Source organism: Variovorax sp. CCNWLW186 (genome assembly GCF_037203865.1).
GTDB lineage: Bacteria > Pseudomonadota > Gammaproteobacteria > Burkholderiales > Burkholderiaceae_C > Variovorax.
In genome coordinates, this window is record NZ_JBBCBO010000033.1 from 1 (window position 1) to 44,574 (window position 44,574).

Consider the following 44,574-nt stretch of genomic DNA (forward strand, 5'->3'; position numbering starts at 1 on the left):
CGGAGCAGACAGAAATCTGAGCGAGCGTCGATTGAGCAGCGCAGATCCGTCCTCCTTGCTGCGGCGGTAAGGCGGATTAATGCGCTGCCGGATGGCTCGATTGCGGCGCACAGCAGACAATCAGCGGGCCACGCCGACTGACCGCAACCAGTCTGAACCAGAAGTTCGAGAGCGGACTCTTTCGTGCCCAGCGATTCCATGCACTGCAGCAACTGCGTAAACCCATGTCGCTGCAGGGATTGGATCTAGGATTTGGAGATATCGGGCCGCTGTTGATCTGCTGTTGTAGTTGCCTTGGCGGCGTAATTCAAGGAGCAGCTCTTGGGGGCGCTGCCGTCTTGGCAAGGTTCACAGCTCGTTCCTTTGGTGGTCCAAATAGTCCGCCCACGCTTGCAGCATTGACCGGCGCTCGTCGTGATAAGCATGTCGGTTGTAGGCTGCACGCACTCGATTCACTGGCGCATGAGCGAGACAATGTTCAATCACGTCGACGCTCGCCCCCAGTTTGTTGAAATGCGTACTGAACGCAGCCCGCATGCCGTGTGGGGTGCTTTCGCCACCGTAACCGAGACGTTCCAGAACAGCGTTGAGTGACCGATTGGCCATCGGCCTTGTCGGGTCAACGCGGTTGGGAAACAGATGAAGATGTTTGCCGTCGGTGTCTTTTCGCAATTCCTGGAGCAATTCGACAGCTTGCTCCGAAAGCGGTACCCAGTGTTCCTGTTTTGCTTTCATGCGTGCGGCCGGAATGGTCCATGACTTTCCTTTCAGGTCAAACTCCTTCCATTCGGCCCCGATGACTTCATTCTTTCGGCAGGCTGTCAGAAGAACCATCAACATCGCGATGCGGGTCTCTGGATTGATCCGCGACGCATCAAGTGCGCGCAGAAAATTTCCCATGCGCTCTGAAGGCAGCGACAGGTGGTGCGTTGACCGCCGTGTGGCGAGTACTCGGCGGGGCGGAGTGGGGTTTGCCGTAAGCAAACCAACATCGATTGCGTGCTCAAAAATTGCGTCGAGATGGGTGCGCAGATTTCTGGCTGTCTCGGGGGCGCGTTTCTCCACATTGGTCAGATGAGCGGCTAGCTCCGCGCGCGTAATGCTCGCAACCGGTCGACTCTGAAACTTCGGAAGCAAATCATTCTTCAGCTCGCGCTCGCGTTGCTTGATGGTTGCTGGGCGTAGCCGGCCATCTGTCACCAAGCGCCACGATGCGGCCAAGTTGCCGAAAGTCGATAGATTGGTCTGGAGCTTTTCGCCCTGCCGATGGTGAACGGGATTGATGCCATCCGCGACGAGCTTGCGAGCATCTTGGTGCAGCTCACGTGCGCGCTTCAGTGTTGTGTCGGGGTAGCGACCCAAAGCCAGCAGGCCTTCGATTCCGTTCAGCTTGAAGCGGTACCGCCAAAGCTTTGTACCGCTTGGCTGCACAAGCAGGAACAGGCCACCGGGCTCTACGAGCTTGTAAGGGCGCGGATTTGGCTTGGCGTTTTTTACCCGCGTTTCGGTTAGCGGGCGGCTGTTTTCGCGAAGGGGTATTGCGGTAGTCAAGGTGCTGTGGCGGGGTTCCGTACCCACCAGCATACCCACAAAATGCTCGGCTACCAAGGAAGTGCGCCAAGATGCAAGGCCGCACAGGAGTGGATGTAAGTTGTTGTTTTATAAGGTATTTATCTCGAAGGCGGACATTCAAAGAAACTCAAGAGAGTCCAAAATACGGTCAATGCACATTGCAGGTGGCTATTTTCATCAAACGCTACGTTGTTGATTTCGGAGGGCAGCCTTGCGGCATGGCGTGGGTTTGCATTTGTACCCGACTGCATACCCTGCTTGGGGTCGCTGCGCCGTCGGTAGCGGGCTTGGCGCCGGGTGGGGCGAACTTTACCCCCGATATTTTGCGGATGGCCCGGCCCCAGCGCAGTGGGGATGGCCCGCAGACCGGCATGCATCGTCGAGGTGCATCTCGCGTCGCCGGGGTTGTCTGACAACAGTTGCGAATCCGCACATCTATGTGGCGAGATTGCGGAAAAGTTCTCAAAACTGACCCGCATTGGCCTTGTTACAGTTGTTAAGATTTAGCCATGCTTTCATTTTCTATTAACACCATTTTGGTGCAAGCAACAATTCGGACGACCCTGGTCGTGCGGTAACTCTGTACCTGCCGGCGAAAAGAATCGCCTGCAATCTCATTTGAATATAAAAATCGCAAGCTGGTGGGGCAGCGGCGTTGGATGAGTGCGCCTGAAAATATTTAATTCCAACTAAGAATTGGATTGGAAAAAGTGGCGCAGATTGGATCGACCTGGGTCGGAGACAAATAAAGCGGAAGGTTTATTGAGTTTTGGAGGGCGCTGGCTAAAGTGGTTGCACGTCGGTGCAGTTGCTTGTTATCGCGGCCTGATCGGGGAAGAGCTTTTTTTGTCGAGCTGAACGACTCTTGTCCAACGTGGAGGTTGGGCACGCGGGAGTTCCGCTCAGGTTCGGGGGAATCATGGATCTGTTGATGTCGGATGTGCGGCTTTTCGTGAAGGCTGTGGAGGTAGGAGGGCTGACGCAGGCGGCCGACGCGCTGAGCGTGCCCAAGGCGTCTGCGTCCCGGCAGCTCAAGCGGCTGGAGGCCCTCGTCGGCCATACGCTGCTGCACCGGGGAGCGGGCCACTTCGGCCTGACGGGGGAGGGGAGAGAGTTCTTTTCCACGGCCAAGGAGGTTCTGGAGGCGGTCGACCAGGCCCTGTCGCAGCTCTCCAACACCAATGAAGCCCTCACGGGCCAACTGCGGATCTCGGTTCCCGGATATGTCGGCCGCGAGTTGCTCTCGGCCCACCTGTCGGGCTTCATGGCTGCGCACCCGCAGCTAAAGCTCACCGTCGACGTAGGCTCCGACCGGGTGGACCTGTTCCGCGAAGACACCGACGTGGTCATCCGGGTGGGGCTTGAAGGCTGCGAAGACCTCGTGGCAAGGCGCATCAAGAAGCAGCCCCTTGTGCTGTGCGCCACACCTTCATACCTCGAGCGTCATCCGCAGATCCAGACGGTCGACGACCTTGCGGGGCACTACTTTTTGACCAGCGGCCCGGAGCGGCACGCCATGGAAATGGTCATTCCGGGCGTCGATCGGGAGTACATCGTCAGGGCCGCGGGCGTGTTTCGCGCCAACGATCCGGAGTTGCTGCTGAGGCTTGCCTGCTCGGCCGGCGGCATCGCGCTGGTTCCACTGCTCTGTGCCAGGTCGGCAATCCAGGGCGGCTCCCTGGTAACGGTGCTGCCGTCCTTCGAATTGACGCCGGAAGAGTTGAATCTGATGTATTTGCCCGCCCGGCGCAATACCCGAAAGATCAGAACCTTCGTCGATTTCATCTTCAAGGCTCTAGAGCAAGCCTGATTCGGCTTTTTTGCCACAGCTAAAGCCCTTCGCGGGCTTTGGTGGCTTTTCACGTCCCTTCTTTTTGCGGCGCCTTCAGCCGGATTTATGCACGTCGATTGCAGGGATGGACTTGCGCGTTCCAAAGTCCTTCCACGTGGTCGTCGGAAAAATCACAGGCGAGTTGTCGAAAGTGGAACTGCCGATCTCATATTTGACATCCGGATTTGGCATTCGCCGCAGGCAAAATACTTGTTGGTTACAAGTGCAAGCAGGCGTATTTATTTTCAATAATTAATTTCTAAAAAATGATTGCGGGTATGAATCAATTTATTAGAAATATTTCTGCGTAATTCTTGTCCTCGCCGGCAATTGCTGTCGGCCTGCCGTGTGTTCGTTGAACTGGAGCAACCATGCTTATACAAAAACTGACTCAAACTCTTCTGCGCAAGGCCGCCAGGCTGCCCGCGCTGGCTGCAACCTTCGGCGCAGGCATGCTCGCCGTGGCCACTCTGGCGGCGCCAGCTTCTGCGCAGCCTGCCGCTGCCCGGTCGGCCCCCGCTGCCGACAAGACCGTGTCCGTTGCCTTGACGCAGTTCAAGGTGGTGAAGGGCGCCGACGGCAAGGAGCAACTGCTGGACGCTTCTTCGGTCAAGCCCGGCGACGTTCTCGAATACCGCGCGACCTACACCAACAACACCGGCAAGACGGTGTCCGGCCTGGTCGCCGATCTGCCCATTCCTGAGGGGCTCGAGTACCTGCCGCGCAGCGCCAAGCCCGGCGCCGCGCTGGTCAAGGCGGCCACCAAAGACGGCGTCTACGCCGCCGAGCCGCTGGTGCGCAAGGCCGCGAACAACAAGGCCGAGCCCGTGCCGTACAGCGACTACCGCGCCCTGCGCTGGACGCTCGGCCAGTTGCCCGCCGGAGGCGAAGCCGCCGTAACCGCGCGCGCCAAAGTCGAAGTCGTGGTTCCGCCCGAGCCCAAGACCTCCGCCCTCGCTCCGCAGGCGCCACCCGTTGCCGTGCAGTCCGCTGCGGGCGCGACCTCGCGCTGACCGGTCGGCGGTGGTTTGCCTCCTGGCTTTTCGTTTTTCTGTTTCCTTGATCCCTTTGCTATTGCGCGCAACCCGGCCGCTGTCTTCCGTTCGCGGAATGCCTGAGCCGGGTTTTTTTTGTTCCTTTTTTGACAACCGAGGAGAAACCACGTGAGTCCCACCTTGCCAACCCGGCGCATCGGCTTCAGGCCGAGAGCCACATGGGCTGGTGCCGCAGTTTTGTCGCTGGGCTTCCTGTTTGGAAGCTCGAGCGCACTTGCCGCGCCGCCACCCGCCAACACCGTCATCGGTAACCAGGCTTCGGCCACCTATTCGGATTCGTCCGGCACCACGCAACTGGCCACCTCCAACCTGGTGCAAACCACGGTGCAGCAGGTCGGCTCGTTCACGCTGGACACGTTCAACCAGGTCACGACCACGATCGTCAACACCAAGCTCGGCGCCGCAGGCTCGGTGGTGTACGCACCGCACATCTTGACCAACACCGGCAACGGCTCGGACACCTTCACCATCACGGTGGATGCCGACAACGATGCCTTCTCGAAGGTCGAGGTCTATCCCGACGCCAACGGCGACGGCATGCCCGACAGCACCACGCCGCTGTGTACCGCCGCGCCCGCCGCAGTCTGCAGCGTGCCCGCGCAGACCGTGCCCGGCAACAACGGCACGTTCCAGTTTGTCGTGGCCTACACGATCCCCGGCACGGCCACCACGCCGACCACGCCGTTCGACACCGCCACCATCACGGCCACTCCGGGCACGCCGGCGCTGTACACGGCGCCGAACACCTCGGCAGCGGACAAGGACCAGGTCAACCTGACAACACAGGCCGCCTTCGGTGCCACCAAGTCGATTGGTGTTCCAGCAGTGGCGGCTCCCCCCGGCGGGACCTGGCCGCTCGCGAGCACCGGTGGTCCGCGCTCGTCGTCGGCTTCGTGCTCGACGACCTGGGGCGCAGGTATCGCTTCCAGCGACACCTGCAAGTACACGGTCTACACGCTCACCTTCAACAACACCGGCGGAGCGCCTGGCAAGTTCGCGCTGTCGGACACGTTGCCATCGGGCTTCACCTATGTCGCGGGTTCCGCCGTCTGGAGCAGCGCTCCGGGCGTAGCGCTCGGCGACGGTGCAGGCGGCGATCCGGCGGGTATCGATTTCCAGGTGGCCGGCAGCACGCTGAACGCCGTCGTGAACTCGCTCGGCCAGAACGTGACGCAGACGATCAGCTTCGTGGTGTTGGTGAACAACACGGCTGTGGTCGGCACCTCGACCACGACCAACGTGGGCCAGTACAACCCGACGGATTCTCCGACCGCCACCGCAACGGCGATCGGTACCCTGGGTTCGAGCACGAACCCGGCGGCCTACACCGTCGTCGCCAGCTACGGCCTCGTCGTGGGTACCAACCCCTCGACCGCGGCAACGGCAGTCGACACGGTGGCTGGCACGCCCAACGGCACGGCGGCTGACACGACCACGCAGCCCTCGGTGGTTGCAGGCGGCAGCGTCAAGTTCCCGCAGACCGTGTTCAACACCGGTAGCGGCGTCGACAGCATCAACCTGAGCATCGCCAACGGCACGTTCCCGGCGGGCACGACCTTCCTGCTGTTCGCGGCGGATGGCGTGACGCCGCTGCTCGACACCACAGGCGACGGCGTGCCCGACACCGGCCCGATTCCGGTCGGCGGCAGCGCCAACATCGTGGTGCAGGCCAATGTTCCGGCCAGCGCCACGGTGGGCTCGGGCCCGTTCAACGCGGTCCTGACCGGCCGCTCGGCGAATGACCCGACCAAGCTCGACGCCACGCTCGACCAGGTCACCATCGTGGTCGGTTCGCTCGTCGACCTGACCAACAGCGCAACCGGTACCGGCTCGGGTTCGGTGGCAGGCGGTGACTTGGGCCCAGGCCCCAGCCCACAGCCGACCACGACCAACAGCACGCCTGCGGGCACCGGCACGATCTTCACGCTGTTCGTCAAGAACAACGATGCGGGCGGCCCGGCAACGCAGACCTACACGCTGGCGGCCAGCCAGTCCACCGGCTTCCCGGGCACGCTGCCGGCGGGCTGGACGGTGAAGTTCGTGGCAGCGGGCGGTACCTGTGCCGCCGCGGCCATCACCGACGTGACCGTGGCTCGCGGTGCGCAGCAGCAAGTCGATGCCTGCGTGACGCCTCCCGCCACGCAAACGCCTGTGACGGCCCAGCCGATCTACTTCCGCGTGCAGTCGACCGCAGTGGCATCGACCGGCGTGCTCGTGTCCGACGCCAAGCAGGACGCAGTGACCGTGACGACGGCAGCAACGCTGGGCGCCACGCTCACGCCCAACAACGTCGGTCAGGTCGCTCCGGGCGGCACCGTCGTCTATGCGCACACGCTGACCAACACCGGCAACCAGAGCTGCGGCGCGTACACGCTCACGGCCACCGTGCCAGCCGCCGACGCGGCGCTGGGCTGGACCACCGCGATCTACCTCGACGTCAACGGCGACGGCCAGATCGATGCGGGCGACACCCTGGTGACCGGCCCCATCGCCGGCCCGCTCGCGGCAGGCGCAACGCAGAAGCTGCTGGTGCGCGTGTTCGCACCGGGCGGCGCCAGCGCCGGCGCAACCGACACGACCACCGTGACGGCGACGTTCACCGACCCAGCACCGAACTGCGGCACGCCCTCGGCCACCGACATCAGCACCGTGATCACCGGCCAGATCCGCGTCCTCAAGACGCAGGCTGCCGACATCGCCTGCGACGGCACGGCTGACGCCGCCTTCGCTGCAACGCCGCTGTCGCTGAAGCCCGGCCAGTGCATCGTGTACCGGGTCGTTGCGACCAACGAAGGCACCGCGCCGATCACCAACATCGCGATCAACGACGCAGCACCTGCGTTCACGAGCCTGACGGGTGCCACGCAGCCGCCGGCGCTCACGCAGTGCGTCTCGACCGGCGTGACCGGCACCGCGCTGGCCTATGCCCAGACCCCCACGGCGGTGAGCTGCGGCAGCGCGGCCAACACCGTGGCCCCGGGTGGCTCGGCCACGCTGACCTTCGCAGTGCGAATCGACCAGTAACACGCGATTGAGTCGCCGGCGGGCCTCTCCAGGCCTGCCGGCTTTACGCGAGGCGCCGCCTTCACGGCTGCGCTTCGCCTTTTTCCCCTGCTGCTTTTCGGCGCGTGTGCCCTTGCACGCGCGCATGGCAGCGGCAGAGGAAAAAGACCCAGGTATTCACGGCCCCAGCAGGCGCCGACGGAAGGTTAAGCGGAGTGCAATTCTTGTCTGACTCATTGATGGGCTGCTGCTTGCAGCGATGGCGCCGAGCCGGCGCCACGCTCGCGATCGGCCTGGCGCTGTTGCTGGCGCTCCTCCTGACGCTGTTCCTGGCGTCCACCGTGCATGCGGCACCCGCGCCCGGTGGCAGCGTCATCCGCAACGTGGCCAAGGCCAGCTATGTGCCGGCCGGCTTTGCGCAGACCGAAACCTCCAGCTCCAACAGCGTGGTGGCGAACGTCCTCGCGGTCGAGGCGCTGGTGCTCACGCAGGACCAGGCCGTCAACCGGCCGCCCGCCACGGTGGTCACGCTGAACCACCTGCTCACCAACACCGGCAACGTGCCTTCGAGCTATGCGCTGGGCTTTGCCAACAACGTGGGCGGCTGCGCGGCCGACACGCTCGACCTTTCGACCCTGCGCGTCGTGCGCGACATCAACAACAACGGCGTGGCGGACCCGGGCGATCCGGTGCTGCCGCTCGGCGCACCCGGCGCGCTGGCGCTGCGCCCCGGCGAAACGGCCTCGCTGCTGGTGCAGGGCACGGTTCCGGCCACCGGTGCCGGCGTTGCCTGCGCCGCGCTCACGGCGACCACCGCGTTGCAGAACCTGAGCGCCACCAATCGCGACACCGTGACGGTGGGCGACATGGCGGTGATCTCCATCACCAAGAGCGCGAGCTACCCCGGTGTCATCGTGCCGGGGCAGACCCGTATCGACTTTTCGGTCTCGGGCACCAACATCGGCGCGCGCGATGCGCAGCCCGCCAATGTTGCCGCGCCGACAGGCACGCCGGTGCTCGTGAACGGCGCGCCCACCAGCCTGGTGCTGGTGCGCGACCTCATTCCCGTCGGCACGCAGTACATCGCCGGCACGCTGCAGAGCACCGCCGCGGGCGCGGTGCGGCTGTTCCGCATGCCGGGCGATCCGGCCTTCAGCTACCGCACAGCGGACGACGCCGCGGCCGTCGAGGTAGCAATCGGCGTGCCCGCGGCCGTGTCGCGCAACGCCTCCATCGCCATGCAGTTCGCGGTGATCGTGCGCGCGGACCAGACCGGCGATATCCGCAACACCGCGCAGAGCTACTACAACGACGGCACCGCACCGGTGGTGTCGCCGTCCAACACCGTGCTCATCACCACCAGCCAGAGCCGCATCGGTGTGGCAAAGACCGCCTCGACGCCGCGCGCAAACCGCGGCGCCGACGGCCTGCTCGACGGAACCGCAACGGTGCGCTTCAGCGTCGACGTGCGCAACTACGGCGCCGTGTGGCTCTACGGCGTGCAGGCGACCGACCTGCTCGAAGGCAGCGGCGCCAGCCAGTTCGGCAGCTACACCAGCGCGGCCGTACCCGGCGCCAATCAATACACCGTCGTGCCCGGCTCCATTGCCATTGCGGGCAACCAGGGCAACGGCACGAGCGGCACCGTGGCCGCGGCCAACAACTCGTTCACCGGCACCGCCGCCGCGCAGAACCTGCTGGCGCCGGGTGCCGTGCTGCCGGTCGGCGCGCAGGTCACCGTGCAGTTCGACGTTCGCATCAACGTCAACGGCCGCACCGGCATGCTTCTCAACAGCGTGCGTGCGCAGGGCGCACTCGCGCCCGGGGGCGCGCCGGTGGCTTTCGACGATTCGGTCGACGGCACCAGCCCCGACCCGGACAGCGACGGCAACCCGAACAACAACACCGCACCCACGCCGGTGTCACTGCAGCTTCCGTCGCTGTCGCTCGCCAAGAGCGCGTCGCTGCCGCGGCGCGTGGCGCAGGGCGTCTACGAAATCGACTACCGGCTGCTCGTCACCAACACCGGTGTCGCCCCCGCACCCCACGTGCGCGTGATCGACAACCTGAACTGCACCTTCGACATGGACAAGCCCGAGGGGCCCGTGGCGTCTTGGGAGCTGGTGAGTGCGCCTAAGGCCCGCAGCGGCCTGCTCAACCCCGCGGGCAGCTTTACCGGCCGCGCCGCCTGCGACCGCGAGGCGCTCGCGAGCGCCGACGCCTTCAGGCTGCCGACCGAGGCAGTGCTCAGCCTCACCGACGGCAGCCGCGGGCTGGAGCCCGGGCAAAGCGAAGAAATCGGCTTCACCGTTCGCCTGACCCAGAAGCCCGGCGCGGGCGACCGCCGCGTGGCCATCAACAACAAGGCGTGGGCGGCTGCGTTCGACCAGAACACCATCAACGTTACGCCCGCGATGCTGGTTGCGGCCACCGCCAACTCGGTGCAGTCGCTGCTGGCCGACCCGGCCGGCACGGTCTACAACGCCGTCACGCGGGCGCCCGTTTCCGGCGCGGTGGTCACGTTCACCCGGCAGTCGTGCAGCAGCGGTTCGGTCACGCCGATGACCGCGGCTGAAATCTACGGCGGCTCCTCGGACACCTACACCTTCAATGCCGACGGCAGCGTGTCGATGACGACCGGCGCCGACGGCAGCTACCAGTTCTACCTGCAGTCGCCGCCGGCCACGGGCTTGTGCACGTACTCGCTGCACGTGGTTCCGCCGGCCGGCAGCGGCTATGTCTATCCCTCGCAGTTGATCCCCGTGACGGCCGGCACCTTCGGCAGTTGCGGTCCGGTGGTGCCCGGTGCGCTGCCGCCCAAGGGCGCGGAGCCGACCACGCACTATTTCTCGGTCACGTCCGGCTTCAACGCTTCGAACGAAGCGTGCGACGTGGTGCACAACCACATCCCGCTCGATCCCGGCAATGTGCTCGGCCTGGTGCTGCGCAAGGAAGGCAGCAAGCGGCAGGTCGAGTTCGGCGACTTTCTGGACTACGCGCTGACGGTGACCAACAAGACCGGTACGCCGGTGACCGGCATCTCGATCAGCGACAGCCTGCCGCCGGGCTTTGCCTACGTGAGCAACAGCGCGCGCCTGAACGGCGCGGCCACCGCCAACCCGGTCGGCGGCGCGGGCCCGAAGCTGGTGTTCAACTACCCGACGCTGACGCTCGGCGTCGACCAGATGGCCATGGTGCGCTACCGCGTGCGCGTTGGCGTGGGTGCGCCCACCAACGGTGACGCCATCAACCGTGCGCGTGCCTATTCGGGCCCGATGCAGTCCAACCTCGCGAACTGGACCGTGCGCGTCACGGGCGGCGTGTTCTCGGACGAGGCCTTCATGTTCGGCAAGGTCTACATGGACTGCAAGGCCGACGGCAAGCAGGAGGGCAGCGACGAGATCGGCGTGCCCGGCGTGCGCCTGTTCATGGAAGACGGCACCAACGTGGTCACCGACGTGGAGGGCAAGTGGAGCCTCTACGGACTCAAGCCGCTCACCCACGTGCTGCGCGTGGACCAGACCACGCTGCCGCCCGGCGCCCGGCTTGAAATACTCGACAACCGCAATGCCGGCAGGCCCGAGAGCCGCTTCGTCGACCTGAAGAAGGGCGAGTTCCACAAGGCCAACTTCATCATCGGCAACTGCGACAGCCCGGCAACGCTCGCCGACGTGGTCGCGCGCCGCGCGGCCATCGCCGCCATTCCGGACACCGAGGCCGAAGCCCAGGTGCGCATGCGACTGAATCCCGAAGGGCAGATCGTTCCCGTGGGCGACCTGCGCTCGCTGCCCGCCAGCGGCCAAGCGCTCGCGAGCGGCAGCACCGGCTCGACCATGACCACGTCCGCACCGCTGATCGCGATGCCCGATGCGCCGGCCAACGCGAGCAGCTTCGTCGGTGCCGCGTCGGGCAGCATGAGCGGGACGCTGGGTACCGCCGCATCGGCCTCGCCCACGCCCGCCGGCAGCCTGTTCGCAGCGCTCAACGGCTTGCCGGCCGGCGCCCAGGGTGCATCGGCCACGGGCGGCACGGCAAGCGGCGTCGGCGCGTTCGCGAGCCGGCCGGTCAACACCTCCGCCGCCATGCTGGAGCCGCGCAGCGCGCCGCTGCTGCCCGAGGCGGTGCCCAGCCCCATCGAGCTGGAAGTGTTGCTGCCGCAGATCGAAAGCAATGCGCTCGGCTTTCTCGGCCTGAAGGACGGCGACACCGTTGCCGGCCAGTCGATCAACGTGCGCGTCAAGGGCGAGGCCGGCCTGGCGTTGCGCCTCACGGTCAACGGCCAAGCCATCGACGGGCGGCGTGTCGGCAAGAAGACCCAGCTGCCGTCGAAGAGCATCGGCGCCTGGGAATACATCGGCGTGGTGCTGCAGCCCGGAACCAATCGCCTGCAGCTCGATGCGGTGGACGATTTCGGCAACGTGCGCGGCACCGAGCAGATCGGCATCGTCGCGCCCGACAAGCTGGGCGGCATCCAGGTCGACCTGCCCGAAACCGCTTACGCCGATTTGCGCACGCCGGTGGCCGTGAAGGTTCGGCTGGTCGACGCGGCCGGCGTGCCGGTGACCGCGCGCACCCAGCTCACGCTGGAGGCCGACCGCGGCCGCTGGTTCGACGAAGACCTGAACCCGGCCGAGCCCGGCACCCAGGTGTTCATGGAGGGCGGGGCCGCCGAGTTCCGGCTGCTGCCGCCGGGCGAGGCGGGCGATGCGCGGATTCGCGTGACCGCGGGCAGCTTCGTGAAGGAAGTGCGGCTTGCGCTGCTGCCCGAGATGCGCCCGATGATCGGCGTCGGCCTTGTCGAAGGCGTGCTCGACTTCACCAAGCGCGGCAGCGTGCCGCTGGGCGCCATGCCCGCGGGCGCGGCCTTCGAGGCCGAGCTGACGGGGCTGACCGACGAGCGCGAGAACCGTCGCGCGGGGGCCCGCGCCGCCTTCTTCTTCAAGGGCACCGTCAAGGGCGAGTACCTGCTCACCGCCGCCTTCGATTCCGACAAGGCGCGCAAGGACCGCCTGTTCCGCGACATCCGACCCGACGAGTTCTACCCCGTGTACGGCGACTCGTCCGTCAAGGGCTTCGATGCGCAGAGCACGCAGAAGCTGTACGTGCGCATCGACAAGAACCGTTCGTTCCTGCTGTACGGCGACTTCACCACCAGCAGCAGCACCGAGGTGCGCAACTTGAGCCAGAGCAATCGCGCACTCACCGGCCTGAAGCACGTGTATGAGACGGCCAACGTGCGTGCCACCAGCTATGCGTCCCGCACCGCGCAGACGCAGCAAGTGGAGGAGTTTCGCGCCGTCGGCACCTCCGGCCCTTACTACCTGAGCGCGACCGGCGGGGAGTTTGTCGACAACAGCGAGCAGATCGAGGTGGTGGTGCGCGACCGCAACCAGCCCGACATCGTGCTGCAGCGCACGGCGGTCACGCGCTTCGTGGACTACACGGTCGAGCCGCTCACGCGCCGCGTGCTGTTCACGCGTGCCATCGCATCGGTCGACGCCAATCTCAACCCGCAATCGATCCGCGTCACCTACGAAGTCGACAGCGGCGGCCCCAAGTTCACCGTGGCTGGCACCGACGTGCAGGTCAAGGTGGGCGAGCGCCTGCAGGTGGGCGTGGTCGCCAGCACCGACCAGAACCCGGAAAACCATCGCAAGCTGCGCGCGCTCACGGCCGTGGCCCGCCTGGGCGACAACACCACGGCCGCGGCCGAACTGGTGCGCACCGAGTCCGACGAAAAGGGCAAGGGCGAGGGCGGCCGCATCGAAGTGCGCCACCAGGACGAGAAGCTCGCAGTGGTGGCGCTCGCCAGCAAGACCAGCACCGGCTTCGACAACCCGGGCGCGAGTTTCTCGGCGGGCCGCACCGAGATTTCGGGCCGTGCCGAATACAAGATCGACGACAACACCGCGGCACGCGCCGAAGTGCTCTACAGCAAGGACGCACTGCTCGAAGGCGACCGCAAGGGTGCGAGCGCGAGCCTGCGCAAGAAGCTGGACGACAACGTTGTGGCGGAAGTCGGCCTGCGCCACGGCCAGAGCAACAGCGGCCTGGCCTCGGGGTCCGGCTTCGACTACGGCGAGATCTCCACCTACAACGGCAACCTCGGCAGCCGCGTCGGTGCCGGCAACGTCACGGCGCTGGGCGCCGCCGCCACGGCCAACAGCAGCGCCGAAAGCGAAAGCCTCACCACCGTGCGCGCGCGCCTCTCGGCACAGGTGCCCGGCGTGCCGCTGGCCCAGGTCTTCGTCGAGGGCGAGCAGGACCTGAAGGATTCCGACCGCCGCACGCTGGCCATCGGCGGCAACTACGCGATCACCGACAAGACGCGTGCCTACGCGCGCTACGAGCTCATCTCCAGCCTGTACGGCGATGCGCAGCTGGACGCCACGCAGTCCAACAACGTCGGCATCCTCGGCATCGAGAGCAACTACATGGACGGCGGGCGCATCTACAACGAGTACCGGCTCGCCGACAGCGTTGATGGCCGCAGCGCGCAGGCAGCCATGGGCGTGCGCAACACCTTCAAGCTCACCGATCGCTTCAGCCTGACCGGCGGCCTGGAGCACACCCGCCAGATGGGCGGCTACACCAACAGTGCCAACAGCGGCACCGGCTATGCGGGCGGGCTGGGCGAATCCACCGCCGTCACGGCCGGCGTCGAATACCTGACGGACAACTACAAGCTCAGCGGCATCCTCGAAGGCCGCAAGGGCGACGACGCGAACACGCGCCTCTTCAGCGCCGGCTTCGGCTACAAGATCAGCCCCGCGTGGAGCCTGCTGGCGCGCAGCGTGGTGAGCGACAGCGAAGGGCAGGGCACCAACAGCGGCAACGAGCGCCACCTGCAGCGCCATCAGATCGGCTTGGCCTACCGCCCGGTGGACAGCGACACCTGGAATGCGCTGATGCGTTATGAGCGCCGCTCGGAACGCATCGTGGGCAACGGCAACGCGGCAGGCGCGCTGACAGGCGGCAGCGCCTTCGGCAGCGGGTTCGGCAACGCCACCTTGCCGGGCAGCACCAGTGCGGACATTCTCTCGGCGCACCTGAACTACAACCCGGAGCGTGGCAGCGTTCTAAGCGCGCGCTACGCCGGAAAGATCTCGCGCACCGACGACGGCTTTTTGGCCAGCAGCTACTGGGCGCACCTGCTGCACGCGCGCTACACCCGCGACCTCGACAAGGACTGGGACTTCGGCATCCAGGCCGGCCTGCTCTACGGCAAGGGCGGCTCGCTGCAGAAGACCGCGGGCGTGGAGCTCGGCTACCAGATGGCGAAGGACCTGTGGATTTCCGCCGGCTACAACTTCGTCGGCCTGCACGACCGCGACCTCACGGCCAACGAATACACCAGCAAGGGTGCGTACATCCGGCTGCGCTTCAAGTTCGATGAAACGGGGCTCGGCTTTCCGTCGGCCGGCGCGGCTGCGCCGCCTGCGTCTGCCTCTGCGCCCGCATCTCCAGAAGAAAAAACCAGTTCAGAAAAATGAACATGCAAAGACTCAAGAACACGCTGGGCTCCATCGCGGGCACGGCACGGTGGTGGCTCCTGTGCGCGGCGTGGCTCGTGGCCGTGCCGCTTTCCGCGCATGCGCAGCAGGTGCTCAGGCCGCAGACCGGCACGCTGATCAACGGCACCATCGTGGGCGTCAATGCCGGCGGATCGTGGCGGACCTCCTGCATCACCGGTTTTCCAACCGGCCTGACGATGTGGGAGCGCTATCACGGCGCCACGGTCAACGGCACTTTCGCCAACCTCACCGGCGGCTTGCGCGCGTACGAACTGCGCTGTTCTCCGTTCACGGTGACCGAAGGCGCGGCCGCCGCGACCATCACCTGGGGCGCGCCGGCCCAGCGCGGGGTTGCAGGCCGTCCCATCGATGGCATGACGCGGCGCGGCCCGCAGGCCTGCCCGGCCGGCACGGTGATCGCGGTGCTCGGCGGCGTCGACCGCATGTTCAATGGCGGGTCGGGCAACATCTATCCGACGCAGATCACCTTCACCTGCCGGCCGGTCTCGGTGGTGGCGGGCGACTGGTTCCGCGTGGCGGCCACCGGGGGCGCGAGCTACACGCTGGGCATCACCACGAACGACGGCGGCACCGGGCCCGGCTCGGCGGTGCCCGGCCCCGTGCGCGCCCCGCGCACCGTTTGCGCCTATTCGGCTACCAACACCTGCAACGGCCTGGAAGACCTCGGCGGCGGGGAATTGATCGACGGCTTCTCCGGCGTGCGAAGCGAGTTTCCGGACGCGCGCGTGTCGCAGCGCATCAGCTTCGTCAACTACGCGTGGAGCCAAGCGCTCGGCCCCAGCACGAACACGGCCACCTGGCGCCCGACCGCGGGGCGTTTGCCGTTCTATCCGCCGACCGTTGCCAACAACATCGCCCGCTACCAGGACAATTACGAGAGCTATGCATCGGCAGGCACCAGCTACAGCGGCGGTGCCGTGGCGCCCAGCGGGGTCAGCGCCTACAACTTCGTCAGGACCGGCACCTGCACCACCTCGCACACGCTCGCAACGCAGGAGGACTACACCTGCACGAACATCATCACCGGCCGGCCCGACCTGCAGGTGCGAGTCACCGTGCCGCCGGACGCCTGGACCAGCCACGGGCAGGAACGCAACGTCAGGCTCACGGCCAAGAACTTCGGCCCGGGGCGCACCACGGCCACCGACAACTCGACCGCGATGCTGGTCCTTCCCGCCGGATGGAACACCGGCACCTTGCCCGCGAACTGCGCAAAGGCCGGCTCGCCGGTGGCGGTGACCTGCCAGCTCAACCCCACGCCGCTCGCAGGTTCGAGCGGACCGGGCATGACGGACGGCGGCGAAGTCAGCTTCGACATTCCCGTGTTTCCCCAGCCGACCGTGGCGGCGGGCAGCTACCCGGTCGTCAATGGCGCCCGGGTTTGCGTCCAGGCGGCATCGCCGGGCAACCCGCACTACTGCACGGTGCCCAACGATGCGACCGTGAACAACGACGACGGCATTGCGGTGGATGAAACCGACACCATCGTCCTTGCCTATCTCACGCCGCCGCTGATGCCGCCGCGCGTCACGACCACCGTGGTATCGAACGGCGGCGTGGGTTCCTTCGCGTTCACCGGCACCAACGATGCGGCGCCTGTCAGCCCCATCGTCACGACGGTGGCCGGCCAGGGTGAATCGGGGCCTACCAGGGAACTGGCGGTCACGCGGAGCGCAACGTTCCTGCAGCAGGCCGTACCGCCCGCTGGCTTTGCGCTGCGCGCCATGTCGTGTACCGGCATGGCCCCGGGCGGCACTGCAACCTACGACCTCGCGCTGCGGCGCGTGACCCTGGATGCGGCCGCCACCGACTACGGCGCCAACATTGCCTGTACCTTCACCAACACCCGCGTGGTCGTGACCGTCAGCAAGGTGACCGAGGGCGGAACGGGCAGCTTCTCCTTCACTGGCTCCAACGGCTTCGCCGCGCAGAGCATCACCACCTCCGCGGCCAACACGCCGGAGGAGGGCGATCCATCGGGCCTGACCACCGTGGGCGCCGCAACCACCATCACCGAAGGTGTGCCGCCCGTCGGCTGGCGGCTCAAGGGCATTGCCTGCACGGGCATGGGAGCGGGCGGCACGGCCACCGTCAATCTTGCGGCACGTGCCGTCACGCTGAACGCGGCGGCCACGGCAGCCGGCAGCAACATTGCGTGTACCTTCACCAACACCAAGCTGCCGACGATGACGGTCAGCAAGGTGTCCATCGGCGGCACGGACAGCTTTGCCTTCACCGGCACCAACGGCTTCACCGCCACCAACGTGACGACGGAAGACGACGGTGTTGCCATTGCCGCCGCGGAACAGGTGCTCACGGCCGCGAACACCGCCACCAGCATCACCGAAAGCGTGCCGCCGGTTCCCTATGCCTTGACCGGCATCAGCTGCACGGGCATGGGCCCGGGAGGCACCGCCACGCCGAACCTGGCCACGCGCACCATCGCGCTCAACGCCGCGGCCACCGCACCGGGCAGCGACATCAACTGCACGTTCACCAACACGGTCCAGCCGCAGCTCAAGCTGGTGAAGACCGCCGGCGCCTCGAGCTTTGCGGTAGGTGTGCCGTCGAGCTACACGCTCACGCTGAACAACATCGGCCCGGTCGCAACCACCGCTGCCGCGACGATCAGCGACACCGTGCCCGCCACGCTCGCGCTCGGCACCATGCCCGCTGGCTGCAGCGCAAGCGGGCAGGTCGTGAGCTGTACCGTGCCTGCGGGGCTTGCCGCCACCACCGGCACTGCGGCCTTCGTCATTCCGGTCACGCCCTTGCCGGGCGCCTCGCCGAGCGTGGCCAACACCGCGACGGCCACCGGCGGTGGCGACCCGTTGTGCAATGCCACGGGCAACTGCACGAGCAGCGTGACCACGCCGGTGCTGGGCGAACCCCGCATCACCCTGCGAAAGACCAAGACCAATGTCACCGGCACCCACACCTTCGGCTTCACGCTGACCGGCGTTACCAACCCGACGGACAGCATCGCGGTGACCGCGCTGGCCACGCCGCAGCCCTCCGCCACGGTGCACGTGGGCAAGCCGGGCGTCGAGGCGACCGTGCAGGAGTCGAGCGTGCCCGCGGGCTGGCCGGCCAACCCGGTGTCGGTGTCCTGCCTGGACTCCGCAGCCGCGACGAGCGGCAACCCGACGACGCAGCTGGCCATACTCAACGGCAACACCGCAACCCTGCCCGCGAGCGTGATGCGGCCCGCCGCGGCCATTGCCTGTACCTTCACCAACACGGCCACAGCGCGCATCGCGGTGGACAAGACCGCGTCCGCGACCGCGGGAGCCGGCGGCAGCATCGTCTATGGCCTGAGCTTTGCCAACACCGGCCCGGTGGCCACCGGCACCACGCTGGTGGTGAGCGAGCAATTGCCGCCCAGCGTGGTGGCCAACTCGGTGGTGCCCGGTACGGGTGTCACGTCGGTGAGCTGCGGCTCGCTGCCGAGCGCTCCCGGTGCGCTGCTCAACTGCACCATGACGCTGCCCGCGGGCGGCATTCCGGCAACCACGGGCGTGCGCGGCTTCACGATGAACGCGACCGCGCCCATCGTCGACACAGGTACCGTGCTGACCAACTACGCCAGCACCAACGTGAACGGCGCGGGCTTGCCGGTGACGGCGGCCGGCGCCGGCTGCGTCTCCAGCGGCACGGTGAGCTGCGACAGCGCACAGACCGCCATCGTGGTCGGCCCCGCGGCCGGCAGCCAGTCGGGCGTGCGCATCGTTACCGACAACCAGCTGGCCAACGGCACCGCGCAGGACGTGCTCGAAGCCTTCATCCGCGACGAGTCCGGCAACCCGGTCCAGGCCGGCACGGTGGTGACCTTCGGCGCCACGCCGAACGTCGCGTTCAACGGCGGCGCTGTCGGCGCAGCCGGAAGCTGCACCACCACGGCGGCAGGCCTTTGCCAGGTGAGGGCTACCAGCACGGTGGCCGCGGTCTACAGCACCACGCAGGTCACGGTGGGCGGCGCTGTGCTGAGCGGCAACTTCAGCGTCGGCGAAGACAGCTACCTGCCGAGTCCGCAGCCCTACAGGTTCGGCAGCCGGCCGACCGTGACCATCCGCAAGACCTCGCTCGGCGGGGTGGGTACGTTCAGCTTCACCGGAAGCAACGGCCTGGTGGCGCGGAACATCACGACTACCGTGGCCGGCACGCCGGTCGCGACGGCGGTACAGACGCTCACAGCGGCAAATATCGCCACCACCATCACCGAAGGCGCGCCGCCTGCCGGCTATGCGCTGATCGATGCCTCGTGCACCGGCCTTGGCGCCGGCGGATCGGCCTCGCGCAACGGACGCGTGCTCACGCTCGATGCGGCGGCCACCGCGCCCGGCAGCAACATCGTCTGTACCTTTACCAACGCATTCGACGCGAACCCGCCACCGCCGCCCGTTGCGCCGACGGTGATGTGCTCGACCAACGCCGCGGTCTTCAATACCGGGTTCGACGGCCCCGCCGGCCCGCCGCTGGCCACCGGGCGCGATCCGGTGTGGGAGTCGGGCGTTGGCACCGCCACCGGCGGGCCCGGCAGCGTTCCCACCTGGGCGCGTTCGTATATCGGGAACAAGGCGCCGGCCAGTTGGATCGCGTCTCCCTTCGGCAATGCGAACTGGATCTCGCAGTACCCGACGAACCATGCAGGCAGCGTCGACGTCTACCACCGGTTCACCTTCAACATGGCGCCGTCGGTCAATCCGGCGAGCTTCGCGCTGAAGCTGGACTTCTATTCCGACAACTCGGTCGCGGGCGTCTACATCAACGGGGTGCTGCAGAGCCTGCCGGGCGTGCCGCAGGGCGGCGCCACGCCCTACACCTACGGAGGTTTCCAGGCAGGCACGGGAGCCAGCACCACGCTGGCCAACAACTGGCAGTCGGGTTCGAACACGGTGGTCGTCCACGTCAAGAGCGGCGCCCCCGCGCAGGGCTTCCTGGCCCAGGCCACCACCAGCGCGCTGTGTGCGCCGGCGACGGTCAACCTGCAGAAGAACACCCTCAACGGTGCCGGCGGTCCCTTCACCTTCAACCTGACCAACACCACGCAGGCCAGCGGCACGGTCAGCACCGTTGCCGCCGGTACGCCGGCGCAGGTGGACGGCAACACGGCTGCGGCGGGCGTGCAGACCTTCAGCGCCAGTGCGAGCAACAGGGTCATCAGCATCACCGAACCCGCGGTGCCCGGCTGGCATCTGACCGGTGCAAGCTGCACCGACGCCGGAGCACCGGTCGGCAGCCTCGGCACCGGCGCGAGCGGGCGCACCTACACCATCCCCGCGACCAGCGTGCAGTTGGGCAAGACGCTGCAATGCGTGTTCACGAATTCCGCCTCGGCCACGGTGACCATCCGCAAGGTGTCCCTGGGCGCGACCGGAACCTTCGGCTTCAGCGGAAACAACGGCCTCGCGGCGCAGAGCCTCACCACCACCGCGCTCGGCACGCCGGTCGCGGGCGCCATCCAGACCCTGGCGGTGCCGAGCACGGTGACGACCATCACCGAAGACCCGCTGCCCACCGACTACGCGCTGACCGGCGTCAGCTGTACCGGCCTGGGCGCGGGCGGCACCGCCACGCCCGACCTGCCGAACCGCAGGGTGACGCTGGATGCGGCCGCCACGGCGCCGGGCAGCAACATTGCGTGTACCTTCACCAACACCTACACGCCGCCTTATCCGCGGGTGCAGATCGTCAAGACCACCATCGGCGGCAGCGGCAGCAACCTGTTCCGCTTTGCGCTCAGCGGCCTTTCGGTGGCAAGCGACAGCATTACGGTGGTGGGCGACGACAGCGTGGAGGGCGCAGCCAATATCACCGGTTCGGCCGGTGTCGGTGTCACGATCAGCGAAACCTCGCCGCAGGGTTGGCCGGCCAACCCGGTGAGCGCCAGCTGCGTGGACTTGAACAGCGCCACCCCGGCCGCCACGTTCGGCACGCTGACGGGCAATCAGCTGGCCATTCCCGCGGCCCACATGGTTGCTGGGGCGGCCATCACCTGTACGTTCGTGAACGGCTATCCCAAGAACGTGACCGGCCGCGTCTTCCTCGACAACGGCACGGCGGGCGGCATTGCGAACGACGGACTCATCAATGGCGGCGAGACCGGGCTGAGCGGCATCGGCATGCGGCTGACCGACTGCGCGGCAACCACCTTCTCGACCGCCGTTACCGACGGCACCGGCAAGTACGCGCTGGCCGTGCCCTTCACCATCGGCACGGGTGACGCGCTGTGCGTGGAAGAAACCAACACGGTGTCGCGCATCTCCACCGGCGCCTCGCTGGGCGTCGTGCAGTTGCCCTCGGGCCAGGCCGTGACCAACACAAGCATCGCCTACACCTACACCCGCGATGGCACGCCGGACCGCATTGCCTTTACGTGGAACAGCAGCGGCCACGCGGATCTGAACTTCGGCGACGTCGACCGCAACACGCTTGCCACGGACGGCGCCAAGAACGGCCTTCCGGGCAGCACGGTGAGCTACCCGCACACCTTCACCGCCCGCACCGGCGGCGAAGTGAGTTTCGATATCTCGAACTCCGTGGACACGCCTGCGATCAGCGGCTGGAGCGGCAAGATCTTTGCCGATACCGGTTGCACCGGCGCGATGCAGGCCGGCGCGGCGCTGCTCTACCCGCCGGCCGCGCCGATGACAGTGGTCGCCGGGCAAAACGTGTGCATCGTGATGCAGGAGTTCATTCCCGCCAACGCAATGAGCGGCTACAGCAACACCAGCACCGTGCAGGCCAGCTTCGTCTTCACCAATGCCAGCCCGGGCCTGAACGCCACCTACACGGTGACCGACATCACGACCGTGTCGACCAGCGCACTGGAGCTCCGGAAGGAAGTGCGCAACGTGACGCAGGGCGGCAGCTTCGGTATCAACAACCAGGCCAAGCCGGGCGAGACGCTGGAGTACCGCATCACCTACACCAACAATGGCACGACGCCGATCAGCGGCTTGACGGTCAACGACACCACGCCGCAGTACACCGCGTTTGCCGGCGCGCAGGCGGACACCACGCCCGCCACGCTCGCAAGCTGCCAGAAACACACGCCCGCCAATCCGCCTCCGGCAGCAGCCGTGGATTGCGGCGCCGCGCAAACGGAGGGGGGAACGGGCGCGCTGAGCTGGAAGTTCACGGGCCCGCTGGACCCCGGCGCCTCCGGAACCGTCCTCTTCACAGTCAAGGTGAACTGAACATGAGCAATCCAATTTCAAACGTCGTGACCATGAACCCGGTGGATGCCCGAAGCGAATTCGCCAAGGGCTCCGTGCTGGCCGCCGAAGCAGTCAACGACAGCAGCGAGTCGGGTGCCCGCACGACGGCGGCATGGCACCGTAGGGCCCTGCAACCGATGATGTTCGTGCGGCCCGAAGGCGCGCGTATCGCAGTGGTCGACCCCGAGCTGCGCACGCGCGAATACGCACGGCGCGCCGTCAGGAGATTCGGGCACCAGCCCACAGCCTTTGCGAGCACCGCCGAGATGGCCGGCGCAGGGGCTGCGCCCACGCTCAAGTTCGACATGGTCTTTCTGGCGCTGGCAAACGACGCCGAGTCGTCCCTGCTGCAGCTGCAGGAGGTCAAGGCGCTGGTCGGGCACCGCACGCCGGTGCTGTGCCTTGCTTCGCGCAAGCAATTGCAGTCGCTTTCGGATCTGCACTGGAACGCGACCAACGAAGTGATCGTGAGCCCGACCTCGTTCGTCGAGTTCTGCTGCGTGGCTCGCATGTTCATGCGGCGCTTCGGCGTGAGCGTGCCCGACGCCGACCCGACGTGGGACTGCTATCGTTTTTCTCTCACGAGCGACGTGGTGGAGGTATCGGGCGAGAGGTCTCAACTGCGTGCGGTCGAATTCGACCTTGCGCTCGAGCTTTTCTGCCATGCGGGCCACACGCTCACGCGCGACTGGTTGTATTCGTCCGTGTGGGACAAGGGCGAAGACACGCAGTCGCGCTCTCTGGACGTCAGCATTTCCCGCCTGCGGCGCACCCTGGACCTGAAGGCCAACGGCTGGGACCTGCGGGCCGTGCAGGGCCTGGGATACCGGCTGGAGCGGCTCCATGGAAAGAACCGCGCCACTGACTCGCCCGGCGCGCGTGTGTAGAACTTGTCCTGCAAGAACCATGGAAGGCGACCGGCAAAGCGTGTTTTTCCGGCGGTGAAACTGCCGTCTCCAACAACCTGGAGAGCCCGATGCCGGACGATATGGAGATTCGCGTTCCGCAGAACGACGAGCACATCGACATCACCGACCTGAAAGAGGTCGACTACTGGACCAAGTGGTTCGGCGTCAGCGAAACGCGGCTCCGGTTGGCGGTGGCATCCGCGGGCACCTACAAGGACGACCTGCGGGTCTACCTTGGCCTTCCCTGAAGAGCAGCGGGGCCGCGGGCCGGTTCTTGGCCGCACCCCCTGATGGATGGCTGAATCCAAGGTTGCCATCTACGGCGCGATCGGCGCCAACGTGGCCATTGCCGCGACCAAGTTCGTGGTGGCCGGCATCACCGGCAGCTCGGCGATGCTGTCCGAAGGCATCCATTCCGCCGTCGACACCTTCAACGGCGTATTGCTGCTGGTGGGCATCAGGCTGAGCCAGCGGCCCGCAACGCCCGAGCATCCATTCGGCCATGGCAAGGAGCTGTACTTCTGGAGCCTGATCGTCGCGGTGCTCATCTTCGGGCTGGGCGGTGGCGTGTCTTTCTACGAAGGCATCCAGCACATCCGCAAGCCGGAGCCGATGCGCGACCCCACCTGGAACTACGTCGTGCTGGCCCTGGCCTTCGTGTTCGAAGGCACCAGCTTTCTCATCGCGTTGCGGCAATTCCGGGCCCAGGCGCGGGGCGTGCCTTTCTGGCGCGCGCTCGGGCAAAGCAAGGACCCGACCACCTATACCGTGCTGGCCGAAGACTCCGCGGCGCTCATCGGTCTGGCCGTGGCCGCGCTCGGCATCTACCTGAGCCACCGCTTCGGCATGCCCGAACTCGACGGCGCCGCCTCGGTGGTGATCGGCCTGTTGCTGGCGGGCGTGGCGGTGCTGCTGATCGGCCAGGCGCGCGGGCTTCTCATCGGCGAGGGCATCCGCCCCGAGACGGCGCGCGCCATTCGCAGCCTGGCCATGGAGCAGCCCAGCGTCAGCGACGTCGGCCATGTGCTGTCGATGTACATCGGGCCCGACGAGGTGCTGGCCATCGTCGATGTGAACTTCAAGGAGGGCACGGCCACCGGCGAGGCGGCCGACGCCATCACGGCCATCGAAGGACAGGTGCGCGCGCGCTTTCCCATGATCCGGCGGCTTTTCATCGAGGCGAGCGAAGCGCCGGTGGAAGCCGTCGCGCCTGCCTGAGGCGCCGGGCTGCATCGTCGGCCTTGGCTGACCCGCGCTCACGTCTTTGCCTGAGCGCTCCGGCCCTGCGCTTGCGCCACTGTCGGGCCTCACTCAGGAGATAGCCGCATGAACACGCCTACACCGCCGCCGGCCTCGCGCCCGAAGCGCTCGCCCGACGAACCCGAGATCACGCAGGAAGAATCCGTGCCCACCGACGGCAGCGACACCGAGGGCGAGGAAATGATGAAGAAGGTCGAGAACAAGAAGCTCGAAGACCCGGGTTCGGCCGAGCACAAGACGCCCGAAAAGTCTTGAGTGGCGGGAGCTTTGTCTTCTCGCGAAAAAGGCGCCGCCCTACAGGTAAGGCTCTGCCCCTTAGCTAAAAATCATTCCTGCGGGCATCGACTTGCCCGGTCTGCGGAGTCATTTTCCCGCAGGCAGATCGCAAACAGACAACAGCGTAAAGAAGGACTGTCTGTCCATACGATGGAGGAAAAAATGAAGATCGACGGCACGACGGGGGCCACGCAGGAACGCTTGATAAAGATCGGCGTGCCCGGCCTCGACGATGTTCTGGGAGGCGGCCTCACGGCCAATCGCCTCTACCTGGTCGAGGGTACACCGGGCGCGGGCAAGACCACCATTGCGCTCCAGTTCCTGATCGAAGGGGCCAAGCGCGGCGAATCGGTGCTGTATGTCACCTTGTCCGAAACGGGGCATGAGCTCAGGGGAGTCGCAAATTCCCACGGATGGGACTTGAGCGGCATCGAGGTGCGCGAAATGCTCCCTTCAGAAGCCGCGCTCGAGCCCGACGAGCAATACACGATGTTCCATCCCTCGGAGGTCGAGCTCAGCGAAACCACGTTGAGGATCCTGTCGGATGTCGACGTGATCAAGCCCTCGCGGGTGGTGTTCGATTCACTCTCCGAGTTGCGCCTGCTGGCCGGCAGTTCGCTGCGCTACAGGCGGCAGATCCTGGCGCTCAAGCAGTTCTTTGCGGGCCGTCAGTGCACCGTGCTGCTGCTCGACGACATGACCGCCATGAAGCACGACCTGCAGGTGCAGAGCATCGCCCATGCGGTGCTGCGGCTCGAGCAGATCAGCTCCGACTACGGCGCCGCGCGGCGCCGGCTGGTCGTCAGCAAGTACCGCGGCCAGCAGTTTCGCGGCGGCTATCACGACTACCGCATCGAGCGCGGCGGCCTGCGCGTGTTTCCGCGCCTGGTGGCTGCAGAACATTCGACCGCGCTCACGCAGGTGCGGATTCCGAGCGGCATCGAGTCGCTCGACGCCCTGCTGGGCGGCGGCATAGAGCGGGGAACGAGCACGCTGTTCGTCGGCGCGCCGGGCACCGGCAAGTCGACCGTGGCGGTGCAGTTCGCGCTTGCCGCGGCACAGCGCGGCGAATGCGCGGCGCTCTTCGTTTTCGACGAGAGCATCAACACCTTGCGCACGCGCTGCGAAAGCATGGGAATGGACCTGGGGCCCCACATCGATGCCGGTCGCATCAAGGTAAGGCAGGTCGACCCCGCCGAGTTGTCGCCCGGCGAGTTCGTGCACCTGATCCGGCTGGCAGTGGTGGAGTCGGGTGCGGCGGTGGTGGTGATCGACAGCCTGAACGGCTATCTCAACGCCATGCCCGACGAGCGGTTTCTGATTGCGCAGCTGCACGAACTGCTCTCCTACCTGGGGCAGGCGGGCGTGGCCACGTTGCTGGTCGGCGCGCAGCACGGCCTCATCGGCATGCAGATGCAGACACCCGTGGATGCGAGCTACCTGGCCGATGCCGTGGTGCTGCTTCGCTACTTCGAACTCGAGGGCGAAGTGCGCCAGGCGATCTCGGTGCTGAAGAAGCGCGGCGGGGCGCATGAGCGGAGCATCCGCGATTTCTCGATGACCGCCACGGGCCTGAAGATCGGCGAGCCGCTGCGTAACTTCAGGGGCATCCTGTCGGGCATTCCGGTTCCCATCGACGGCGTGCAGCCCCAATCGTGAGCGCAGCACCGGCACCCGTCGAGCAGCGCATCCTGTTGCGAACCGCGACCTCCAGGGACGCCGTCATGGCCAATGCCGTATTGGCTCGCGCCCAGATCGACACGCATTCGTGCGCGAACCTGTGCGAGCTGGTGCGGGAACTGCAGGTGGGCGCCGGCGCGGTCATGCTGGCGGAAGAGGTGCTGGCCGATCCGGCCGCGGCCGCGCTGAACGAGGTGCTGGGTTCGCAGGCGCCGTGGTCCGACGTGCCGGTGCTCATTCTTGCCCGCCAGGGCGCGGATTCGCGCGTCATTGCCGAGGCCATGGACAAGCTCGCGAACGTCACCGTCATCGAACGCCCGATGCGGGTGGCGTCGCTCATCAGCACAGTGCGCACGGCGCTGCGCGCGCGCAACCGCCAGTACCAGTTGCGCGACCTGCTCGACGGGCTGCGCGAAGCCGACCAGCGCAAGACCGAGTTCCTTGCCACGCTGGCGCACGAGCTGCGCAATCCGCTCGCACCCATGAGCACCGCGCTCACTCTGCTGATGCGAAAGCCGCATGAGGCCGCGGAAGCCCTGCGCTATTACGAGTTGATGGGCCGGCAGATCGACCACATGGTGCGGCTGGTGAACGACCTGATGGAGGTCTCGCGCATCACGCGCGGCAAGATCGAACTGCGCATGGAAGCAGTGGCGCTCGAATCGGTCATCAAGGACGCCATCGAACTGAGCCGCCCCTTGCTCGAAGGCTCGAGGCACGAACTGACCACGGAGCTGTTCGCCGAACCGCTGGTGGTGCGGGGCGACGGCGTTCGCCTGACGCAGGTCTTTTCGAACCTGCTCAACAACGCCGCCAAGTACACGGCCCCGGGCGGCAAGATCAGGATTGCGCTGCGCAAGGAGGGCCGCCAGGCCGTGGTCGAGGTGTGGGACAACGGCACCGGCATCGCATCCGAAATGCTGGAGTCGATCTTCGAGATGTTCGTTCAGGTCAGCGGCACTTCCAAGGCGGCGCAAGGCGGGCTGGGCATCGGGCTCACGCTGGTGAAGAGCCTGGTCGAACTGCACGGCGGCAGCGTCGAGGCCACCAGCGCGGGCCTCGGGCGGGGCGCGATGTTCTGCGTGCGCCTGCCGCTCACGCGCATCGGGGCGGACCTGCCGAAGCCGCAGGGGACGGCCATTCAAGGCTGGCCGGCTTCCTTGCCCGGCACGGTGCTGATCGTGGACGACAACCGCGATGCGGCCGACGCACTGAGCGACCTGCTGAAGTCGCTCGGAGCCTCGACCCATGTGGCCTACAGCGGCGACGCCGCATTGCGTGCGGTGGCCGAAGGCGTGCTGCCGGGCCTTGCGATCCTGGACATCGGCATGCCGGGCATGGACGGCTGCGAACTCGCCATCAAGCTGCGTGCCAATCCCGCGCTCAAGGGGCTGATCCTCGTCGCATTGACCGGCTGGGGCCAGCAGGGCGACAAGGACCGCATTGCCATGGCGGGGTTCAACCACCACCTGCTCAAGCCGCTCGATCTTGCGGCGCTTGTCTCCGCTCTGTAGCAACACCATGAACCACGACGCCACCACGCTCTCGGCGGCCGGCCCTTCGCCCATGAAGCCGTCGCTGTGGCGGCGCTGCCGCCGCTGGCTGCTGCCGCTGCTCGGGCTGGCAGTGCTGGGCCTGCTGCTTTCGCACGCGCACAAGGTCGACTGGGCGGGTGCATGGCATGCATTGCAGCGCTATCCGGCCATGCTGCTGCTCGGCGTGCTGGGCATCGCAACCGCGAGCCACGCGCTGTACGGATGCTTCGACCTCATCGGCCGGCGGCACACACGCCACCGCGTGCCCCGCTGGCGCACCTGGGCCATCGCGGTCACGAGCTATGCCTTCAATCTCAACCTGGGGTCGCTGGTGGGCGGCATCGCGCTGCGTGCACGGCTCTATGCGCGCGCCGGGGTGGACGAAACCACCGTGGCGCAGATCGTCGGCATCAGCCTGGCAACCAACTGGCTGGGCTACGGGCTGCTGGCGGGCGGCCTGTTTGCGGCGGGTGCCATCACGCCGCCGCGCCAGGCCAACATCGGCACGGACGCACTGCGCGTGCTTGGCGTGGTGATGATCCTGCTGGCCGCCGCCTACGTGGTGGCTTGTGCGTTCTCGCGCGGGCGCCAATGGCAGGTGAGGGGGCGGCGGCTGAAGCTTCCTTCGGCGCAACTCGCGCTGGTGCAGCTCACGCTTTCGAGCGCCAACTGGGCGTTGATGGGCTGCGCCATGTACCTGCTGCTGGGCCGGCAGGTGCCGTATGCGACCACGCTGAGCGTGCTGCTCGCCGCTTCCATCGTCGGGGTGATCACGCCGATTCCGGCCGGGCTGGGCGTGCTGGAGGCCGTGTACCTGGCGCTGCTCTCGGGCACCGTGCGGCAGGGCGCGTTGATGGGCGCCGTGCTGGCGTACCGCGCGCTCTACTACCTGCTGCCGCTGGCCGGCGGCGTCGTGCTTTACCTTTTGCTCGAACGCTACGCGGCGAGCCATCCTCAGGACGCGGGGAGCGAGACACCATGGCGCGCGCAAACCCGCTGAAGCGCTACAAGGAAAAGCGCAACTTCGGCGTTACGCCGGAGCCGGAGGAAGGCGGCGCATCGGCACCCGGCACGCTGCAGTTCGTGGTGCAGAAACACTGGGCAAGCCGGCTGCACTACGACTTTCGAATCGAGCTCGACGGTGCGATGAAAAGCTGGGCGGTGCCCAAGGGCCCGAGCTACGACACGCACGACAAGCGCATGGCGGTGCACGTCGAGGACCATCCGATTTCGTACAACCAGTTCGAAGGCGTGATACCGCCCAAGCAGTACGGCGCGGGCAAGGTGATCATCTGGGACAAGGGCACCTGGACGCCCATCGGCGATGCGCGCAAGGGCTACAAGGCGGGGAACCTCAAGTTCGAACTGCATGGCTACAAGCTGCGTGGCAAGTGGGCGCTGGTGCGCATGCACAGCAGCAAGGACGACAAGCAGGATGCGTGGCTGCTGATCAAGGAGCACGACGACTACGCCCGCCCGGCCGCCGAGTTCAGCGTGGTCGACCAGTTTCCCGACAGCGTGGCGGAGATGCCGATGCCTACGCCCGGCGCCGCGGCGCCCGCGGCCAATGCGGCACCCGCACGTGCAAAACGCGGCAAGGCATCGGGCGGCGGCATGCCGGCCGATGCGGTGAAGGCGGCCATGCCCGCCAAGCTTTCGCCGCTGCTTGCCACGCTGGTCGACGGCCCGCCGCCCGACCCCGACAACTGGTTCTACGAAATCAAGTTCGACGGGTATCGCCTGCTCGCACGAATCGACGCGAATAAAGACGTGCAGCTCATCACGCGCAACGGGCACGACTGGAGCAGCCGCATGCCGCAGCTGGTCCGCGCCATCAAGGGCATGAAGCTCAAGCCCGGGTGGCTCGACGGCGAGATCGTGGTGCTCAACGAATCGGGAAGCACCGACTTTCAAGCCTTGCAAAACGCCTTCGACAAGGAGAAGACCAGCAACATCGTCTACTTTCTTTTCGACCTGCCGTACTACGACGGCTTCGATCTCACGGGCGTGCCGCTCATCGAGCGCCGGGCCTTGCTGCAGTCGCTGCTTGCCAAGGCGCCGCCCGAAATCCGCTTCAGCGAAATCTTCGATGCGCCGCCGGAAGACATCGTGGCGTCGGCCTGCAAGATCGGGCTGGAAGGCGTGATCGGCAAGCGCAAGAACAGCACCTATGCGTCGCGCCGCTCACCCGACTGGATCAAGCTCAAGTGCTCGCGGCGACAGGAGTTCGTGATCGGCGGCTATACCGATCCGAAGGGCTCGCGAGTGGGCATCGGCGCATTGCTGATCGGCGTGCACGACGAGAAGGGCGACCTCGTTTATTCAGGCGCGGTGGGCGCGGGCTTCAACGGCCGCACCCTCAACGAAATGCTCGAAAGGCTGAAGCCGCTCGGCACCGACAAGCGCCCGTTCAAGGACCCGACCGAGAACGACCGCCGCGCGCATTGGGTCAAGCCGGTGCTGCTGGCCGAAGTCACTTTTTCGGAATGGACGAAGGACGGCCACGTGCGGCACCCGGTGTTCCACAGCGTGCGCACCGACAAGCCCGCCAAGGCCATCATCCGCGAGAAGCCGGTTCACCAGCCGAAGGCCAAGGCGGGGAAAGAGGCCAAGCCCGTGCCGGATGCCGGGCCCGAGCCCTCGGCCACGATGCCGGCCAACTTCAAGGTCTCGAATGCCGACCGCGTGGTCGACCCGACCACCGGCATCACCAAGGTCGAGGTGGTGCGTTTCTACGGCCTTGTCGCGCCGCTGATGATGGAGCACCTGAAGAGCCGGCCAGTGTCTTTCGTGCGTGCGCCGCAGGGCATCAAGGGCCAGCTGTTCTTTCAGAAGCACCTCGACGAGGGCCAGATGGCCGGTGTGCGGCAGCTCGATCCGGCGCTGTGGCCCGCGCACCCCGAGCTCATCGAAGTGGCCAACCCCTTGGGGCTGTTGAGCGCGGCGCAGATGAACGTCATCGAGCTCCACACCTGGAACGCCGTGAAGACGCTCATCGGCAAGCCCGACCGCATGACCTTCGACCTCGACCCGGGCGAGGGCGTCGGCTGGCCCATGGTGCTGCAGGCGACGGAGCTGATGCGCGTGGTGCTCGACGAACTTGGCCTGCCGTCTTTCTGCAAGACCAGCGGCGGCAAGGGGCTGCATGTGGTCGTGCCGCTCAAGCGGCAGTACGACTGGGACACGGTCAAGGATTTTTCGCAGGCCATCGTGCGGCACATGGCCCGCACGGTGCCGCAGATGTTCGTTGCCAAGAGCGGGCCGAGCAATCGCGTCGGCCGCATCTTCATCGACTACCTGCGCAACGGCTTCGGTGCCACCACGGTGTGCGCATGGTCGGTGCGTGCGCGTCCGGGCATGGGGGTGTCGGTGCCGGTGGAGTGGGCCGAAGTGCCCACGCTGGCAAGCGGCGCGCAGTGGACGCTCCGAAACATCCATGCCCGGCTCGACCGCGGCAACGACCCGTGGGCCGGCTATGCGAAGGCCGCGATCAGCCCGGGTGCCGCGATGAAGCGGCTGGGGTTCGAGCCCGCGAAGCTCAGAGCTCGATGAAGGCCGAGGTGGCCTTGTTCAGCGCTAGCTTGCCCTTGGCGGTGATCGATTCCACCTGGGCGAGATGGCGTATGGCGCGGTCGTCCGGCGCGTGGCCGGTGGACGGCGGGATGAAAGCAGTCACCAGCTCGGCCGCACGCAGCACGCGCACCCTGTCGATATCTGCTGGCGTGTGGACGACGTATGGCAATTTCTGTTCGGCGATGACTCGAAGAAACTCCATGGACATGAGCCGTCTCCTTGTCTAGATGGCGGTACAAACATTTTGCGGAAAAAATCACGTTTGTGCCTAATCCCTGCGCCGCACACGACTTTTTGATGTGTACTGAAGTGTTCGTTTTTGCCCGAAGGTGAAACGAAGGTGCTGATTCCGGTGGCGACTGAAACCGCTTACCGCGAGGCCTGCATCGGCGCCGGGCCCCGGTCGGCGGGAAGAATCTGCCAGCGCGCGGCGTCGATGCCTTCGAACGCCGTTGCGTAGCGCTCGGCAGCACTGCTTTCACCGGTTACATCGCGTATCGCGATGCTGTCGATGCGGCTGGGATGGGCGCGCGCCACCTGCCCATAGATTTCAGGATCGCTCTCGCCCGAATCGCCCACCAGCATGAACCGGCGGTGCGGGAAATCGGCCAGCAGCCGCTCGATGATGCCGAGCTTGTGCGCGCGCGAATCCTGGTCGCCCGGAATCAGCGTGCGCCAGCTCGTGCTCTCGCGCAGGTGCATGCTGCCGGTGGGAAAGCCGGCGTCGCGAACGAAGTCGGCCAGCGCGGGGTAAAGCTGCATAGGGCTGGCCGAAAGGTAGTGGAACCGCGTGCCCGGCGTTTGCGACAGTGCGCGGTAGTAGGCCGCCATGCCGGGCGCCGCCTCGAAGCGCCGCGCAAACGTGTTCAGCAGCATCTCGCGCCGGTCGCGCACCTGCGTGCGCTTGATGGTGTCGTCGATGTCCGAAATGATCGACAGGCCCTCCGCGGGAACGATCAGCGCCTGGCCCCTGAAGCGGTGCAGCAGTTCGCCCGGGCCGGTCACGGCATGGAACTTCAGCCATTCGTCCGAAGGCGATGCCTTGGGTGCGTCGATCACGATCCGCATGTCCATGCGGCCGTTGGCGCCCGAAGGCGGCGAGCTCACGCGTGCGGGGCTGCCGTCGAAATCGATGTCGAACACCTTGCCTTCTTCCGACTCGGCATGGAACAGCGCCGTGCGCTGGTTGAAGCGCAGCCGCGCCGCGGGCGAGAGCTTGTTCAGGCTCAGGCCCAGGTAGCGCGCGAACGCGGCGTTCAGGCCCCAGCGCCGCTCGGGCTCGTACACCCAGGCGTGAATGTCGACCTCGAACCGGCCGTCGCTGGTGGGGCGCGCCGTGCCTGGCATGAAGAGCGCTTCTTCATCGGGCTCGAGCCGCTCGGCCGCCTGCAGCGCACGCATCGGCGCCAGGCCGCAAAGCAGTGCGGCGCCGGCCAGGAGGGAACGGCGCCGCATCGGCGGGACAGCAAGGCGTTGTCGGATGCCGCCGCTCATGCCTTGGGCGATCCCACGCGTTCGTAGGTCACGAAGCTGAAGTGGAGGCCTTCCTTGGCCGAGACGTGCGGCTCGCGCTTTGTCTCGCGCCACTCGGCAGGGGAGAGTTCGGGCGCGTGCGCATCGCCTTCGTAGTCGTGCGCGAGCTCGGTCACCACGGCGTACTGCGCGAGCGGTTCGGCTTCGGCATAGATCTGCGCGCCGCCGATCACCCACACGTCGGGCACCTGCGATTCTTCGCACAGCGTGAGCGCTTCCTGCAGGCTGCCCACGCGGTGCGCGCCTTCGGCTTTCCAGTCGTCCTGCCGTGTGATGACGATGTTGTGCCGACCTGGCAGGGGCCTGAAGCGCGGCGGCAGCGAATCCCAGGTCTTGCGGCCCATGACGACCGGCGCGCCGGCCGTCTGCTGCTTGAAGTGCACCATGTCTTCGGGCAGGTGCCACGGCATGGTGCCCTTGGCACCGATCACGCCGTTGGCGGCGCGGGCGAAGATGAGGTGCAAACGCGGTGTAGGCATATCGGGCGGAGCAGTGCGGTCACACAGCCACGGGCGCCTTGATCGCCTCGTGGTGCTTGTAGTCGAGCACTTCGAAGTCTTCGTACTGGTAGTCGAAGATCGAAGCCGGCTTGCGCTTGATGTGGAGCGTAGGGTACGCGTAGGGTGTGCGGCTCAGCTGCAGCGCCACCTGCTCGGCGTGGTTGCTGTAGATGTGGCAGTCGCCGCCGGTCCAGATGAAGTCGCCCACGTCGAGGTCGCACTGCTGCGCCACCATGTGCGTGAGCAGCGCGTAGCTGGCAATGTTGAAGGGCACGCCAAGAAAAATGTCGGCGCTGCGCTGGTAGAGCTGGCAGCTCAGCTTCCCGCGCTCCCCTGGTGCCTGCGGCGGCGCCACGTAGAACTGGAAGAAGGCATGGCAGGGCATGAGCGCCATCTTCGAGAGCTCGGCCACGTTCCACGCGCTCACGATGATGCGGCGCGAATCGGGGTTGGTCTTCAGCGTCTTGATGACTTCGGAAATCTGGTCGATGTGGCCGCCGTCGGGCGTGGGCCAACTGCGCCATTGCACGCCGTACACGGGGCCCAGGTCGCCGTCTTCGCGCGCCCACTCGTCCCAGATGGTGACGCCGCGCTCCTTGAGCCAGTTGTTGTTGCTGGAGCCGGTTAAAAACCACAGCAGTTCCTGGATGATGGACTTCAGGTGCACCTTCTTCGTGGTCACCAGCGGAAAGCCTTCGTTCAGGTCGAAGCGCATCTGGTGGCCGAACACGCTCTTGGTGCCCGTGCCGGTGCGGTCGCTCTTGAACACCCCGTGGGTGTCCACGTGGCGCATGAAATCTTCGTACTGGGAGCGGACGGGGCGGGCGGTCGAGGTCATGTTGGGAATTTTACGGGGCGGCGCTAGCATCGGCAGATGACCGGCCACAACCACGTCCATGACCACTCCCACGACCACAGCGAACTCGGCGAAATGGACCTGCGCGTGCGGGCGCTGGAAAGCGTGCTCACGCAAAAGGGCTATATCGACCCCGCTGCGCTCGATGCGCTGATCGACACCTATCAGACCCGCATCGGGCCGCGCAACGGGGCAAGGGTGGTGGCACGGGCCTGGGTCGACCCAAACTTTCACGAGTGGCTGATGGCTGATGCCACGGCCGCGATTGCCTCGCTCGGCTACACCGGCCGCCAGGGCGAGCACATGGTGGCAGTGCAGAACACCGGCGAACAGCACCACATGGTCGTCTGCACCCTGTGCAGCTGCTACCCCTGGCCCGTGCTCGGCCTGCCGCCCACTTGGTACAAAAGCGCCCCATACCGTTCGCGCGCCGTGAAGGACCCGCGCGGCGTGCTGGCCGACTTCGGCACGGTGCTGCCCGAGACGACGCGCATCCGCGTCTGGGATTCGACCGCCGAGGTGCGCTATCTCGTGATTCCGCAGAGGCCCGCCGGCACCGAAGGATGGAGCGAAGACGAACTCGCCAGCCTCGTCTCGCGCGATTCGATGATCGGCACGCGCCTTGCCGATGCGCCAGTTGCCGCAAGGAGCGCCGCATGAGCTACGTGACGCAGGCCGACCTGGGCGGCCAGCCGGGCTTCGGGCCGGTCACGCCCGAGCCCGAGGGCGAACTCTTCCACGCCGGCTGGGAACCGCGCGCGCTGGCGCTCACGCTTGCCATGGGCGCAACCGGTTCCTGGAACATCGATGCGAGCCGCGCCATGCGCGAGACGCTGCCGAACTACCGCGACCTGAGCTACTACCAGATATGGCTTGGGGCGCTCGAGCAGCTGATGCTGCAGCGAGGGCAGGTTTTTGCCGACGAGATCGCGTCTGGCGAGATGCGCCATCCGGCCGCGCCGGTCGCCCGTGTGCTGCAAGCCCAGAGCGTGCCCGCGGTGCTCGCCAAGGGTTCGCCTACCGAGCGCGCCGCGCCAGGCCCTACGCGCTTTGCCGTCGGGCAGGCCGTGCGCATGCACGTCGGCAAGGTCGACCATCACACGCGGCTGCCGGGCTATGTGCAGGGCAAGCGCGGCACCATCGAACATGTTCACGGCGCGCATGTGTTCGCCGATGCGAATGCGCAGGGTCTTGGTGAACAGCCGCAGTGGCTGTACACGGTCGTCTTCGAGGAAGCCGAGCTCTGGGGGGATGCGGCGCCGCGCCAGAACCTCTCGGTGTCGGTCGACGCGTGGGAAAGCTACCTGGAGGCCATCGCATGAAATTGGACATGAAGATCGACATGCCACCGCTCGCGCTCGCTCCCGGCATGCCGCGCGATGCCGATGGCCCGGTGTTCCGCGAGCCGTGGGAAGCGCAGGCCTTTGCGATGACGCTCGCGCTGCACGAGCGCGGCCTGTTCAGCTGGGTGGAGTGGGCCGACGCGCTGGCGGCGCAGATCACCGCCGCGCAAGCTGCGGGAGACCCTGATGCCGGTGACACCTATTACCGCCATTGGCTTGCCGCACTCGAAGGCCTTGTGGCCTGCAAGGGCGCGAGCTCGGGCGATGAACTCGCGCGCTACCGCCACGCCTGGGACCACGCGGCCGACCGCACGCCGCACGGCCAGCCCATCGAACTGCGCGGCGAAGACTTTCCACGTTGAGTGTTTTGTCTTGCTCCTTCCCCCGTTGGGGGAAGGTTGGGATGGGGGCTGCCCCCCGCATTCATCGCAGCGCGGGATTGAAGGCCGCGTGCCCCCACCCCGGCCCTCCCCCGGGGAGGGGAGGGAGAAATATCCGCAGGCCCTAAACGCGGATCACGCGGCCCGGGTTCAGGATGTTCTTGGGGTCGAGCCCGCGCTTGATGGCGCGCATCATTTCCAGCGCCACGGGCGACTTGTGCTTCTCGAGCTTGTCGACCTTGAGCGAGCCCACGCCATGCTCGGCAGAGAACGAGCCGCCGAACTTTTCGACGGCGTCGTACACCAGCGTGTTGATGCGCTCTTCCTCGTTCTTCAGGAAAGCCTTGGTGTCGATGTTCTCGGGCGCCTGCACGTTGTAGTGCAGGTTGCCGTCGCCCAGGTGGCCGAAGTTCACCAGCCGCACTCCCGCAATCTCGCGCGCCAGCAGCGCATCGGTCTCGGCCACGAAGGCCGGAATACTCGACACGGGAATCGAGATGTCGTGCTTGATGTTCAAGCCCTCTTCGGCCTGCGCGAGCGGAATGCTCTCGCGGATGTGCCAGAGCTGGTGTGCCTGCGCAAGGTTCTCGGCCACCACTGCATCGGTCACGCAGCCGTCTTCGAAAGCCGTTTCGAGCAATGCCTCGAAGCGTGCGCGCGCATGGTCTTCGGATTCGCTGTCGGAGTTCTCGAGCAGCACGCAGTACGGCACGGCGTCGTCGCCGATGAACGGCACGCGCAGTTGCGGCATGTGCTTGTCGACCAGGCTCAATGCAAACTTGCCCATCACTTCGAAGCCCGTGAGACCCGAGCCCAGGTGCTTGTGCGCAAGGCCGAGCAGCGTGACCGCATGGTCGAGCGAGGGCACCGCGGCCCACGCCGTGAGCTGTGCGGCGGGCAGCGGGTAGAGCTTCATGGTGGCCGCGGTGATGATGCCGAGCGTGCCTTCGCTGCCGATCATCAGGTCGCGCAGGTCGTAGCCGGTGTTGTCCTTGCGCAAGCCGCTGGTGCCTTCCCAGATTTCGCCTTGCGGCGTAACCACTTCGAGGCCCAGGCACAGATCGCGCGTGTTGCCGTAGCGAACCACCTGCGTGCCGCCGGCATTGGTTGCAAGGTTGCCGCCGATGGTGCAGCTGCCTTCGGCCGCAAGGCTCAGCGGGAACAGAAAGCCTTGCTTCTCCGCCGTTTCCTGCAGCGTCTGCAAGATGCAGCCGGCCTCCACCGTCATTGTGAGGTTGGCCGCGTCAACGGTGCGAATCGCGTTGAGCCGCTGCAGGCTCAGCACCACCTGCGTGCCGCTGTCGTCGGGAATGGAGCCCACTGCCAGCCCGGTGTTGCCGCCCTGCGGCACGATGGCCGTGCCGGCCGCGGCGCAGGCCTTGACCACGTCGGCCACCTGCTGCGCGTTGGCGGGCCGCACCACGGCCAGCGACTTGCCGCGCGCGCGCTTGCGCCAGTCTTGCTCGTAGGCCGCAAGGTCGCCCTCGTTCAGCACATGCTGCGCACCGACGATGGCGCGCAGCTGGTCGATGAGGGGAGCGGAAGAAGAGGTCGTCGTTGACGTCATTGGGCGGAAGCCTCCAGTTGGCGGGCAGCCTTGGCATTGCGAAGGCGCAGCCGCACATGCCAGGCGCAGGCGGCAAAGAGCATGAGGCACAGCAGCACCTCGACCAGCGCGAGCACTTGCCCCACGCCGTTGGTGTCGCTCCACGCGCGCACCACGCCCTCGGTGAAATAAAGCCAGATCATCAGGCTGACCCAGCGGTAGGTGTACATGCGGTTCTTGTAGAGCCCCGCAAGCGGAATGACAAGCGGCAGCACCTTCAGCGCCAGCAGCGAACCGCCAGGCCGCAGCGGCGCGAGCCACAGCTCCCAGGCCAGCCCCAGCACGATCAGGCCGACGACGCTGCCCACGGCAAGCCAGCGGGTGGCGCGGACGGAAGAAGAGGCCTGCGGCGTGATGGTTTGCATGGAGTGAACACCGCGGAACTGGCGACACGGAGTGTGCGAAGACGAGGAGAGGGATCGGGTTCTTATGATACCGGCCATGAATCGTCGTCAGCTGTGGAGGGATCTTTCGCGTTTTCCGTGGGGCAACACCGCGGCGGTGCTGGGCGAGCGTTTTCGCGAAGATCGCCTGGGGCTGACTGCCAGCAGTCTTACCTTCACCACCACCATTGCGATGGTGCCGTTCTTCACCGTGGCGCTGGCGCTTTTTACCGTGTTCCCGATGTTCGCCAAGCTGCAAGGGCGCCTGCAGCGCTGGCTCATCGAGAGTCTGATTCCCGACAACATCGCGCGCCAGGTGCTGGGCTACCTGAACCAGTTCTCGAGCAAGGCCGGCGGCCTGGGCATTGCGGGCCTGGTGGTGCTGCTGATCACCGCCATTGCGCTGATTCTCACCATCGACAAGACGCTCAACAACATCTGGCGGGTGCGTTCGCCGCGGCCTTTTGCGCAGCGCGTGCTGATCTACTGGGCCGCCATCACGCTTGGCCCGCTGATCCTGGCGGTGAGTCTGTCGACCACTTCGTATGTGTTTTCCTTTTCGCGCGACGTGGTGGGCGGAAGCATCGTCAAGCTGTTTTTGGACACCTTCGAATTCGTGCTGCTTGCGGCGGGCATGGCCTCGCTTTACCACTACGTGCCGAACACCAACGTGCGCTGGTCGCATGCGTGGGCCGGTGGCATCTTCGTGGCGGCCGCCATCGAGATCGCCAAGCGCGTGCTGGGCTACTACCTGAGCCTGGTGCCGACCTATTCGGTGCTCTACGGTGCGTTTGCGACGGTGCCGATTCTGCTGGTGTGGATCTACGTGGCCTGGGTGATCGTGCTGCTCGGCGCGGTCATCGCGGCCTATCTGCCGAGCCTGTTGACCGGCGTTGCGCGCCGAGGCGGGCAGGCCGGGTGGCCGCTGCAATTGGCCATGGAGGTGCTGCAGCACCTGGCGCGTGCGCGCGCCACGCCGGCCAAGGGCATGGGAGCCACCGAGCTCGTCACGCGCATGCGGGTCGACACGCTGCAATTCGTGCCGGTACTCGAAACCCTGGTGGTGCTCGACTGGATTGCGCCGCTCGCCGAAGAAACGCCGAACGAAGACCCGCGCTACGTGCTGTTGGCCGATCCGTCCACGCCGATCGAACCGCTGCTCAGGGAGCTGCTGATGCCGCGCGCCGAGCCACTCGAAGACCTGTGGCAAAAGGGGCCGCTGCGATCGCTGCGTCTGGGCGACGTGCTCCTTATTTAGTAGCGGTCAGATCTTGACCCTGCCCAGCCAGATGTCGCGGTACATCGCCCAGTCGCCCATGAACGAATAGAGCGGGCGCTTGAACGAGGCGGGCCGGTTCTTCTCGAAGCCGAAATGCCCGATCCAGGCAAAGCCATAGCCCGCCACCAGCCCAGCCAGCAGCCAGAGCGGATCGCGCGTGACCACCAGGGCCACCAGGCACACCAGTGAAATGGTCGAGCCCACGAAGTGCAGGCGCCGGCAGGTGCGGTTGGCGTGCTCGGTGAGGTAGAACGGGTAGAACTCCGCAAAGCTCTTGAAACGTCGCGGATCGACAGCAGATTCCGGGGCAGTCGTGGTGTTCATCGTGCGAGTCTCCTGGGCGCCAAAGGCGCTTTGTTCATAATAGCCACGACCTTCCGGCCGCACCACTGCGGTTTGTATTCACACTTTCACAGCATCAGCTTTGAGCGCTCTTCCCGCCGCCCCCGAATCCGCCGAGCCGGCCGGCGCCGCGCCATGGGTCGTGTGCCTGTGCGCTGAATGGTGCGGCACCTGCCGCGACTACCGTCCGCTGCTGGAGCAGGTGGCGCGGGCGCATCCGCAATTCCGCTTTGCGTGGGTCGACATCGAAGACCACGCCGAGATTGCCGATGCGTTCGACGTGGAGACCTTTCCGACGCTGCTGATCGCCGGTGCCGAGGGCACCCGCTTCCTGGGCCCGCTGCTGCCACACGCCGAAACGCTCTCGCGCATGCTCGGCGCGCTGCAGGCGCCGCAGCCTTCCAGCCTGGATGTCGACCTGCTGCTGGCCGTGCTCGAGAAGCGGCCGGCTGAATTCGCGGTCTGACCTTATCCCGCCGCGCCGGAACGCGCGCGCCCCAGCTTGCGCCGGCCCGCGCCGGCAATGGCATTCACCATGTGCCGCACGAATTCTTGCGCCAGCGGTGTGAGCGTTCGGCCTTCGAGCGCCAGCACCTGCAATTGCCGCTGCTGCAGCGGCGCCTCGGCAAACGGGCGCGCCACCACCTCGCCCGCGTCGATGAGGTGCGTCACTGTCAGGTGCCCGGAGAGCATCACGTCCGGTGTGCGCAAGAGCGGCAGCAGCACGGATGAAAAGTTGCTGACGAAGATCGCGCGGTATTGCAGGCCCTGCAGGCTGCACGCCTGGTCGAACAGCTGCCGGGCGGTCACGCCCTTGTCGCCCACGGCCAGCGGGTAGCGCACGGCATCTGCAACCGACACCACGCGCTGCCGCGCCAGCGGATGGTCCGGGCGCAGCACCGCGAACACGGGTGCATTGGCCGAATGCTCGATCTTCAACCCGGGCTCCGGCGCCACGACGTATTTCAAGGCGATGTCGGCCTCTCCGCGGGCAAGCAGCGCGCTCACACCATCGGGCGAGCCCACATGCAATTCGAGCTGTGTGCCCGGATGCGACGATTCGAAGCTGCGCATGAGTTGCGGCATGAAGTGCGCTGCGAACCCTTCGGTACAAGCGGTGCGAATGCGGTGCGCGCTGCGGCCGCCGAGGTCGCGCACCTGTTCGAAGACCTGTTCGATGTCGAGCTGCGCATTGCGCAAATGTGCCGCGAGCCGCTCGCCGGCTGCGTTGAGTGCCATGCCGCGTGCGTGGCGCTCGAACAGCGGCGTGCCCAAGCTGTCTTCAAGCTTGGCGATCTGCCGGCTGACCGCGGACGAGGCCACGAACAGCCGCGCCGCCGCCTGGCTGACCGAGCCGCTGCGCGCCACCTCGAGGAAGTGGCGCATCGGAATGCTGAGAAGCGGTGGTGCCATGAGGGGTCGAAGCCTTGCCTTGAAGGCAATGGTAGCTTGCCAAAACGATGCTGGAAGCATCGCTCTCCAGGCCTTGTACTTGCTGCACCCCACGGACACAGGAAAACTCTTCATGCAACGTACCGACAGCCTTGCCGCTGCCGCCGCCTATTTCGACGACGGCGGCTTCTTCGCAGACCTGCAGCGGCGCATCGCCTTTCGCACCGAAAGCGACACCGGCGCCGCCACGCCCGCGCTCGGTGCCTACCTGCGGGAGGAACTGGTGCCGCCGCTGATTGCGCTGGGCTTCGAGTGCGAGATCGTCGAGAACCCGGTGCCCGGCGGCGGGCCGTTCCTGATTGCGCGGCGCATCGAAGACCCCGCATTGCCCACCGTGCTGAGCTACGGCCACGGCGACGTGGTGAGCGGGCAGGACGCGCATTGGGACGAAGGCCTCGGGCCCTGGGCGCTCACCGTGCGCGGCGACCGCTGGTACGGGCGCGGCACGGCCGACAACAAGGGCCAGCACACCATTGCGCTCGGCGGGCTGGCCGCCGCGCTGCGTGCGCGGGGCGGGCGCCTGGGCTACAACGTCACCTGGCTTATCGAAACAGGCGAAGAGGCCGCGTCACCGGGCCTGCATGCGGTGTGCGAGCAGCAGCGCGACAAACTGCGCGCCGACCTGTTCATTGCCAGCGACGGGCCGCGCGTGAGCGCCGAGCGGGCCACGCTTTTTCTTGGCTCGCGCGGTGCCGTCAACTTCAGCCTGCGGCTGCGTGCACGGGCGCGGGGTTACCACTCGGGCAACTGGGGCGGCGTGCTCGCCAACCCCGCCACGGTGCTGAGCCACGCGGTAGCCTCGCTGGTGGATGCGCGCGGTCGCATTCTGGTTGATGCCCTGCGCCCGCCGGAAATTCCGCAGGGCGTGCGCAAGGCGCTGGCCAATATTGGCATCGGAGGCGGGGCCGACGACCCCACGCTGGACGAAGGCTGGGGCGAGCCTGGTCTAAGCCCCGCGGAGCGGCTCGTGGCGTGGAACACCATCGAGGTGCTCGCACTCGGCGCCGGATCGCCCCAGCGGCCGGTGAACGCGATTCCCTCCGAGGCGGTCGCGCATTGCCAGTTACGTTTCGTGGTCGGAACGCCGTGGCGAGACTTGGCGAACATCGTGCGCGCGCATCTCGACACACACGGCTTCGGCAACGTCGAGGTGCAGGTCACGCTCGAGGGCGCTGCCACGCGGCTCGATGTGGAGAACCCCTGGGTCGACTGGGCCCGGCGCTCCATCGAGCAAAGCAGCGGCCAGCGCATCGACCTGCTGCCCAACCTCGCGGGCTCGTTGCCCAACGACGTCTTTGCCGACCTCCTGGGCTTGCCCACGCTGTGGGTGCCGCATTCCTATCCGGCTTGTGCGCAGCATGCGCCCAACGAACACCTGCTGGCCTCGCTCGCGCGGGAGGGCCTGCAGATCATGGCGGGCCTGTATTGGGACTTGGGCGAACCGGGGCTCGCGCCGTGGGCGGCCGAGAAAAAACAGCATGCCGCCTCCTGATTTTTCTTCTTGGACGAACCATGAAAACTGCTCTCTCCCATACCCTTCGAAGCCTGCTGGCCTGTGCTTCGGCCTTCATCGCCCTGCATGCGCCCGCACTCGCGCAGGACGCCTGGCCCGACAAGCCCGTGAAGCTGGTCGTACCTTTTCCACCGGGTGGCGGCACTGACATCGTCGCGCGGGCGATGGGGCAGGGCTTGTCGGAGCGGCTCGGCCAGCCCGTGGTCATCGACAACAAGCCCGGCGCCTCTACCATCATCGGCACCGATGCGGTCGCCAAGGCCGCGCCGGACGGGTACACGCTGCTGCTCTCGGGCTCCACCAGCTACAGCGTGAACCCCGCGCTTCGCGCCAAGCTGCCCTACGACCCGGCGCGCGATCTCGCGCCCATTGCCATCGTCGCGCGCACGCCGCTGGTGCTGGTGGTGGGGGCCGGAACGCCATGGCGCTCGCTGCCCGAGCTCATTGCCGCCGCCAAGGCCAAGCCGAAGAGCATCCGCTACGCAACCTTCGGCGCCGGCTCGGGGCCCCACCTGGCGGGCGAATTGCTCGCCTTGGCCGCGGGTATCCAGCTGCAGGACATTCCGTACAAGGGCAGCAGCCAAGGCTCGATGGCGGTGATCGGCGGCGAGATCGAGATCGGCATCGACACCGTGGCCGCCGTGGCGCCGCATGTGCGCTCGGGCAAGCTGCGTGCGCTGGGCATCGTGGGCGCGACGCGCTCCAGCATGCTGCCCGAGGTGCGCACCCTGGCCGAACAGGGGCTGCCAGAAGCGACCTTCGACGCCTGGTACGGCTTTGCCGCGCCGGCTCGCACGCCGGCACCGGTGCTCGACAAGCTGGCGCGAGCGGTCACCGCAACCATGAGCAGCCCGGCCTTGCAGGCCCAGCTTCGCACGCAAGGCATGGAGCCGGTTGCAATCGGCGCGGCGGCGTTCCGCAGCCAGATGGAGGGCGAGATCTCGCGCTACCGCGCGCTGGCCCATCGCGCGGGCATTGCGCCCGAATAACGTTGGCTCAGGCGGGCGTGCCGACGAAGTCGCGCAGCGCAAACAGCACTTCGTCGGGTGCCTCGCTCATCAGCGAGTGCCCCGCATGCACCGTGACGACCTTGCCCTGCTTCGCCTTGCCGGCGAGTGCCTTGGTGGCGCGCGGCGGCGTCATCTGGTCGGCATCGCCAAGCAGGAAGAGCACCGGGCATTGCACGGCTTCGATGGCTTGTTCGCCGTTGGCGTAGTCGTTGCAGGCCTTGAAGCCGATGTGGAACACGTTGGCGCTGCGGTTGCTCGCGAGCACGCGGCGCATCAGCGCGCGCGAGCTGCCGTAGAGCCACGTGCCGGGGCCTAGCGAGGAGGGCGGCGGTGCAAGCAGCGAGTGCGAGAAGTTGTTCACCATGGTGATGGCACGCTGCGGATCGTTGAGGGCGCCGTCGAGCAGTGCGGGCGACACGGTCATCGGGTAGGCGGTGCCCACCAGCGCAAGATGCGTAACGCGCTCGGGCGCGCGTGCGGCGGCTTCGAGCGCAATGAGCGAGCCGAAGCTGTGGCCCACCAGCGCAGCCTTTTGCACGCCGGCGGCGTCGAGCAGCGCAATGACGAACTGCGCGGCCTCTTCCACGCTGGCAGGCGGCGGCCCCTCGCTCTTGCAATGGCCGGGCAGGTCGAGCGCGAGCACGTTCCAGCCGTGGTTGGCGAACCAGCGGCTTTGCAGGATCCACACGCTGTGGTCGTTGAGCACGCCGTGGATGAAGACCACGGTCGGCTTGGTTGCATCGAAGGTCTTGCCGCCTGTGTAGCAGTAGGTGGTGTGGCTGTTGACGGTGTAGTTCATGTCGGTTGCTTTACCGTTGCGTTGCGGGTTGTGCGCGGTCTTGTTCGGGGCGCGTGCAAAGGCCACCGGGTACTCCCCTCCGCGAATGTCCCCCGGCTTCGCCTCCTCCTTTATTTCGCTGCGGGGAGCA

At 66.6% G+C, this 44,574-nt stretch carries 30 protein-coding genes; 20 read left to right on the forward strand and 10 right to left on the reverse strand.

The genetic code is table 11. From position 1 onward, the window contains the following. Window positions 1–348 precede the first annotated feature (348 nt). Window positions 349–1,551 carry a tyrosine-type recombinase/integrase gene (locus tag V9K97_RS25720; protein ID WP_337321575.1) on the reverse strand — a complete coding sequence of 401 codons (1,203 nt, stop codon included), beginning with the start codon at window positions 1,549–1,551 and terminating at the stop codon, window positions 349–351. Between the two features lie 940 nt (window positions 1,552–2,491). Here V9K97_RS25720 and V9K97_RS25725 point away from each other — a divergent pair. From V9K97_RS25725 to ligD, 13 genes are all read left to right on the forward strand, one after another. After that, window positions 2,492–3,382, forward strand: a complete 891-nt coding sequence (locus tag V9K97_RS25725; protein WP_337321577.1) for a LysR family transcriptional regulator — start codon at window positions 2,492–2,494, stop codon at window positions 3,380–3,382. A 392-nt stretch (window positions 3,383–3,774) separates the two neighbouring features. Further along, complete coding sequence (locus V9K97_RS25730; RefSeq protein ID WP_337321579.1) at window positions 3,775–4,416, forward strand: hypothetical protein; 642 nt, start codon at window positions 3,775–3,777, stop codon at window positions 4,414–4,416. A 150-nt stretch (window positions 4,417–4,566) separates the two neighbouring features. Next, window positions 4,567–7,482 (forward strand): beta strand repeat-containing protein, encoded by a 2,916-nt coding sequence (locus V9K97_RS25735; protein ID WP_337321581.1) that lies wholly within the window; start codon window positions 4,567–4,569, stop codon window positions 7,480–7,482. Between the two features lie 194 nt (window positions 7,483–7,676). Beyond that, window positions 7,677–14,954 carry a hypothetical protein gene (locus V9K97_RS25740; RefSeq protein ID WP_443304234.1) on the forward strand — a complete coding sequence of 2,426 codons (7,278 nt, stop codon included), beginning with the start codon at window positions 7,677–7,679 and terminating at the stop codon, window positions 14,952–14,954. Window positions 14,955–14,956: 2 nt separating this feature from the next. After that, a complete protein-coding gene (locus tag V9K97_RS25745; RefSeq protein ID WP_337321585.1) occupies window positions 14,957–22,195 on the forward strand; it encodes an Ig-like domain-containing protein in 7,239 nt (2,412 codons plus the stop codon). Window positions 22,196–22,197: 2 nt separating this feature from the next. Further along, window positions 22,198–23,103, forward strand: coding sequence for a response regulator transcription factor (locus V9K97_RS25750; RefSeq protein WP_337321587.1), 906 nt, complete (start codon window positions 22,198–22,200; stop codon window positions 23,101–23,103). An 89-nt stretch (window positions 23,104–23,192) separates the two neighbouring features. Further along, window positions 23,193–23,372, forward strand: a complete 180-nt coding sequence (locus V9K97_RS25755) for a DUF3606 domain-containing protein (protein WP_126747474.1) — start codon at window positions 23,193–23,195, stop codon at window positions 23,370–23,372. A 46-nt stretch (window positions 23,373–23,418) separates the two neighbouring features. Then, window positions 23,419–24,342, forward strand: coding sequence for a cation diffusion facilitator family transporter (locus tag V9K97_RS25760; protein WP_337321589.1), 924 nt, complete (start codon window positions 23,419–23,421; stop codon window positions 24,340–24,342). A gap of 108 nt (window positions 24,343–24,450) precedes the next feature. Continuing rightward, the gene (locus tag V9K97_RS25765; RefSeq protein ID WP_157613021.1) at window positions 24,451–24,639 is read left to right on the forward strand and encodes a hypothetical protein; all 189 of its coding nucleotides are present in this window, start codon (window positions 24,451–24,453) and stop codon (window positions 24,637–24,639) included. A 183-nt stretch (window positions 24,640–24,822) separates the two neighbouring features. Then, a complete protein-coding gene (locus V9K97_RS25770; RefSeq protein ID WP_337321591.1) occupies window positions 24,823–26,319 on the forward strand; it encodes an ATPase domain-containing protein in 1,497 nt (498 codons plus the stop codon). Next, complete coding sequence (locus tag V9K97_RS25775) at window positions 26,316–27,854, forward strand: hybrid sensor histidine kinase/response regulator (protein WP_337321593.1); 1,539 nt, start codon at window positions 26,316–26,318, stop codon at window positions 27,852–27,854. Before V9K97_RS25770 ends, V9K97_RS25775 begins: the two co-directional genes overlap by 4 nt. 7 nt (window positions 27,855–27,861) lie before the next feature. Further along, window positions 27,862–28,875, forward strand: coding sequence for a lysylphosphatidylglycerol synthase domain-containing protein (locus V9K97_RS25780; RefSeq protein ID WP_337321594.1), 1,014 nt, complete (start codon window positions 27,862–27,864; stop codon window positions 28,873–28,875). Continuing rightward, window positions 28,854–31,427: a DNA ligase D gene (gene ligD, locus V9K97_RS25785; protein WP_337321596.1), complete on the forward strand. Its 2,574-nt coding sequence runs from the start codon at window positions 28,854–28,856 to the stop codon at window positions 31,425–31,427. The genes V9K97_RS25780 and ligD overlap by 22 nt, the downstream gene beginning before the upstream one ends. Here ligD and V9K97_RS25790 read toward each other — a convergent pair. The 4 genes from V9K97_RS25790 to V9K97_RS25805 all read right to left on the reverse strand — a co-directional run bounded on the left by V9K97_RS25790 (window position 31,414) and on the right by V9K97_RS25805 (window position 34,319). Further along, window positions 31,414–31,656: a hypothetical protein gene (locus V9K97_RS25790; RefSeq protein ID WP_337308894.1), complete on the reverse strand. Its 243-nt coding sequence runs from the start codon at window positions 31,654–31,656 to the stop codon at window positions 31,414–31,416. The two genes, ligD and V9K97_RS25790, sit on opposite strands and share 14 nt — an antisense overlap. Window positions 31,657–31,817: 161 nt before the next feature. Next, on the reverse strand, window positions 31,818–32,903 hold the full coding sequence (locus tag V9K97_RS25795; protein ID WP_337321597.1) for a phosphatidate phosphatase App1 family protein: 1,086 nt from the start codon (window positions 32,901–32,903) through the stop codon (window positions 31,818–31,820). Between the two features lie 35 nt (window positions 32,904–32,938). Then, complete coding sequence (locus V9K97_RS25800; RefSeq protein ID WP_337321598.1) at window positions 32,939–33,460, reverse strand: dihydrofolate reductase; 522 nt, start codon at window positions 33,458–33,460, stop codon at window positions 32,939–32,941. 19 nt (window positions 33,461–33,479) lie between these two features. Further along, the gene (locus V9K97_RS25805; RefSeq protein ID WP_157613028.1) at window positions 33,480–34,319 is read right to left on the reverse strand and encodes a thymidylate synthase; all 840 of its coding nucleotides are present in this window, start codon (window positions 34,317–34,319) and stop codon (window positions 33,480–33,482) included. 36 nt (window positions 34,320–34,355) lie between these two features. On the opposite strand from V9K97_RS25805, the gene nthA reads away from it, so the two are divergent. The 3 genes from nthA to V9K97_RS25820 are packed head-to-tail and all read left to right on the forward strand — an operon-like array spanning window position 34,356 to window position 36,042. Next, window positions 34,356–34,997, forward strand: a complete 642-nt coding sequence (gene nthA, locus V9K97_RS25810) for a nitrile hydratase subunit alpha (protein ID WP_337321599.1) — start codon at window positions 34,356–34,358, stop codon at window positions 34,995–34,997. Then, complete coding sequence (nthB, locus tag V9K97_RS25815; RefSeq protein WP_337321600.1) at window positions 34,994–35,659, forward strand: nitrile hydratase subunit beta; 666 nt, start codon at window positions 34,994–34,996, stop codon at window positions 35,657–35,659. The genes nthA and nthB overlap by 4 nt, the downstream gene beginning before the upstream one ends. A gap of 8 nt (window positions 35,660–35,667) precedes the next feature. Then, window positions 35,668–36,042 carry a nitrile hydratase accessory protein gene (locus V9K97_RS25820; RefSeq protein ID WP_337321614.1) on the forward strand — a complete coding sequence of 125 codons (375 nt, stop codon included), beginning with the start codon at window positions 35,668–35,670 and terminating at the stop codon, window positions 36,040–36,042. Between the two features lie 142 nt (window positions 36,043–36,184). Here V9K97_RS25820 and V9K97_RS25825 read toward each other — a convergent pair whose 3' ends face one another. After that, complete coding sequence (locus tag V9K97_RS25825; protein WP_337321602.1) at window positions 36,185–37,627, reverse strand: FAD-binding oxidoreductase; 1,443 nt, start codon at window positions 37,625–37,627, stop codon at window positions 36,185–36,187. Continuing rightward, window positions 37,624–38,031 carry a DUF2069 domain-containing protein gene (locus V9K97_RS25830; RefSeq protein ID WP_337321603.1) on the reverse strand — a complete coding sequence of 136 codons (408 nt, stop codon included), beginning with the start codon at window positions 38,029–38,031 and terminating at the stop codon, window positions 37,624–37,626. Before V9K97_RS25830 ends, V9K97_RS25825 begins: the two co-directional genes overlap by 4 nt. A gap of 64 nt (window positions 38,032–38,095) precedes the next feature. Here V9K97_RS25830 and V9K97_RS25835 point away from each other — a divergent pair, with 64 nt between their 5' ends. Beyond that, the gene (locus V9K97_RS25835) at window positions 38,096–39,307 is read left to right on the forward strand and encodes a YihY family inner membrane protein (protein ID WP_337321605.1); all 1,212 of its coding nucleotides are present in this window, start codon (window positions 38,096–38,098) and stop codon (window positions 39,305–39,307) included. Window positions 39,308–39,313: 6 nt separating this feature from the next. Here the strand turns inward: V9K97_RS25835 and V9K97_RS25840 are convergent, their stop codons facing one another. Then, entirely contained in the window at window positions 39,314–39,652 is a 339-nt protein-coding gene (locus V9K97_RS25840; protein ID WP_337295322.1) for an Mpo1-like protein, read from the reverse strand. Between the two features lie 100 nt (window positions 39,653–39,752). On the opposite strand from V9K97_RS25840, the gene V9K97_RS25845 reads away from it, so the two are divergent. Next, window positions 39,753–40,136 carry a thioredoxin family protein gene (locus tag V9K97_RS25845; protein WP_281149902.1) on the forward strand — a complete coding sequence of 128 codons (384 nt, stop codon included), beginning with the start codon at window positions 39,753–39,755 and terminating at the stop codon, window positions 40,134–40,136. Between the two features lie 2 nt (window positions 40,137–40,138). Here V9K97_RS25845 and V9K97_RS25850 read toward each other — a convergent pair whose 3' ends face one another. After that, window positions 40,139–41,083, reverse strand: coding sequence for a LysR family transcriptional regulator (locus tag V9K97_RS25850; RefSeq protein ID WP_337321607.1), 945 nt, complete (start codon window positions 41,081–41,083; stop codon window positions 40,139–40,141). Window positions 41,084–41,195: 112 nt separating this feature from the next. Here V9K97_RS25850 and V9K97_RS25855 point away from each other — a divergent pair, with 112 nt between their 5' ends. Then, the gene (locus V9K97_RS25855; protein WP_337321608.1) at window positions 41,196–42,614 is read left to right on the forward strand and encodes a M20 family metallopeptidase; all 1,419 of its coding nucleotides are present in this window, start codon (window positions 41,196–41,198) and stop codon (window positions 42,612–42,614) included. Window positions 42,615–42,634: 20 nt separating this feature from the next. Further along, window positions 42,635–43,624: a Bug family tripartite tricarboxylate transporter substrate binding protein gene (locus V9K97_RS25860; RefSeq protein ID WP_337321610.1), complete on the forward strand. Its 990-nt coding sequence runs from the start codon at window positions 42,635–42,637 to the stop codon at window positions 43,622–43,624. A gap of 7 nt (window positions 43,625–43,631) precedes the next feature. Here V9K97_RS25860 and V9K97_RS25865 read toward each other — a convergent pair whose 3' ends face one another. Beyond that, window positions 43,632–44,444, reverse strand: a complete 813-nt coding sequence (locus V9K97_RS25865) for an alpha/beta fold hydrolase (RefSeq protein WP_337321612.1) — start codon at window positions 44,442–44,444, stop codon at window positions 43,632–43,634. Window positions 44,445–44,574: the final 130 nt, after the last annotated feature.

Bases quoted from the DNA above. Each gene is read 5' to 3' on its own strand.
- V9K97_RS25725 (WP_337321577.1), top strand. From the start codon at position 2,492: ATGGATCTGTTGATGTCGGATGTGCGGCTTTTCGTGAAGGCTGTGGAG.
- V9K97_RS25730 (WP_337321579.1), top strand. From the start codon at position 3,775: ATGCTTATACAAAAACTGACTCAAACTCTTCTGCGCAAGGCCGCCAGG.
- V9K97_RS25745 (WP_337321585.1), top strand. From the start codon at position 14,957: ATGCAAAGACTCAAGAACACGCTGGGCTCCATCGCGGGCACGGCACGG.
- V9K97_RS25750 (WP_337321587.1), top strand. From the start codon at position 22,198: ATGAGCAATCCAATTTCAAACGTCGTGACCATGAACCCGGTGGATGCC.
- V9K97_RS25755 (WP_126747474.1), top strand. From the start codon at position 23,193: ATGCCGGACGATATGGAGATTCGCGTTCCGCAGAACGACGAGCACATC.
- V9K97_RS25760 (WP_337321589.1), top strand. From the start codon at position 23,419: ATGGCTGAATCCAAGGTTGCCATCTACGGCGCGATCGGCGCCAACGTG.
- V9K97_RS25765 (WP_157613021.1), top strand. From the start codon at position 24,451: ATGAACACGCCTACACCGCCGCCGGCCTCGCGCCCGAAGCGCTCGCCC.
- V9K97_RS25770 (WP_337321591.1), top strand. From the start codon at position 24,823: ATGAAGATCGACGGCACGACGGGGGCCACGCAGGAACGCTTGATAAAG.
- V9K97_RS25780 (WP_337321594.1), top strand. From the start codon at position 27,862: ATGAACCACGACGCCACCACGCTCTCGGCGGCCGGCCCTTCGCCCATG.
- ligD (WP_337321596.1), top strand. From the start codon at position 28,854: ATGGCGCGCGCAAACCCGCTGAAGCGCTACAAGGAAAAGCGCAACTTC.
- V9K97_RS25790 (WP_337308894.1), bottom strand. From the start codon at position 31,656: ATGTCCATGGAGTTTCTTCGAGTCATCGCCGAACAGAAATTGCCATAC.
- V9K97_RS25795 (WP_337321597.1), bottom strand. From the start codon at position 32,903: ATGCGGCGCCGTTCCCTCCTGGCCGGCGCCGCACTGCTTTGCGGCCTG.
- V9K97_RS25800 (WP_337321598.1), bottom strand. From the start codon at position 33,460: ATGCCTACACCGCGTTTGCACCTCATCTTCGCCCGCGCCGCCAACGGC.
- V9K97_RS25805 (WP_157613028.1), bottom strand. From the start codon at position 34,319: ATGACCTCGACCGCCCGCCCCGTCCGCTCCCAGTACGAAGATTTCATG.
- nthA (WP_337321599.1), top strand. From the start codon at position 34,356: ATGACCGGCCACAACCACGTCCATGACCACTCCCACGACCACAGCGAA.
- nthB (WP_337321600.1), top strand. From the start codon at position 34,994: ATGAGCTACGTGACGCAGGCCGACCTGGGCGGCCAGCCGGGCTTCGGG.
- V9K97_RS25820 (WP_337321614.1), top strand. From the start codon at position 35,668: ATGAAGATCGACATGCCACCGCTCGCGCTCGCTCCCGGCATGCCGCGC.
- V9K97_RS25825 (WP_337321602.1), bottom strand. From the start codon at position 37,627: ATGACGTCAACGACGACCTCTTCTTCCGCTCCCCTCATCGACCAGCTG.
- V9K97_RS25830 (WP_337321603.1), bottom strand. From the start codon at position 38,031: ATGCAAACCATCACGCCGCAGGCCTCTTCTTCCGTCCGCGCCACCCGC.
- V9K97_RS25835 (WP_337321605.1), top strand. From the start codon at position 38,096: ATGATACCGGCCATGAATCGTCGTCAGCTGTGGAGGGATCTTTCGCGT.
- V9K97_RS25840 (WP_337295322.1), bottom strand. From the start codon at position 39,652: ATGAACACCACGACTGCCCCGGAATCTGCTGTCGATCCGCGACGTTTC.
- V9K97_RS25850 (WP_337321607.1), bottom strand. From the start codon at position 41,083: ATGGCACCACCGCTTCTCAGCATTCCGATGCGCCACTTCCTCGAGGTG.
- V9K97_RS25855 (WP_337321608.1), top strand. From the start codon at position 41,196: ATGCAACGTACCGACAGCCTTGCCGCTGCCGCCGCCTATTTCGACGAC.
- V9K97_RS25860 (WP_337321610.1), top strand. From the start codon at position 42,635: ATGAAAACTGCTCTCTCCCATACCCTTCGAAGCCTGCTGGCCTGTGCT.
- V9K97_RS25865 (WP_337321612.1), bottom strand. From the start codon at position 44,444: ATGAACTACACCGTCAACAGCCACACCACCTACTGCTACACAGGCGGC.